The following is a 42,343-nucleotide window of genomic DNA, read 5'->3' on the forward strand; positions in this document are numbered from 1 at the left end:
GGTTGGGACATACATTCCTCTTCATGAACGAGGGCCCCGGCGCAGTATGCGCCGGGGCCCAGGGTTACGGGTTGAATACACCATCTACCGACAGGTTCGTCGGGTTCTCGTTTCCGCACCGTTCCGCTGTCGGCGACAGGGGGTGCGAGGATCGCATAAGCGTGACCGGAGACCACCTCACGTTCGATGGGACTGCGGTGTCCACCACAGAACTGGAACTACGTTCTGACGGCGGGCGATCCAACGGCGTCCAGCCCTCCCTTTCCTCTGTTTCCATTACCTGTGGTGCTGCCCGCCGGTGTCGGAGCCCCACGCAACTTCACGGCCCCGCACACGTGTGGCGGATCTCTCCTGCATCAGGCGGAGCCCCGAACTTTGCATCGGCCCTGCCTGCGGTTGCCCTGACCTGGAGTTACGTCAAGGTCTTGACCTGCACTTGCCTTGCTGCGTGCGGTGATGTCGTTCCACCGCGGTTACCGAGCGAGCCACGAGAAGTTCCGGGCCCTGCTTGACGCTCGGCCTGTTTCGTCGGCGTTTTTAACCGATCTCTGTCGTCAACGGAGGCAACACTACCCACGTCCACCAAGAATGTCTAGTCTCGACAGACCAGATTTTCTCGGCGGCTGCTCGAGGCTTCCGGGTGCGTCGGCTGCTGGCCGGCCGGTGGCAGCGGCGGCGATGTGCGCCCGGCCGCGAGGAGGTCAGGCGGCGGTCGGTAGCTCGACGGTGGCGGTGACGCCGTCACCGTGCTGGCGATTAGTAAGGCGCTGGTCAGCTGGCGGGCCAGGGCTGCCGGTGCAGGAACGCCAGAGCGTCCGCACCGTCGACGGCGGCCCCGAACGGTTCACCACCAGCCGGCTCCTACCAAGATCCTCGACCTGCTCGACCAGGTCTGGATCAACAAACCCGACCAGCAAACAGAACAGCAACCGCTGGTCGCCTAACTCCCACTGGCCTCAACCCCTTGATGGCATGAAGGAGCGGGGCCTCGCTCCTCGTGGGTCCCGGGCGGGATGCTCAGGGGGCTCACGTCTCACGACGAAGGAGGCCTCATGCAGGCAAAGTACGACGGCCAGCAGATCGTGGGTATTGATCTGCATCGGCGTCGGTCAGTGATCGTGCGGATGAGCGAGGCGGGCGAGAAGCTCGAGACCGTCCGGATCGACAACGATCCGGTCGCGTTGGGGTTGGAGATCGCCAAGGCCGGCCCGGACCCGGAGGTGGTCCTGGAGGCCACCTATGGCTGGTACTGGGCCGTGGACGTGCTGGCCGCAGCCGGCGCCCGGGTGCATCTGGCGCATCCGCTGGGAGTGAAGGGGTTCGCTTACCGGCGGGTGAAGAACGACGCCCGGGACGCCGCCGACCTGGCGGACCTGCTGCGCATGGGCAGGCTGCCGGAGGCCTATGTGGCCCCGCCGGCGGTGCGGGAGTTGCGGGAGCTGGTGCGGTATCGGGCCAAGCTGGTGGCCTGGCGTTCGGGGTTGAAGGCGTCGGTCCATGCGGTGCTGGCCAAGCAAGGGGTGCATATCGCGGTATCGGATCTGTTCGGCGTTGGCGGGCGGGAGTTGCTCGCCCGGGCGCCGCTGGACGGAGCGTATCGGGGCCGGGTGTCCTCGCTGTGCCGGCTGATCGACGCGGTCGACTTCGAGATCGACGCTCTCGCCGGGCCGATCCGGGCCAGACTCGCCGGCCACCGCGGTTACACCGCGGTCCAGGCCATCCCCGGTGTCGGACCGGTCCTGGCGGCGGTGTTCGTCGCCGAGATCGGCGAGGTCGACCGGTTCCCCGGCCCGGCGCAGCTGACCTCATGGGCCGGCCTGACGCCACGGCACCGCGAGTCCGACCCCGTCGTGCACCGCGGCCGAATAACCAAGCAGGGTTCCACGCTGGTGCGGTGGGCCGCGGTCGAGGCCGCCCACGGCATCCCGCGCAGCGCCAGCTGGCTGACGTGCACGCGCTTGCCCGGTCGCGGTCAGGAAGGCCGAGTCGGCGCAGCGACAGCAGATCGGCCGACACGGTGTTGATCGACTTTTCCTCGACGGTTAGCCGCCAGTGCAGCCACCGCTTCGCGCAGTCGACGAGCCAGCGCTGCTGGATGTCGGTGAAGTTGAGTTGCCGTGACGCGCCGGCGGGGATGTAGCCGAGGCGGCGCAACTGCCAGACGTCACGGGGATACTCCCGCTCCCAGCCCGACCCTTCGATGAGGTCGGCGAGCTGCTCGACGGCGAAGCTGAGAAACGCGGCGGCGTTCTTAACCTGGTTCGGGTCGTTCAAGTAGTTCCGGAAGATGGCAGACCAGGAGGCGCGGTCGTTGTTCGAGCAGGGTCGTCGCGCCTCGCCGCACAAGCATCCGCACGGTCTGGCTGTAGCTGTGGGAGCTGGGCGGGAACCCGAGTTCGTGGTTGCGTTTCAGCGCGTACTGCAGCTCAAGTTTCAGCTGGCCGGGCAGTCGACGGAAGTCCCAGCAGAGGTCGCCGTAGTTCATCGGATTCCTTCCGTGGATACCCCGGCCTTCAGGCCGGGGAGGAATCGGAACCCCTGCGGAGCAGGACAGGCAGAGCCGATCCGCCGCCATGGCGGATAGGCGTCTACCGGTACCCCACCGCAAGGTTCACTCGCTGCCCGGCTAATCGGTCAGTGCGCGCGGTGCTCGCATTGGCTCCCGCAGCCGCAGATCGCTGCGCATCGGTCGAGACCGCCGCACGTGGATCAGGAACGGCCGGAAGGTACTGCGAGTTGTGCCCACCGGACGGGCAGCGCCGCGGATGACCGAGGCCATCGTCACGCCGTGCCGGGCGTGGAACTCATAGAAGCTTGTGACCGCAGCCAGCTTGCGATTGATAGTCGACTCGGTGCACGCCGACTCCACCGATGGCAGGACGACGATCTCGCCCGCACGCGCCGCCGGTGGCAATCTCAACCAAGGCTTGAACCCGGCCAGTTCGTCGTAGCGCAGCTGGGCCCAGTCCAGCCCGCGCGATGTCAGGTAGGTGAAGTAGTCCTTCAGGTCGAACGCGTACGCGCGAACCGTGTTCGGTGACCTGCGCTGGTCAGCCAGATGAGAAAGGAACGACTCCACCGGCGGGGCCGGCAGATGGTCCGAGCCGAGCAACGTCCAGGACACCTCTGAACCGGCTTGCGACACCACTCGCTGAACCCGCACCCAGCTTTTCCTGCCGTCATGGACACAGCGCGACTGCGGTGTACACGACAAAGGATGGAGCAGCTCAGACGGCCCTTCGCGGACAAGCTGTCCGACGATCCCCGACTAGAGATAACCCCGTCGAGCACCACACCGGGCGGGATAGCGGCCCGGATCGCCCGGGTGATGTCTGCCGGCGATGTGGGATATCAGAACTGTCCGAATGCTGGCCTTCGTGGCGCTTGGGCGTGGCAGCGGTCAGTCTTCGTCGTCGTCCTCGGGGGCATTGGGGTCGCGCAGCGGGCGCTACCTCAACTACTCACACCCGGGCCACTGCGGCCGGCGGCGTTCGGCGTCGGTTTCTAGAAACGGCCGCACGTGCGGGAGCACCTCGGGTGCGCTTTCCCAGCCGCGCTGGTGATCTGCGCCTGGAATGCTAAAGAAGCCGCTGCCTGTGCGTTGCGCGAATTGGCGCATCGGTTGATGCCACGGGTCCTCGGTGCCCGCGTACAACAACATCGGCACACCGCTGGCGGCCAGTTCCCGGTGCAAACCTGGCTGGCGGGAGAACGCGTCGTAGTTTGCCCGAAATGCACCCAGGTCGCCGGCATCGATCAAGGCGGCTTGATACGGGTTGGCGTACGCACCTTGCTTCACGATCTCGTAGGCGTCGACGTCGGCGGGCAGTCCCAAGGCGTCGATCGCCTGGTCCACTGCGGACCGAAACCCGCCAATGGGATCGAAGGCCCCGGCGACGAGACGGGTGAGGCGCTCCGGCGCGTATACGGCGATCGCGTAGCCAGTCATCGCGCCCAACGAGTAACCCCAGAAGGCGGCCCGCTCGACGCCGACATCGTCGAGCACCGCCGTGACGACGTCGACCCGGCGTTGCAGCGTGTACGCCGCGGCGTCGCGGGGAGCGTCGCTGGCCCCCATGCCCAGCGGGTCGACGGTGATGACGGTATGGGCGTCGGACAGGGCTTGCGTGTAGCCGGCGTGTGCCCAGTGCGCACCGTCCTGGAACATGCCCGGGTGCAGCAGCACCGGCGGGCCGTCACCGGACACCTCGAAACGGACCTTGAACCCATTACTTCGCGCGAACGGCAAGACAAACTCCTCGAAACTTGACGACCCGGGCGCGCACGAGCCGCTAACAGTAGCTCTAGCAGGACTGTTACGACTTGTAACTGCGATGATCCTGCGTCATGATCGGCTGGTCCGAAAGGAGGCAGTTTCTTGTCCCAACGGAACACTGGGGTAACCGACCAGCTCAGCACGGCGGTCCAGCCGCTGCCGCCGGACGAATGCCCGTTGCCCGAGGTGCTCGCGCTGATCGGCGACAAGTGGACCGCACAGGTGCTCCTCGAACTCGCCAACGGTCCCCGCCGGTTCACCCAACTGGAGCGCGCGGTTGCCGGCATTAGCCGCCGCATGCTGACCCTCAGCCTGCGCAATCTCGAACGCAATGGCCTCGTCACCCGCACCGTGTACCCAGACGCACCACCACGGGTGGAGTACGCCGTCACCGCCCTCACCGACGGCGTACGCGAACCGCTCGAAGCCTTGGCATCCTGGGCGCGCAACGCCGCACCGTCCATCGCCGCAGCCCGGCGGGCCTACGGCCGCGACGGCTAGTCGGCCGAGTAGCCGGAGGGAGTCTCACCCTCCGGCTACTCGGCAGACTAGACCGGGAGCAGCACGGCGGTGCGGCACACCTCGACCTTCGGGGGCATAGTTGCGATCCTCGCCGGGCGTGGGCAGTCAGCGCATCTCTCCCGGCATGGTGCCCGGATCGGAATCCGAGGAGAAGCGGACCGAGGGCGGTCAGCCCAGCAGACGATACTGGTACGGGCCCGTCGAGCCACAGACGCTCGTGAAGCGGATCGAGTCGTACGTCCAGCCGAACGGGATCGCGCAGGCCCACAGACCGTTGACCGGGGTCCGCAGCCGGTAGCGGTACTTGAGCGATCCGCAGGCGCCGGTGGGCTCCACCTGATCCCAAACGTAGCCGCTCGGCACGGAGCAGGCCCAGGTCCCGTCGAGGTCGAGCGGCCCCATCGCGGAATTCCCATGGAGGACCGTTTCCTGCGACACCGGATTCGCGTGGGCGGGAATTGCCGCCGGGGCGATGAACAGTGAGATGGTCCCCAGCGCGAGAACGGTGATGATTCGACGCAGCACGGCATTCCTTTCGATCATTGTCTACCTATCCCCGTAATCCTGAAATCTTCTCAGATCAACTGCTGTCCGTCTATCCCTCCCACGATGGCGTCGGGAGAATCGGAAGTGCACGTTTGGGCGCTTGCGCCGCGCCGGACTACCAGCCGGCACCATCGACCGATGCGCCTACCAGCACCCCAGCTACCGGCTCACCCAACTCGGTGTACTCACCGACGACGACTGAGCCGAGGACGTCGCCGATCGCCTCGCCGATGGCTTCGGCCCTATCGCCCGCACCGCCATCGCCCCGTGGCGTGGCGACTGCGGCGAGATCGACCCACCATGATCGACTTGGCTGGGCAGGCCCGCGCCCACGGCCTGCCCGCTGCGGCGGGTCGCCGACGATGGCTGGTGGCATGTGATCCTCGACGGCGAACTGTTGGTCTGCGACCGTCTCACCGAAACCACGCTCAGCGTCAAAGGTGAGACCATCGACGCGTGACACTCCGGTAAGCACTGTGACTTCGGCGCGAACATCCAGGCGATCATGCGCCCGGGCAGCCCGCCGCAGGTCACGGCAGCAAAACCCCGTACAAGCAGCCCACCGACGGCCACCGCCTCGCTCCCGCCAACCGTGCCTACAACCGACTCCTACGCGGACTGCGCTGGCAAGGCGAACGCGGCTTCGTGATCGTGATCCGACGCTGGAAAACCCTGCGGCATACCACCGGCAGCCCACGTCGGATCAGCGACATCGCCGCCGCCGCACTTCACCTGACCCACTTCACGTACACATACCTACCGCAAAGTCGCCGAGATTACTTCAGTGGACCAGCCCTCGTTCACGGATTCAGGCTAAGGCGGCTGGCGTTCCGACGTGCCGACTGGGAACTACAGGAGATCACCTCGCATGATCGTGCCGCCTCCTGAATGCAGATCGATCCGGTGCATAGCGTGGTCGCCGATGTGGCTCACCCGAGTTCGTCCTGCCGGTGGCCGCTGACGCCAATAGCGTCGAGGAATCGCGCCGTTCCGGCGATCACGGCACCGAACCGGACCGATGCTCGCAGGTCGAAGTTGTGCTGTGCTCCAGGCAGTTCGATTCGCACCACCGGCGCGGTGGAGACCGCCTTCAGCCGGGCCACGAACTGGGCGGCCAGTTCCCGGGGGACATCGGTGTCGTGGCTGCCGTCCACCACGAGGAACGGCGGCGCGTCGGAGTTCGCAAGGCTGATCGGTGATGATTGACCCTGCTCCGCGCCGTAGTAGGCGCCGTAGTAGCCGCAGTACCCGACCACTGCAGCGACCTCGTCGCCGGAAAGCGCGATGATGGAACTCATGTGGGCGCCGGCTGAGCTGCCGATGAGCACCACGGGTCCCGGATCGGCGCCGTACTCCGCGGCATGTTCACGCGACCACGACATCACCGAGCGTGCGTCGGCGAGGTGTCCGTCCAGACCCACCTGGGGGCGCAAGCGGTAGTCCGCTGTGACACATACCCAGCCGTTGCGCGCGAACCTGGCCAGTAGTTCTTGGGCCGTGCGCCGTCGGCTGCCAGAGAAGTAGCCCCCGCCGTGCAGGTAGACCAGTACCGGGCGCGGTGGCTGGTCGGCGGGGCGTGACCGCGGCAGCCATACGTCCAGCCGCTGCTTGCGGTCGCTGCCATACGCGATGTTGGTGACACGCCGCACGGCCCTACCTGGAACGGTGAAGGGGAACAACAGTCCCTGTATCGCGCTGGGCCACCGGTGGGGGGCATGACGGTGCTGGTTCGATGCCCTCTCCAGGGGCGTGAGGGCCGCGTCCACCGCCGCTCGGGCCGCGACGCCACGGGCAGCGATGATCGTCAGGCCGACGGTGGTCAGCGACGCCAGCGCCAGTGCTGGCCAGTTCGCGGCGGCGGTGAAGGCGCCGTCGACCCACGCCAAAACCGTCGATATCAGCAGCCAGGCCAGGGCGTACGCCGGCAGCTCTCGGATCACCTGACCGACCCAGAACGAGGCTCGTGCCAACAGGTGTGGGCGCCGTGGGGCCCACAGCCCGAGTGCTGTGGCTGCCGCCATGAGCACGACCGTGATGAGGTATCCGATGAACAACTGCAAATCACCTTTCCGGAGTCGAACCAGACGCCCATGCGTTGCTGGTGCTTCGAGCCCCATCGCTGTCGGGATATGCCCTCAGACGATTTCGAGGTTGGCCATCATTCACATGTCCTCGTGCTCGGCGTTGTGGCAGTGGAAGAGGTAGCGGCCGCGGTACCCTCGAACCGGGTGATGACCTCCACGGATTCGCCGGGCCGCAGTGCCACCGTGTCCTTGAGACCTCCGTCGTGCGGCAGCGGTGCGCGGCCGCCGCAAGACAGGATGCGAAATCCGACGAGGTGGATGTGGACTGGATGGTGCACGTCCGCGCGTCGGGGTCGAGCACGTCGGGGATCCGGCTGCCGTCCGGGGCGCGGCGGACGACGTCGAAAGCCATCACGTCGCGCGTGCCGTCGACCCCGTTCCGGTTTCTCAAGCGCAACCGGGTTCCGACCGCGACGGAGGAGAAGTCGATGACGACGTCGTAACGCTCCGCCGGTGCGACCGGCAGCGATCCGAGAGACACTGGGCGCTCCAGCAGTCCCTGGTCCGAGCCGATCTGCACCAGGTCGACGCGCTGTCCGTCGTCGGTGACGGCCTCGAGGTCGTAATGCCGCGCGTTGGATGCGTTGAGGATGCGCAGCCGGTACCGAGCGGCGTCCACTTCGTGCACCGGCCATGGTGCGCCGTTGACGAGGATGACGTCGCCAAGCACGCCAGCCGCGAACTCAGGCTGGACTCCCGGACGCTCGATCAGCGCCGGGTCGAGCGCCGGATAGGACAGCTGGCCTTCCGCGTCGAACGCCCGATCGGCGATCATCAGCGGCAGCTCCCGCTCGCCTCTGGGGAGGGGCAGGGCATCCTCTCCACGTCGTCGCGAACGACGTGCAGCCCGGCCAGGCCACGCCAGATGGCCGGTGCCGTGAAGTCCATCCGGTGGTCGTGGTACCACAGCAGCGTTCCGCGCTGGTCGAGCGGGTAGTCGTATTGGCGGGCCACGACGGTGGTCACCTCGTGGGGATCGTGCATCGCGGACCCGTGCGCCCCGCCTGAACCATGCCCGCTGTGGTGTCCGCGGCCACCGTCCTCCCACCCGATGGGTAGGACAAGATCAGTCGGATAGCCATCGGAGCCGGCCGGGGTCCGGCCGCCGTGCAGATGAACGACGGTCGGCACGGGCAGCTCATTGCGATGCCGAACGGAGACCGGGCGCCCGCGGCGCGACTCGATCGCCGGCCCGGGGAACGTGCCGTCGTAGGTCCACAGCCGCGCCCGCATTCCGGGAAGGATCTCGACGATCGCCCAGCGCTGTGTCAACTCGTAACGATCGACCCCTCCGGCGGTGTCCGCGCGAACGGCGACGGCAGGAACGGGAAGCGGCACCGTGAACGGCCTGGGCAGGCGCGCTGCGCTACGCAGCACACAGCCTGTGGCCGCTGGCCGGTTTGCGAGTGATCCGCCCAGGGCCACGCCTCCCGCGAGGACGACACCGATCGCGCCAGCGTTGCGGAGGATCTGGCGACGGCTGAGGAGGAAAGCGGGTTCAGGCATCGACCGTCTCCGCTCGTACGCGCGTCCGTCGTGGGTCAGTGCGGACGGGGCGGGCCGGCAACGCCTGCGCCCACGCCGCGACGGCGTACAGAGCGAGGCCGGAGATGATCGCCACACCGAAGGGGAAGTGCACCCAGAGCCTGCCGGACATGCCGACCAGGTACTGCAGTGCCTCGGCCGCCGTGACCAGCGCCGACGCGACGACATGCCAGACGCGGCGGCTCCGCACCGAGATGGCCACGGCAATGACGAACTGGACGACCCCGAGCGTGAAGACGACGTCAGCGCCACGGGCGTGTAACTCCAGCCCCCGGATGCTTCCCGTCAGGTAGACGCCCGCGAACACGGGCTGCCCGAAGGCAAGGATGGCATGCACCGTCACCGTCACGCGGAACAGCCGGGCGCCGACAGATGGCCGCCGACAGGGGATCGTGGTCGGGGAGTGACTCCATGCCCCACATCGTCATACCTGAGCCGGTACGGTGTCGAAGACCAATATTGTGATGACGTTATGCATTCCAACGGAATGCTGGCGCGAGGATGCGGCATCGCTGAGACGTGGCACAGGTGATACGGGGGGCGGAATCATGGACCTGCGATCCCTGCGCCAGTTCTTGGTCGTGGCGCGACACCAGCATCTCAGCCGTGCCGCACTGGAGCTCCGTGTGGCGCAGCCCGCGTTGAGCCGCACCATCGGCCGGCTCGAATCAGAACTCGGCACCCCGCTGTTCGATCGCCGCGACCGGATGCGGCTCAACGCGGCCGGGGCGGTGTTCCGCGACCACGTCCAGCGGGCTTTCGGCGAGCTCGACGCAGGAGTCAACGCGGTCACGGAATCCCTCGCCACCGGTGTAGGGCGCGTGACGCTCGCCTCGGAATCGCTGTTCACGCTCATGCGACCGCTCGCCGCCTTCAAGCAGGCACACCCCCTGGTCGAAGTGGGGCTGCTCCAAGGATCTGCCGCAGTCATGGTGCAGCAGGTGCGCGCTCGCGACGCCGACCTCTGTTTGATGTCGCAGCCGGTGACGTCCGGTGACCTCCAGGCCCAGGAACTCATCCACGAGCAGGTCTTCCTCACAGTTCCGATCAACCATCCGCTCGCAGGACGTGACAGTGTCGACGTCGAGGACCTTGCCGACCAGTCGTTCGTGACAACCCGACCAGGTCAGTGGCAGCGTCAACTGCTGGATCGGCTCTTCGCTGCTCGTGGGCTGACGCCCAGGATCGTCTGCGAGAGCGACGAACCAGGCGCCGCCGCAGCCATGATCAGTGTGGGAGTCGGTATCGGACTGCTACCGGCAGTGGCCCGTCGTGAAGCGTGGGACGTGCCTCTTGTCTGGATCGCCGTCGACGACCCAACTTGCATCCGGACCCTCTCACTGGCGTGGCGACGCGCCGGCATCTCCCCTGGCGCGCCTCAGATGCTGCGCGACCACCTCCTCGGCTGGGACTGGGGCGGGAGCGAGCCGACGGCGTTCGGTGCAGGGAAACCCGCGGGCCCCGGCAAGACGGCTCGGGTAAAGGACTCCGGTGATTGATCAGCCCGGCGGTCCTGGGGTTGCGGCGAGGAAGAGGGCCCGTTTCAGCTCCCGCTGATCGACAAGATCGCCGTCGTGGACATGTCGGACATGGGCCGCCGAGCCGGGCGCCGCACGGACTGACACCGTCACCTGGGGGCGTCGGCCATGAGCTGGATCCAATGGCGCCACCGACGACCAGGCTGGCGTTGCCGACAGTCACGCACGCCGACGGGCCGCGCGCCGTATCTGCGGCAGATCCGGGTGCCGGATCGGTCACCTCAAGGGACGGTCGTGAGCAAGCCGGGCGATCCTCGCATGCTGTGGAGCGTCGCGGCGAATCGTCCAGCACTCGTTGAGCGTGCTGCGGGCCCACACCTCGGTGTCATCGATGGCGATCTCGGAAAACGGGTCCGGCTGATCAGCAGCCACTGCAGGGTGTGATCAGCCGGTGGTGGCACCTGGTGGAGCGCCGGCTCGCCCGGGGCGGTCACCAGAGCGACCCAGCCGATGCTTCCGTGCCCGGAGGACTCGCCGGCAATTGCCCAGTGCTGGCCGTGGCGAAGTGGCTGGATGTCCGACGACAACATGCGCGAGATCTGGACCGACGAGGACCACGACGGCTACCAGTACCACCCGTCCTGCCAGATCGCCTGAGCCGGCCGGAGTCCCAACGCCAACGCGGGGGTCGGCGGCGCAAGCACGCGCCACGTAGGCTGGACTCGGTCATCTCCCTGCCACCGGAGCACGCCGTGACCCTCAAGTACTACCTCTACCTGTCGCACCTCAAGCTCGGGCTCCTCGCGGCACAGGTCACCTCCACCGTGCAGCACGAGACCGAAGTCGCCGTGGATCTGAAGTTCGTCCGCTACAGCCGCAAGGCGGTCCGGCCCGAGCGCCACGACCTCGACAAGCTGGAAAAGGTGGTCCGGCACCTCCAGGATGCCGACCAGATCGGCACCCCGGCCGACCCGGGCCCCTACTTCCAGGCCTGCATGCGGATGCGCTGGCAGGTCATCCCGACCGCCGGAATCGTGGTATTCGCGGGAACGCTCGACGACCAAGTCGTCGTCCTGGGCGGGTCGGCGTCGCACGTGGTCGGCGGCGGCGACGCCGCGCCGCTCGGGTCGGTCCCGCCATACCTGATCCGCAAGCTTCAGGAACTACGACCGGATCCGGGCGAGTTCGACGACGAGCGCTTCCACGAGGCGCTGTCGCAGATCGGGACCGGGCTACCGGGGCCGACGCAGCGGGTCGAGTTCATCGCCAAGCGGCTGGCCGAAAGGCCCGGGCCGAACGGCGCGCTGCTGGGCAGCCCGATCTACGTGGCGCTCGCCGAATAGGCCCGGTGTGGACGCGGGGGACGTCATCCGGTGGCGGCCGGGGGAAACCGTCCTCGACACGTTCCGCATCGAGGAGGTGGTCGAGACCGGCGGCATGGGATTCGTGTACCGCGCCCATCACCTCACCTGGAACGTCGACCTCGCCGTCAAGACGCCGCGCCCCGACCTCGCCGCGGCACCCGGGATCCTCGACCTGCTCGCCCAGGAGGCGCAGGCCTGGACCGATCTCGGCCCCCACCCGAACGTGGTCGGGTGCGCCTACGTGCGGCGCGTCGGCGCGTACCCGGTGGTCTTCGCGGAATGGATCGCGGGCGGCGACCTGACCGCGGCGGTGCGGGAGGGTCGCTGCCGCGCCCTCCCACAGGCCCTCGACGTCGCGATCCAGACGCTGCGCGGCATCGGGCACGCCCACGCCGCGGGCCTGGTGCATCAGGACATCAAACCGTCCAACATCATGTACGACGGCGAGACGGCCCGGGTGACCGACTTCGGCACGGCCAAGGCGAAGGCGTACGTCTCGGAACCAGCGCAGGGTGGTGCCGAAACCGCCTACGCGACCCTCGGCGGGTTCACACCGCAGTACTGCTCGCCCGAACAGGTCGACCCGGACGGCAGGATCAGCCGGGCCAGTGACATGTGGTCCTGGGCGCTGACGGTGATCGAGGTACTGCACGGGCGTCGGCTCTGGGAGTGGGGCCACGACGGCGCGGACGCGCTGGCGGCGCTGCGCGCCGATCTCCCGCGGGCGCTGCGTGACCTGCTGGCGGGCTGCCTCACGCGCGACCCCCGGTCGAGGATCAGCGACACCGCCGAGGCGGAGGCCGTCCTCGCCGGCGTGTACCAGAACTGCGCGGGCGGCCCCTACCCGCGCTCCGACCAGGTCCCGCCGGCGCTGAAGGCCGACGGCTTGTCGAACAAGGCGCTGTCGCTGTGGGACCTCGGCGAGCAGAACCGGGCGATCCAGCTGTTCGAGCAGGCGAGGGCGGTCGACCCGCACAACGTCCACGCGGTCTACAACCACGGGCTCATCAGGTGGGGCGACGGCCTCATCACCGACGAGACCCTGCTGTCGGAGCTGCGCGCCACCGGCGAGTCCTGGGAGGCGGACTACCTGGCCGCAATGATCCACCTGGAACGCGGCGACGGCGTGCTCGCGGCAAGGCACCTGGCCGAGGCGGACCGGAAGCATCCGAACTCACCCGAGATCGCGACCGCGAGCGAACGCAGCGCCCGGCTGGCGCCGAGGGGCACGCTCGAGGTGTTCGGACGGCTGTCCGGCGAGGTCGCAGCGATGGCCTGCGATCACGACGCGACACACGTGGTGGTGGCCGAGAAGTCGGGCCGGGTGCGGATCTGGGACGCCCTCGCGGGCCGGGTGGTTTGCGAACTCACCGAATCCGGTCGGACGCCGGTCGATGTCGCGGTCGACCACGCCGGAGCGCGGGTCCTCGTCTGCTACCAGGACTCGGCGGTCGAGCGGTGGCGCCTCACCGACGGGACCGCCGAACTCGAAGGCCGGCTGGACGGAGGTACAGCCGTGGCGCTCAGCCCCGAGGGCGGCTTCGCGGCCCTGGGCACGGCCGACGGCCGAATCCTCCTCTTCCGCACCGACGCGTGGGAATCGATCGTCGACATCCGGCCCCACGAGGGCCGAGTCACGCGGGTGATCCTCACCCAAGACGCGGAGGTGTGCGTCTCCGCCTCGCTGGGCCGTGACGGCGGCGACTTGGATCACCGAGTGGAGCAGTGGTGGCCCCTGCGACGCACGAGGATGCGGGGCTTGCACCTGCCTCCCGACGGATCGAACGACGACCGGAGAACCGCCGTGGCGGCGGACGGGTCGATCGTCCTGAGGCTCGGCTACCGGTCGATGATGACGGTGGACATGCGGGTCTGGGATGAGCCGCGACGGTGGAAGATTCCCTGGCTCCTCGGCTACGACGTGCTCGGCGTCTCGGGCCAGGCCGGCTGGGCCCTGCTCGACCCCAGGACCGGTGACCTCCAGGTCCTCGAACTGGCCAACCGCCGATGCGTCCGCACCTTCCCCAAGGACTGGAATCGCGGATCCCGTCGCGACGCGACGGTGTTCAGCGGCGACTGCGGATACGCCGTAACCGCCGAATCGGACGGCTACCTCAAACAGACCTCGCTGTCGCGCCTCCCCATGCCCCTACGCGGACATCTCGCCCCCTGGTCGTACGCGCCGCCCCGCCCGGTCAGCGCGCTCGCGCACGAGGAGCGAGCATTCGACCAGGCCATGGCACGCGTCGAAGGGATGATCGCGGCCGGCGAAGCCCAGCGCGCAACCAACGCCATTCGCGCGGCCAGGACCATTCCCGGCTATGCACGCCATCCGCGACTGCGGCGGGCCTCGCGAGCAGCGGGCCGGAACCTGCAGCGGACCGGTCTGCACGGCATCTGGGTGGAGCAGGAGCTGTCCGATCTGATGCTCGCCAACGGCACCTTCGACGTCAGCGACTCCGGGCGGCTGTTCGCCTTTCCCGCCAACATCAACGAAGTGGAGATCTTCGACCTGGAGACGCTCCAGAAGGCGGGTTCCGTGGTCCAGCAACGGAACCCCGCCATCAGCCTGCGCTTCGCCCAGGCCGGACGCGACCTGATCATCGGCTACTCGGACGGGTCGGTCGCGTGCCACGACACCGCGACGTTCCAGCCGCGGTTCAAGGTCGCCGGCGCCCTGCCCAGCGACGAGGGTAAGACGACGCTCGACATCTCCGGCGATCTGCTGACGGTCGGATTCGGATACGGGCTGGCGACGGTGTGGTCACTCGAGGCCGCAGCCTGCGTCGCGACGATCCGCACCGGAAGCGGGACGATCGGCGGCGTCACGGCAGACGAGACGTCCCGCTCAATCGCCGTGAAACTGCGAACCGGCGACACCACCACCGTGGAGGTCCGGTCGATCGACACAGGAAACTTGTTGCGGACCTTCGCACACGTCAATCCGCACACGGAGATCCGTTTCGCCTCCGGCGTGCTGTTGCTGGCCGAGATGACCCACCTCACCGCGTGGCGACCGGGCGGCAGGCGCCCCCAGTACCGCCTCGACGGGGTCAAGCACAGCTCGTCGGCGGAACTGGCCTTCGCCGACTCCCGTCGCCTCGCCGCCATTGCCGGAATGACGGGCTTTGTCGTCTGGAATGCCGGGAACGGCGATCTGGTGTTCGACGGGCGGGCCATCGCGCAGCCCTCCGATCTCCTCTACGGGATCGAGGAGCTGGTGGTGTCCCCCGACGGGAGGTTCGCCGTGGCGGGAGCCCGCGGGGACGAGACCGTCGACGTCTGGGACCTGCGCGCCGGGCGCCGGATCCGGTCGCTGCGCCGCCACCCTGTCCGGGTGAACGCGATCCGCGCCGACGCCTCTTTCCGCACCATCGTCACCGGTGATTACCGGGGCAACGTCCGTGTCTGGGGCCTCGACTGGGACCACGGGGAGTGATCAGTGATGTTCAGACGCGGCCGGCGGCACGACGATCTACGGGCCAAGTTCCTGGCCAACCGCGAACACGTCAGGTCCTGGCTGGACGCCTGGGAGATCCCCGAAGTCGTGTGGGTCGACGAGTTCAACGAGGTCCCTTCGCCCTGGATCGTGCTGGAGCGGGACCGGGACAATTGGCTCAAAGACTACGCACCCTTCCTGGACGCGTACGACTGGATTTTCTTCGGCCGGCCACTGACTCCGGGCATCCGCGAGGTGCGGGCAATGTGGCACTTCGGGGCGGGACACCGGTTCGAGAGTTTCGAACTGACGATCACCAGCGTCTGCGATCCCGGATACCTGGCCGAGAAGCTGACCACGGCGGTTCACCACGCCAGGTTGAAAGGTTGGCGGGAGGAGGACGCGCCGCCGCTGCACCAGTGGCTCGTCGAGGGCGTGAGCACGAGACCCCTCAACAACGCCGTGCGCGGCAACAACCGTTTGGGATTCGTCCTGATGGAGTTCACCCGTTTCCCGACCCGCGACGGCAACGTGATGGTGTCGTTGAACGCCGTCGAGACGGACCGCGCGTTGGACGGCTCACCGCTCGCCGACGACGGTGGCGCGATGTCCCCAGCACCGTGATCCGACCGCCGCCGTCGGTCCGCGCTTCGCCTTCTTCGGAGGGAGCGGTCCCGCTGGGGCCCGGGTGTTCACGGCGGAGTGGGAACCACGGAGTACGGAGCGGCGCTGATCCTCGACCAGCACATCAACGCGCCCGGGTACGTTACCGCCGATGTGAACACGGCCGTGAACTCCGTGCCGGCCGCGGCCGGACGCGCTGTTCGAATTCTGCCCCAGCATGCACCAGCATCCGGCCATCAGCGAACCGACACCGTCGGTTACCTGGAGCCTGAACGGCATTGAGGATGATCCCGAATACGCGCGCCTGGATCGCCTGGTCGAGGTCATGCACGCCGGGTTCACGGCGCTGGTGGGCGCGGGTTCGATCCTGTGCCTGGACTGGCAGCACCCGAGCTACCGGGTCTGGCCCAGTCTCGTCGGGCCAGAGAACATCGACCCGCCTGGCCAGCCTGGCTGGCCGTTATCGCCGTACCCCGACGGCGACTACCACATCTACCTCGCTGAGGACTTCCGGTTCGGCACCTTCGGCCATCCGTGGGAGCTGTCGCTGTGCGTGTTCGGCGGCGACCTGCTGGACCTGGTCGAAGCCGATCTCCATGACATCGCCGGCTTGGCGATGAGACGAACGGCCGGCAGGTGACGGTGTGAACGAGGGCCTGTCCGTTGGCGGCACAGGGCCAAGGGTCGCGTCGGGCATCGGTTTGTGTCGATCATGAAAGGGCCCACGCCCGACCCTCCAGGTCAAGCCCGATGTCGAGGTCTTGGACTCTCGGGCGATTAGAACCCCAGAAGGCTCGTACTGGGCTGGGTCCGACAGTCAATCGACTGGTTGCCGCGCGGTCGGGGGCACCGGACCCTGCCCGCCCTGGCGTCGTTGTCCTAGGACGGTTTAGAGGGTGTGCATCAGCGCAGACGGTGGCGGCTTCGACCACAGTGTTCAGCGGCGTCCCGGGGAGCGTGCGCTGGGATAGGCGGTGGTGTGTGGCATGGTGACGCGGACGATCGACAGTGCAGGTGCTTTGGAGGCCGTGGTCCGACATGCCATGGAGCTTGAGAACGACTACGACGACCTCGCGCCCACCCTTACCGCTTTGACGGCGTGCGGGGACCTCACCTTGGTGCCCCGGTTAGCCGGGCGCCCCCAAGGATCGCTCATCGGCCATGAGAGCACTCCCCGGCTTCAGCGCTTCTTTGGGCCGTGCAGCTACCGAGATGCGGGCTAGCGCTCCGCCCTTTAGGGCGGGGGTGAAGGCCCGCGCGGGAGGGCCGCCAAGGCCCGAGCGTGCTCTAGCCTGGCCGATTCTGCTGGTCGATGTACTGGCGCAGGACGGTCAGCGGTGCGCCACCGACGGAGCCCGCGAAGTACGAGGCCGACCACAGCTTGTTGGCTCGATAGTAGTGGGGCACCAGGTCGGGGAACAGTGCCTGCCGGTCCGAACATCCAGAGAATCGATCATAGATTTAGACTGTCCGATGTGCAGCTCCGGTACAACGTGCGCGTCTACCCGACGCCCGGCCAGCAGGAAGCGCTGGCCCGGGCGTTCGGGTGCGCGCGGGTGGTGTTCAACGACGGGCTGCGCGCACGGCAAGCTGCGCGAGAGCAGGGGCTGGCGTACATCTGTGACGGGGACCTGTCGAAGCTGGTCATCACGGCGGCCAAGCGCACCCCGGAGCGCGAGTGGCTGGGCGAGGTGTCGGCGGTGGTGCTCCAGCAGGCCCTGGCCGACCTGAATACCGCCTACCGGAACTTCTTCTCCTCGATCACGGGTAAACGCAAGGGCCGCAAGGTCGCGCCTCCGCGGTTCCGTTCACGCAAGGACAACAGGCAGGCGATCCGATTCACCGCCAACGCCCGGTTCAAGGTGCTCGACAACGGTCGGCTGCGCCTGCCGAAGATCGGTGACCTGTCGGTGCGGTGGTCACGGGCGCTGCCGGCGGACCCCACCTCAGTCACGATCGTCAAGGACGCGGCCGGACGGTACTTCGCCTCATTTGTGGTGACCACCACCGGCGGGCCACTGCCTGAGGTTGACGCTGAGGTCGGCATCGACCTTGGGTTGACCCACTTCGCGGTTCTGTCCGACGGCAGGAAGGTCGCCGCGCCGAAGTTCCTGCGCCGCGCGGCCCGCAAACTCAAGCGGCTGCAGCAGGACCTGTCTCGTAAGCAGCGAGGCAGCAGTAACCGAAGGAAGGCCGTCGTCAAGGTCGCCAAGGCGCACGCCCAGGTGGCCGACACGCGGCGGGACTGGCAGCACAAGCTCTCGACACGGATCATCCGCGACAACCAAGCGGTGTACGTCGAGGACCTGTGCGTCGTCGGTCTCGGCCGTACCCGGCTGGCCAAATCCGTGCACGATGCCGGCTGGGCGTCCTTCGTCGGGATGCTGGAGTACAAGGCCGCCCGATACGGGCGCACCTTCGCTCGGATCGACCGGTTCGCTCCGACATCGCAGACCTGCTCGGCCTGCGGCCGGATCGACGGTCCCAAACCGCTGAACGTCCGGTTGTGGGCGTGCCCGTGTGGCGCGATCCACGACCGGGACGTCGGCCATCAATATTCTCGCGGCGGGACGCGTCGAGAGACTAAACGCCTGTGGAGCGCAGGTAAGACCGGCACCCGTGCCGGCGCAGCGCCGTGAAGCAGGAATCCACCCGGGCGCTGCGCGCTGTTCCGCGCGCCGCGCGGAGGGAATCCCTGCCCTTTAGGGCGGGGAGAGCGTCTACATAGATCAACTACGTATTGACGTGCCGAAGTAAGCCGTGATCGGAAGCGCGGGAGGGTAACAATATGGGACGCATCTGGCTGCGCTGCCTCGCCGGGGTGGCCGCTGGTGGGCTGTTGCTGGCCTTGAACGCCTGCAATGACAGCGACAACCCGCGAGCACATGGCGGCGACAATCAGGGGGCCGATGGGGCATCGGAGGACGCACGCCTCACTGTGACCTTTGACGTCACGGGCGGGACCACGATCAAGGGCACGGTCACCGACGCTGTGCCGTCGAACAGTCTGTCCCCATCCTGCGCGGAGTATGCGGCGGGCACGCAATCCGACGGGAAAACCGTGTTTTCGGTGCCATCGCTTGTGATGGCAGGCCCGGTCGACGGCCACGAGGTGACCATCGAAGCAGTTGTGTATGACTACAACGGTCCGGGTACATACCCCGGCGACAAGTTGTCCGGCCTCGGTAACCCGGGCAACCTGATGATCGACAAGCAGCAGCAGTACGAGATCTTGACCGGTGTCACCACATCGCAGTTGGTCGTGGACAGCAAGGGCGGCGGCTCCTGGACCTTCACCAACTTGAACGCGAGAGGCGACACGCCCAAACCCGGCCTCAACGGCAAGATCTCCTGGACCTGCAGGTAGCCCCTTCGTCTGTCGTGCCTCGCGCCGGAGCATGCGCGAGGCACGACCCGGCAAGGCGGGTCGTGTAGCTGCGACGGCACCGCGAACCCGAGGTGGTGTGGCGAGAGTTGCCGTGGCTGCGGGGGTGCCAGGTCGACGAGTTCCTCGGCGAGGCGCTGGAGCCGATCGCTCGGGTTGCGGACGCTTTCGTGGACACCGTCGATGATGTGCCAGGCCCATTCGTTGAGGTTGACGATGCGGGGTGCGAGACCGCGGGGGTGTAGCAGGATTCGGGGGACTTCGCGGGTGGGGTGAGCAGGTGTGGGTCTACTCCGCGGGCGATCATGTGGAAGCCGGCGCGTTTCGGACCGGTGCCAGTTGAGGGTCGTCCAGTTCGCGCTGTGGGTACGCGGGCGCGAATCCGGCGGCGAGGAGCAGTTCGTTGCGTTCGCGGATCGGCATCCCCAGCGACTCGGTCAGCCGTATGATCATCGCCCGGCCGGGGGTTGAGCGTCCGCTCTCGATGAAGCTGACGTGCCGTTGCGTGGTGCCGGCCCGCACCGCCAGTTCGAGTTGGCTGACGCGTCGTCGGGTGCGCCATGTGCGCAACGCACCCGCGAGTCCGCCGCTCGCGGATAGAGTGATCATTCGTCCTGTGTACCGGGTGCCGCGCCGGTTTGGCGATTCCCTCCGGGGAATTGTCGCGGTGCGTTCGGCGCAGAACAGTCGTGGTCGCAACGATCATCCGCGACCGATGGGTCGCTGTGGCTGACATCGACCTGAAGAACCTCACCGACCGCGACGTCGCGGTGTGGAGCGAACCCGACCCTGAGCATCGCCGCGTCGCCGTCCGCGAGCTCTGGTCCACCGACGGGGTCCATGTCCTGCAGCCGCCTCAGGAGATGCGACGGGCCGCCTCGGGCCTGCGGTTCGGTCGTCTCGTTTTGAAGGCACGCGGGCATCACGAACTGGAGGTGCGGGTGACGCGCGCGTACGAGGAGTTCATCGCCCGGGCACCTTCGTGTTCCGTTCCCGCGGGAATGCCGAGCGGCTCCACGACGTGGCCAAATTTCGCTGGGAGATGGTGCCTCGCGACGGTGGCGACGTGGCCGGTGTCGGGCTGAAAATCCTCGTGCTCGGCGCGGACGGGCGCATCGTCAGCGACTACCAGTTCATCGAGGGATGACCGCGATGACCGCGATACTGCCCCCGTCCGTGCGCAGCTGTACACGCGGCGCGCCCAGCGGATCGACACCCCCGAGATCATCACCTACGCCGGACGGACGCCGCCAACCGTCCTATTGCGCACGAGATCGTAAGGATTGTCGAACGAGGCCGAACGAATCCGAACACCTGCGGGACACCGCTTGCCGCTTGAATTTTCTACCGTCGAGGCCGACCGCGCTGGCGCGTGGTCGTTCCGCACTCCCTGCTGTTCGGGAGTGCCCGACAGCTTCTCGCAACGATCCGTCCAACGGACGCAGGGCATCGACGACGTGAGATCCGTGAAGGATTGCTAACGACGCGCAACACATCGGCTTGGGGGGGCGTGCTATGCACGTTGGCTACGAAGGATTGGCGGCAGAGCTGCGCGGGCTCTTCCTGATAGCGGAGCGCAGGGCCCGGGCCGAGGGCCGCGGCCTGACCAAACCAAGCGTGGCAAAGCGGGTCGGTGTCTCCGCCAGCAGCCTCTACGCCTATCTGGCCGGCACGACCCTGCCGCCCAGCGACGTCTTCGACGCGCTCCTGATCGCATTCGGCGTGGAAGGCCCGAGACGGGCGTACCTGGCCACCGTCCGTGACCACATCGCCATTGGTCGACGGGCGGAGCCGGTCCCGGCGAAGGTGGCACCATCGCTGGAGTTCGCGATCCTGGGTCCGCTGAGGGTCCTGCGGTCGGGCAGTCTTATGCGGCTCAGCGGCCTGCGTCGGCGGACGCTGCTGACCGCGTTGCTGCTTGAACAAGGTCGCCCGGTAGAGGCGGGCCGCCTCGCCGAGGTGATGTGGGACGGCTGCCCGCCTGCCAGCTGGCGCGGTGACATGCAGGCGCACGTCTCTAGGCTGCGTCGGGTGCTCTGCGGGCCGGCGGAGTCGGGGCAGGCGGTTGTGGTCCGCTCCCACGACGGGTACCTGATTCCGGCTGAGGCCGGGTCATTCGATCTGACCGAGTTCGACCGGCTTTCGGCGCTCGCGAGTAGGCAGAATCCTGCCGAAGCGTGCGCGACGTTACGACAGGCGTTGGCGCTGTGGCGGGGCCCGGTACTGGCTGACGTGACGCCCGAATTGGCCCGGTCGGCCGCGCACGGGCTCAACGAACGCCGGACGTCCGTTCTGGAGCGGCAACTGGAGCTTGAGTTGTCGCTGGGCCGGTCTGGCAACGCCATCGGTGAACTGCGCGACCTGGTCGCGGAGCACCCCGGCCGCGAGCTGCCACGCCGGCTGCTGGCCCAGGCGATTGAGGCCAGCCGCCCGCCAGCCGTGAAAGCCGGAAAGCGCAGGGGTTTCGGCGGCGGGAACACGGCCGTGACACCGCAAGAACTGCCACCGGATATGCCCTCGTTCGTGGGACATGAGGCGCAGCTGGCGGAGCTGGACGCGCTGGCAGGTCACGCAGAGCGAGCCGACTACGTGGTCATCGCGGCACTGTCGGGCGCGGCCGGAGTCGGCAAGTCGGCCCTCGCGATTCGCTCGGCGCACCGGATCAAACACCTCTTTCCAGACGGCCAGCTGTACGCCGACCTGCGCGAGACCGGCTCGGCAGTCGTCGTGCTGACGCGATTCCTGCGTACGCTGGCGGCCGCGCCAGTGCATCCGGACCCGACTCTGGAGGAACTCGCGGCCCGCTTCAGGTCGCATGTCGCGGATAAGCGGCTGCTGGTGGTGATCGACAACGCGCGGACGGCGGCTCAGGTCAACCCACTGTTGCCCGGTACGCCGACCGCGATGGTGCTCGTGACCAGCCGTCGAGTGCTTCCGCTGATGCCCGGCACCGTGCACAAGGGCATCGCGACGCTGTCTCATCGGCTGGCGGTCGACCTGCTGACGCGGATGCTCGGCGATGAGCGTACGCGCGGCGAGCCCGTCGCGGTGGCCATGCTCGCCCGGCAATGCGGCCACCTCCCGCTGGCACTGTGTATTGCGGCGGCCCGGCTCATCGAACGCCCGCATTGGCCTATCGCGATGCTCGTCGGACGGTTGACTGACGAACGCCAGCGGCTGTCGGAGCTGCAGATCGCCGGGCAGTCGTTGCGTGGCAGCTTCGCCGCGAGCTACGCCGAGCTCGCCGACAGCCCCGCCGCCGCCCGGCTGTTCCGTCTGCTCGGCCAATGGAACCGGCTGGAATTCACCGCTGTGGCGGCGTCGGCGTTAGCCGGTCTGAATGAGGTCGCGACCGAACGCCTGCTGGAAACGCTGACGAGCGCACAGTTGATCGAGTCGCCAGCCCCGGGGTGCTACCGGATGCCGGACCTGCTGCGCCTGTTTGCCCGGGAGCACATATCGGGCCGGGGTGATGACGACGGCGCCGGCCGGACTCCGGAGCTGTCCAGAGTGGCGTGAGGTTGCTGACGTCGCGCTTGCGGCCGTGGTCTTGTTCAGTCAATTCCAGGATTGATCTCGCACTCTCCTCAGCTCTGGTTGAGTTCGCCTGCCGGAACAACCTGGGGAGGTTCGGGTGTCGCCACGTGTCATCGCAATCGCGCCTTGCGGCGCGTTGGAGTTCAGCCCGCGTCTTGTGTCGGCCGTGACGGCCGGCGGCGGCCTGGGAGTGCTCGATCTGGCGGGCGGTGGCCCACGCGCGTTGCGGGCGCTGCGCCGGGCGGTGACCCGGGGGCCGGTCGGTGTCCGGGTGCCGCGCGGATGTGTGGTGGACCCGGCCGACCTGCGGGAGCTCGGTGTCGCCACGGTCGTCGTGGAGCCGGGATCTGACCTCGACACGACCGGCTTCACCGTTCTCGTGGAGGTCGTCGATCTCCAGGAGGCCGAGCGGGCTGTTGCCGGCGGAGCGCATGGGATCATCGCGCGGGGCATGGAAGCCGGCGGGCGGGTGGGTGACCTGAGCTCGTTCGTGCTGCTGCAACAACTGGTTGACGCGATCGACGCGCCGATCTGGGTGTGCGGTGGCATCGGCCCGCGCGCCGCGGCGGCCAGCGTGATCGGCGGCGCGTACGGCGTGGTGCTCGACGCACAGCTCGCGCTCATGCCCGAGTCGGACCTGCCCGACGACGCGATCGCCGCCATCCGGCGCATGGACGGGTCCGAAACGATCACAGTGGGGCGGACCCGGGGGATCCGGCGTGCCTTCCACAGCGAGGAGCTGCTGCCCATCGGCCAGGACGGCTGGCTCGCCTCCGTCTTCGCCGGGCGTTTCCGCGACACGGCCGCTGCCGTACGCGATATTCGTTCGGTCATCGAAGGCGCCGGAAACGACGATACCGCTGGCCGTCTTCTGAGCGAGGGTTCGCCGTTCGCGCAGTCGCTGGGCATCAGGGTGCCCGTCGCGCAGGGGCCGATGACGCGGGTCAGCGACGAGCCCGGATTCGCCGCGGCGGTCGCCGACGCGGGAGGGCTGCCGTTCATCGCGCTCGCCTTGGCCGACGGCGATCGGTCGCGGAGCATGCTGCGTAACGCCTCCGCCGCTCTCGCCGACCGGCCCTGGGGCGTCGGGATCCTCGGCTTCGTGCCGGACGAGCTGCGCGCCGCGCAGCTCGAGGCGATCCGCGAGGTCCGGCCGCCGTGCGCGATCGTGGCGGGTGGGCGTCCGGCCCAGGCTGCCGCCCTGGAGGCCGAGGGGATCACGACCTTCCTACATGTGCCGTCACCTGGGCTGCTGCGCCAGTTCCTACAGGCAGGCGCGCGCAAGTTCGTGTTTGAGGGCGCGGAGTGCGGTGGTCACGTCGGGCCCCGAGCCAGCCTGCCGCTGTGGGAGCAGCAGCTGACCGTTCTCGACGAGCTCGACGATGTCAGCGACCTGCATCTGCTGTTTGCCGGCGGCATTCACGACGCCCGCTCGGCCGCGATGGTCGCCACAATGGCAAGCCCGCTCGCCCGCCGGGGATCGAAGGTCGGCGTCCTGATGGGGACCGCGTACCTGTTCACGCGGGAGGCCGTGCAGACCGGCGCCATCGCGCCCCGGTTCCAGCTGGAGGCGCTGCGCGCCACGCGTACCTCGTTACTGCTGACCGCACCCGGCCACGCGACGCGGGCGCTGCACAGCCCTTTCGTGGACGACTTCCACCGCCTGCAAGCCGACCTCGCCGCTGCCGACGCCGAGAGCCGCAAGCTGTGGCAGCAGCTGGAGCGGCTCAACAATGGGCGGCTGCGCATCGCCAGCAAGGGCGTCAAGCGCGACGGTGACCGGCTCGTGCGGGTGGACGAGGCCACGCAGGCGACGCAGGGCCTGTTCATGGCCGGTCAGATCGCCGTGCTGCGCGACGCCACGCTCAGCGTCGCCGAGTTGCACGACGAGGTGACCGTGCGGGCGGCGGAGTTTCACGAGGCGAGAGCGGAGGCGCTGCGGGACCGGCCCGCCGTCGCTCGGCCGGCGGCCCAGCCACTCGACATTGCCATCATCGGCATGTCCTGTGCCTTTCCCGGGTCGCCCGACCTGGACGGCTACTGGCAGACGATCCTGTCCGCGCGTGATGCCATCACCGAGGTCCCGACCCACCGCTGGGACGCGGACATCTATTACGCGCCGGAGGTCGGGCCGGGTGAAGCGGGCCGATACAGCAGCTCCAAGTGGGGCGGGTTCATCGAGCCGGTTCCCTTCGACGCCATCCACTACGGCATCCCACCCGCCGCCCTGAGCAGCATCGATCCGACGCAGCTGCTCGCGTTGGAGATGGCCCGCAGGGCACTTGCCGACGCGGGATGTTCGAGCGCGGACCATTCGCGTACCGGCGTCGTGTTCGGGGCCGAGGCCGGCAGTGACATGGGCCACGCGCAGACCCTGCGGACGATGCTGCCCAGCTATCTGGGCGAGGTGCCGGAGGAGCTGGCCGAGCTCCTGCCCGAGGTCAGCGAGGACTCGTTCCCGGGGGTGCTGGCCAACGTGATCGCCGGCCGAGTCGCCAACCGGCTCGACCTCGGCGGGCCGAACTTCACGATCGACGCGGCGTGCGCCTCGTCGCTGGCCGCCTTGGATGCGGCGTGCAAGGAGCTGGCCTCCGGCAACAGCGACATGATGATCTGCGGAGCCGCCGACCTGCACAACGGCATCAACGACTACCTGATGTTCACATCGGCACACGCGCTCTCCCCGACCGGAAAGTGCCGCACCTTCGACAGCACAGGCGACGGGATCACGCTCGGGGAAGGGGTCGCCTGCCTCGTCCTCAAACGGCTCGCCGACGCCGAGCGGAACGGCGACCGGGTCTATGCGGTGATCAAGGGCGTCGGCGCGTCCAGCGACGGCCGCGCGCTCGGGCTGACCGCCCCGCGGGCGGAGGGCCAGCGGCGGGCGCTCGACCGGGCGTACGCGACCGCCGGCCTGTCGCCTCGGCAGATCGGGCTCATCGAGGCGCATGGCACCGGCACGGTGGTCGGCGACCGCACCGAACTACAGACCCTGACCACCATGTTCACCGAATCCGGCGCCGCACCGGGCGCCTGCGTGCTGGGCTCCGTGAAGTCTCAGATCGGTCACACCAAGTGCGCGGCGGGCCTTGCGGGCATCATCAAGGCCTCACTCGCGCTACATCACGGCGTCAAGCCGCCGACCGTCAACCTCACCAAGCCCAATCCGGCGTGGGATCCCGAGCGCAGCCCCTTCGCCTTCTACACCGAGGCGCGGCCCTGGCTGGCGGCCGATCGGTACGCCGGGGTGAGCGCGTTCGGCTTCGGCGGCACGAACTATCACACCGTGCTTGCCGCGTACCGCCCAGAGGAGGCCCGGCACGCCCGCAACGAGTGGCCCGCGGAGCTGTTCCTGTTCCGCAGCACCGATGCGATGCGTGAGATGGCGCAGCGCCTCACGTGGACGGACGCTCTCGGACGGCCGTGGCGACTGCGCGATCTGGCCGCCGCGCTGGTCCGTGAGCCGGGCGGGCCGGTGCGGGCCGCAATCGTCGCACGTGATCGGCAGGAACTGTCGACGCTGCTGACCCGGGCGTTGGCCGGGGAGCACGCGCCCGCCCAGGGCCTGATTCGCGGCGACACGATCGACGGGAAGGTGGCGTTCCTGTTCCCCGGGCAGGGGTCACAACGCGTCGGAGCGCTCGCCGAACTGTACGTGAGCTTCCCGGAACTGCGTGAATACCTCGATCCGGCGCTGGCGGCGATGCTGTATCCACCCGCGTTCGGTGACGAGCGGGCGCAGGCCGACCGGGTCCGGGACACCCGGGTGGCTCAGCCGTTGCTCGGCGCGTGCGGGCTTGCGGTCGATCACCTGTTGCGCCGGGTTGGCGTGCGGCCCGACATGGCGGGCGGGCACAGCTACGGCGAGTTGGTCGCGCTGAGCGTCGCCGACGCCTTCGACGGATCCACGTTGATGCGGCTGAGCCGGGAACGCGCCGAAGCAATCCTCGGCGCGGCGGGTGAGGATCCCGGGACCATGGCGGCGGTGGCGGCCGCGCCGCAGGAGGTGAGCTGCCTGCCCGGCGTGGTGCTGGCCAACCACAACGCGCCCAACCAGGTTGTCATCTCCGGACCGACCGACGCCGTACGTGACATGGTTACCCGGCTGCGGGAGGCGGGCAAGCAGGTACGCCCACTGGAGGTGGCCTGTGCGTTTCACAGCCCGGTGATCGCCGGGGGTGTGGACCGTTTCGCCGAGGTACTGAGGGACACGCCGATGGCGAAAACCGTCATCCCGGTGTGGTCGAACCGCAGTGCAGAGTCCTACCCCGCCGATCCGGACAGCATGCGTGAGTCGCTGGCGGCGCAAATCGGCGCGCCGGTGCGGTTCGTGGACCAGATCGAGTCCATGTACGCCGCCGGCGCCCGGATCTTCGTCGAAGCCGGCCCGGGGCAGGCGCTCACCAATCTCGTCCGCGACACGCTGGGCGAACGCACGCACCTGGCGGTCGCCTGTGACGGCGGCCTGCGCGGGCTGCTGATCGCCCTCGGCCATCTGGCGTGCGCCGGTGTGCCGGTGCAGCCGGGCTGGCTGTTCCGCGGGCGTGGGCCGGTGGAGGTGACCGCCCCCAATTCGCACGACTATCCGATGTGGTTGGTAGACGGGCAGCTCGTCCGCGACCACCGCGGCGAACCGCTGCGCGGCGGAATGCAACCGCCTCGACTGATCAAGGAGTGGTCCACGATGGGCAAGCGCGACGATCTGCTGAACGAGTACCTGCGGACTTCCCGCGACCTGATCGCCTCCCAGCGCGACGTCATGCTCGCCTATCTCGGGGGCGGCGAGACCGGCCGGCTGGTCTGGCAGCCGTCGGAGTCGTCGGTGCCAGCCGCGCAGCCGGCGGTGGACGCAGCCTCCGTACCAGCCCCGGCCGTGGCGGAGATCGCCGCGCCGGCCGAGCAGGAGGCGCCGGTCAAGCTCGATTTCCAGGGCGCCGTACTCGCCGTCATCAGCGACCGCACCGGCTACCCGCTGGAGCTGATCAGCCCGGACCTAGACGTCGAAGCCGACCTCGGCATCGACTCCATCAAGCGGGCCGAGATCGCCGGCGCGGTGGCGATGCGGCTGAAGCTGCCGACCGAGGGGGATCGGGCCCTGCTGGAGGACCTGGTCAGGGCGCGAACGGTACGCGCTATGGTCGCCTGGCTCGAGGAAAAGGTCGCCGGGTCGGGTGCAGCCACGGTGCCCGACCCCGCGCCGACGCAGAAGGGCCCGGCATCCGCTGCCGGGGCCACCACGCCGATCCGGCTCGTGCCGCGGCTGGTGGCGATTCCCGGCGAGGCCGCCAACGCGGACATCCTTACTGGCAAGCGGTTCTCGATCGTGGGTTCGCTGCCTGAGCTGGAGGCGAGGCTGCGCGAGCATGGCGCCACCCTCGTCGACGGTCAGCCGTGCGACGCGGTCGTCTTCGCCGAGCCGCAACTGCCCGAGGACTTCGAGGCAATTCAGCAGGCGCTGGCGGCCGGACCGCGATGGCTCTACGCGGTCGGCGGCTCGGAGGGACTGCCCGGGCTGTTCCGCACCATCGAACGCGAATACCCGGACCTGCTCGTCCGCGTCGTCACGGCGGGCGACGTGTTCGACGAGCTGCTCATCGACGCACGCCAGCCGGTCGTGCGGCGTACGCCCGAGGGACGGTTCTCCTACGACCTGGTCGCCGAGCGTCTGGAGACGCCCGGCATCGGCCCGGACGACGACGGCACGGCCGAGGCGGCGGCGCTGGGACTCGGACGTGACTCGGTCGTCGTGCTGATCGGTGGCGCGCGCGGCATCACACCGTGGGTCGCGCAGGCGATCGCCACCGCGAGTCGCTGCCGGATTGAACTCGCCGGGCGCACGATGCTCGCCGACGAGCCGGACGGCATCGCCGCCGACGACCTGGCCGGCGTACGCGCCGCACTCGTCGCGCAGGGCATGCGCGAACCCGCCGAGATCGAGCGCCGGGCGAGAGCCGTCATGGCCGACCGAGAAATCCACGCCACCATGACCGAACTGCGGGCGCTGGGCGCGCAGGTGCGCTACCGCAGCCTCGACGTACGCGACGAGGAAGCCACCCACCGGATGATCAAAGAAATCCACAGTGAGTACGGCCGGATCGACGGCGTCGTCTTCGCCGCCGGCATCATCGAGGACCGGCTCATCGCGGAGAAGCAACCGGCGTCGTTCGCCCGGGTCTACAGCACGAAGGTGGACGGCGCCCGGGCCGTGCTGAATGCGCTGGACGAGCTGCCCGGCCGACCGAAGTTCGTGGTCTTGTTCGGCAGCGTGGCGGCGGCGTACGGCAATCGCGGTCAAGCCGACTACGCGGCGGCCAACGACGCCATCGACACCATCGCCTCCGCCTGGGCCCAACGCACCGGGAACCGGTGCCTGACAGTCCATTGGGGGCCGTGGGCGCCCAAAGCCGGGCACGGCGGCATGGTGACCGCGTCGCTCGAAGCCGAGTTCGCCACACGGGGCGTACGCCTCATTGAGCCGGGTGAAGGCGCGCGATGTCTGCTGCGCGAACTCGCCTGGGGTGATCCGGCGACGACGTCGGTCGTCTACACCGCGTCGAACATCTGAAAGGGGCCCCGATGGACGTCGCAATCGTGGGCATGGCCGCGCTCATGCCGGGCGCGCCGACGCTCGAGCACTATTGGCGCAACCTTGTGGCCGGCGTGGACGCAATCTCCGACGTCCCGCCGAACAAGTGGGACAAGGAATTCTACGATCCGCCGCTGGCGCATCGACCCGACCGGCTGTACTGCCGCCGCGGCGGATTCGTCGATGACATCGCCACGTTCGATCCGCTGTCCTTCGGCGTCATGCCGTCATCGGTGCCGTTCATCGAGCCCGACCAGCTCATCGCGTTGGAGGTGGCTGCGGCGGCGATCGAGGACGCGGGCGGTGCCGACCGGCTGCCGGACCGAGACCGGGTCGGCGTCATCGTCGGTCGGGGCGGCATCCTCAGCCCAGCTCAGGCCCGCTATGCGCAACGCGTACGCATGTCGAGCCAGGTGCTGCTGGTCCTCAAAGAGCTCATGCCCGAGCTGGACGATCATCGGCTGGAGCTGGTGCGCAAGCTGTTCGACGAGCGCCTCGGCCCGCACCAGCCGGAGGGCACGATCGGGCTGGTGCCCAACCTGACCGCGTCGCGCATCGCGAACCGGTTCAACCTCCGCGGTCCTGCGTACACGCTGGACGCTGCGTGCGCGTCATCGCTGATCGCGGTGGACCAAGGCGCCACCGAGCTGCTCAGCGGCCGGCTCGACATGGTCCTCGCCGGCGGCGTGCATCACGTGCACGACATCAGCTTCTGGTCGGTGTTCAGCCAGCTGGGAGCGTTGTCACGGCGCGGCGAGATCCGCCCGTTCGACCAGGCCGCCGACGGGCTGCTGATCGGCGAGGGCACCGGCCTGGTGGTGCTGAAGCGCATGGCCGACGCTCGGCGCGACGGCGACCGCGTCTACGCCGCGATCCGGGGGATCGGCACGTCCAGCGACGGGCGCTCGGCGAGCATGTTCAACCCGGCCAGCACCGGCCAGTCGCTGGCGATCCGCCGGGCATGGCAGGCCGCCGGGCTCGAACCGACCGCGCCCGACGCGCTGGGCCTGCTTGAGGCGCATGGCACGGGCACGCCCACCGGCGACGCCGCCGAACTTGCCACCTTGTCCGACGTCTTCGGACCGCCACAGGCGCACCGTCCGGTCGTCGGCTCGGTCAAGTCGATGATCGGTCACACCATGCCCGCGGCCGGCATCGCCGGGCTCATCAAGGCCGCGCTCGCAGTGTCGCGCGGCATGCTGCTGCCCACCCTGCACTGCGACGATCCGCTGCCCCAGCTCGCCCAGACCCGGTTCCGCACCCTGAGCACCGCCCAGACCTGGGAAGCCGACGGACCGCGGCGGGCCGGCGTCAACGCGTTCGGCTTTGGCGGAATCAACGCCCACATCATCCTGGAAGAGGTGCCGCATATGACGACGAGCACAACGGCCGCGCCGCCTGTCGTCCGCGAGCCGGACCGGCTGCTGCTGCTGTCCGCGTCGGACACCGAAGCCATGGCCCGCCTGCTCGAAACCGACGACGTGCTGCGGCACCGCCCCGGCATTGAGCTGGGATGCCGGCTCGCCATCGTCAATCCGACACCGGAACGGCTGGCGATCGCCCGCAAGGCGGTCGCGGCCGGCAAGCCATGGCGTGGTGGCTGGGATGTGTGGTACAGCCCACGGCCGCTGCTCGCCGAGGGCAAGCTAGCCTTCGTCTTCCCCGGCCTGGAGGCCGAGTTCGCACCGCGCCTGGGCGAAGTGGCCGCACACTTCGGGCTGCCCGACCGGCACTGGTCGATGGAGGACCTCGGCGAGCACGGCGCCGGCGTCATCGAGGTGGGAAAGACTCTGGACAAGGCGCTGCGGCGCATGGGCGTACGCCCCGACGCGGTCGCGGGGCACAGCATCGGCGAATGGGCGGCAGCCGCCGCCACCGGCCTGATGAGCACCGCGTCGATGGACGAGTTCCTGGCGGTGTTCAACTCCGAGTCCGCGGAGATCCCAGGGCGCAGATTTGCCTTCGTCGGCGCAGGCGTCGACCGGGTCGCGCCGATACTGGCTAACTACTCCGGGGTGGTCGTGTCGCACGACAACGCGCCCACCCAGTGTTGCGTCAACGGACCGATCGAACAGGTCGAGCGGCTCATCGACGCGCTGCGGCGCGACCACGTCATCGCACAGATGCTGCCATTCCGATCGGCGTTCCACACACCCGCCTTCGCCGACGGCCTCGCGGCGGTCGGGACGGCCCTGCGGCACTGGACGGTCCGCCAGCCGTCCTGCCCGGTGTGGTCGGCGACGCTGGCCGGGCCGTATCCGTCCGGTCCGGACGAGGTCACGGCGTTGTTCGCCCGGCACATGGTCGAGCCGGTGCGGTTCGGGCCGACCGTCTCCGCTATGTACGCCGCCGGAGTACGCGTGTTCCTGCAGGTCGGCGCCGGTCAGCTGAGTTCGGTGATCGCAGAGAACCTGCGTGGACAAGACCATCTGGCTATGCCGGTCAACGTCACCCACCGCGACGGCGTCGAACAGCTGCGATGCGTTGCCGCGGCGCTCTGGGTCGAAGGAGGCGCACCCGACTTCGCCGCCTTGAGCGACTCGCAACCGACCGGCATGAGACTCGACCTCGGCGGGCCGCTCGTACGGCTGGGCGAAAGCGCCAACGGCCTGCTGGGGGTGACCGGACGCTCCCACGAGGCAACCACCTTGGACAAGCTCGCGGAAAAAAACGCGCTCGCCGCCGAACTCGCCGCGTTGCTGCGCGAGACGCAGGACAGCGCGGCCGAGGTGCTCAGCATCGTGGCGCTCGACGAGGGCAGACCCGCCGAGCACCGCGAAACGCTGCAGGTGTCGCTGGACACGATGCCCTATCTGAAAGATCACTGCTTCTTCGTCCAGCCCGACGACTGGCCGCATCCCGAGGACCGTTGGCCGGTGGTGCCGGCGACCACGGTCGTGCAGCTCATGATGGACGCCGCTGAGCGAGCGGCGGGTTCCGAAAGGCGCGCTGTCGGCGTACACGACGCCCGCTTCCACCGCTGGGTCATCGCCGCGCCCGCCCAGGACGTCGAGATCGTCGTCACAGCGCAGGACGCCAACCGGTTCACCGTGATGTTCGGGCCGTTCGCGCGGGCCACGGTCGAGGTGGCGGCAACCTATCCGAACGACGCCCCGCCGCCGATCGCGTACAGCTCGGCCGCCGAGTCCGCGCCCACGCTGTCGCCCGCCGACATGTACGCGGAGCGCCTGATGTTCCACGGACCGCTGTTCCGCGGCGTGACCGAGGTGCATGCCTTGGGTGAAAGGCATGTACGTGGCGTGGTGACTACGCCGACTCCACCCGGCGCGCTACTGGACAACGCATTGCAGCTGATCGGCAACTGGCTCATCACCACCCAGCCGTCGCGGACGGTGGCATTGCCGGTCGCAATCGGCAAGATCCGCTTCTTCGGCCCGCCGCCGCCGGCCGGCAAGGCGTTCGAGTGCATCGCGCGGGTCCGGTCGATCGACGACGCGCAGCTCGTCGCCGACACGCAGCTGATCGACAACGGCCGGGTGTGGGCGGTCATTGAAGGCGCGGTGGATCGCCGCTTCGACAGCCACCCGACCGCCCGCATGGCCGAACGGTTCCCGGAGCGGTACCCGATGTCCAGCCGCGCACCGGAGGGCTACACGATGGCCTTCGACTGCTGGACCGACCCGGTCACGCTCACCATGGCGGCCCGCGCCATCCTCGGCGGCCGCGCGTACGCCGAGTTCGACCAGCTGCCCGGCACCGAACGCAAACGTTGGCTGCTCGGCCGGATCGCCGCCAAGGACGCGGTGCGCTTCCGGCAGTGGGACGCCGGGCACCGCTACGTCTACCCGGTCGAGCTGACCATTCGTGACGAACCAGGCGGCGGGCACAGCGTGCAGGTGGAGTCGTCCCGCCTCACGCCATGCTTCGTGGACCTGGCCGTCTGCGGCGACGTGGGCGTAGCCATCGCCGGCGAGCATCCGGTCGGCATCGCGGTGGCCGAGAACCCGGCCGATCGGGAGGCACTCGCCCGCGAGGTCCACGCCAAGGCCGGCGGCGCGTCCGGAGAAATCGCGTTCCGCGAGGTGTCCAACCCTGACGACCTGCCCGCCCGCACGTACACCGTCGCCTTCACGGGAGAGTGAGATGCAAGCCGACCGACAGGCGATCCTCGCCGAGATCGCGGAAATCCTGGGTGCCATCCGCAATGACGTGAACACCGACATCACGATGGACTCGATGTTCCGCTCGGAGATCGGTCTCGCGAGCATCGAAATCGTCGCGCTGGCCGGGCGGCTCCAGGCGCGATACGGCACAACCGTTAACTTCGCCCAGTTTGTCGCCGAGATCGGGCTGCAGTCGATGCAGGACCTGCGGGTCGGGCTGCTCGTGGACTACATCGCCCAGTCGCAGGAACTGGCGACGGGATGACGCACATCGAGGCCAATGGCATCACGATGCACGTCCAGGTGCTGGAGCCACCCGGCGTCGCGGCCCGTACCGCGGTGCTCGTCCACGGCCTCGGCCACGACAGTATGGCCAGCTGGTACCTGACGCTGGCCCACCCGCTGTGCGCTCAGGGCGTGCGCGTGGTTCTGTACGACCTGCGAGGGCACGGCATGTCCGAGGCACCACGGTCCGGGTACCGCCTGGCCGACTTCATCGGCGACCTGGAGGCGCTGCTGGCCCACCTCGACGTCGACGGCCCGATCCTCCTGCTGGGCAACTCCTTCGGGGCGATGGTCTGCTTCGGCTACACCGCCGTTCATCCCGCGAGGGTCGCGGGCATGGTAGCGATCGAGGGCGGCCCTCCCACCGCAGGGTGGATCGGCGGCGTGCTGGCGGCCATGCGCGCCAACGAGCACGAACTGCCCGGGTTCGCGTCCAGCGAGCCCGTCTCCGTCGCTTCGATCACCTGCCCGGTGCTGTGCGTCTACGGCGGCGCTTCCCCGGTGGCCGCGTACGCGCACACCGTGCGCCGATGGATTCCGCAGGCCGAACTGGCCGTCGTGCCCGATGCGACACACACCGTCCTCATCGATCAGCCTGACGGGGTGCGGGCCCTGATCGCCTCGTTCCTGACCACGCTGGAGGCACCGCAGTGCGATGCATGATTATCAGCAACGGCCGATGCGGCTCCACCTTGCTGTCCGACCTCATCGGCGAGGAACCCGAGACCCTGTCGGCGCATGAGTTCTTCATGGGCGCGATGCCGTGGACGGCCAGTGAGGAGATCACGTCCGGGGCCGCGTACTGGGCGATGCTCAGCTCTCCCAAGCCGGACCTCCGTACGCTGTTCCGCGTCGGCCTGCCCCTCAAGGAGTTGGCGTATCCGGCCGACGGCCGCAGGGCCGGCGACCTCACCGAGCTGCCGTGGATTCTCGCCATCACGCTGCCCAAGCTCACGCCGGACCCGGACGCGCTGTTCGACGAGCTGGCGGTGCGGGTTCCCCGGTTTCCCGCGCAGCCGGTGATGCGTCATCACCGGATGGTCCTCGATCTGCTGACGCGAATGCTCGGCCGACGGCGCTGGGTCGAACGATCTGGCGGTTCCACCTATCTTGCTCCACAGCTGCTCACGTCGTTTCCCGACGCGAGGGTCGTGTACCTGACGCGCAACTGGGAGGACACCGCCCGGTCGATGGCCCGGCATCCGTCCTTCCAGTTGATCCAGTTGCGGGTCGAGTTCCTCGGCCGATGCGGAGTGGACCCGTTCCTGATACGGCCGGATCAGGCGGTGCCCGAGGACCTCGAGCGGTTCCTGCCCGAACGGATCGACGCCGCCGCTCTCACCGAACGCGGCCAAGACCTCCGCCGCTATCTCTGGCTGTGCGCGTTCCTGACCAGCCAGGCCGAGCAGGCACTGGCCGACACGCCACCGGAGCACCTGCTCACCATGAGTTACGAGGACCTGGTCGCCGACCCGGAGACGCAGCTCGGCCGGCTCGGGCGTTTCTTGGACTTCGCAGACTGGCCGGGGTGGGCAGCACGCGTGGCGGGACATGTCGTCGCGCAGCCGTCGCGACGGCAGCCGGTAACAACCTAGTTGCGAGAAGGGAAGCCATGAAAAGGGCCTTGTTAAGGCGCCTCGCCGTACCGGCCGCACTGCTGCTGGCGTTCGCGCCGACGGGCGCCGGTAGCACGGCGACCGCGCAGAGTGTCGCAGCCACCTACTCCTACCGGTTGCTGGCAAAGGCACAGCCGGACGAGTGCTTCGCCGGCGTCGGTGTTCCCTACCCGGTGGGTCCCCCCTGTGCCACCGGCCAGCCGAAGGTCAACCAGGCGTACGTGTGGGGCATGACGAAGGTGAGCACCAAGATCTGGTTCGGCACGGGCGCCAACGTCCACTGCGTCGTGGGCGGTGCGACCCTGGCGCTGGCTCAGCCGATCCTCAACGACGACTACGTATGCGAATACGGCGAGAGCCAGATCATCGTGCAGAACCCCACGGTCCCAGCGTCGGTCGGCGACCAGCGGCGCCCGGAGGTATTCATCTGGGACACCGCGACGCAGACGCTGACCCGCAAGACCGATGACATCATGAACGCCTCGGCCGCCGACCAGCTGCGACTGCGCGCGACACTGGGGCTGCGAGCGGCGGGCTCGTTCAACGGGGTTGTCCTGTTCGGCGGGCCGGGCCTGGGCACCAGCATCAACATGTTCGCCTTCAACAGCACGACCGGGCAGTACCTGGGCTCGGCCGGATTCCAGCAGTACGGCAACATCCGGCACTTCCTCGTGGCCGGCAACGCCCTCTATGCCGGGGTCGGCGTGGGCCGCAACGGCGAGCTCAGCGGCAACGTCCTGCGTTGGACGGGTAGCGTGACCGATCCCTTCAACTTCGTCAACGTCGGCACCCTGCCCGCTCAAGCCGCCGACCTGGCGATCTACGACGGACGGATCGCCGTCTCGACCTGGTCGACCATCAACGCCGACACGCCGGCGAAGCGAGCCGGCATCTGGGTGAGCCCGATACTGGCGAACGGTCAGCCCGGTCTCAACGAAGAAGACGCCAACGGCTGGCAGCAAGTCTGGGAAGTCGGGCAGTACGACCCCGACTTGACCGTCGCGAGCAGCTACGGCCTGGGCGGCCTTTACGAGTACGGCGGCCAGTTGTACTGGTCCACCATGCACGTGCCGCTAAAGTCGTCCAGCGTTTTTCTCCTGAGGTATCCGCAGCCGGACGACACGGCCAAGTGCAACGCCATATACAACACCCTGCGGGCCATCTCGGTCTGGCGCGGCAGCGGCTTGGGTACCTCGACCGCCCACGTCGACATGCTCTACGGTGAGTCGACGATGAAAAAGTACGACCCGGCAGGCAACAAGGGCGTCGGGTCGTGGTCGGACCAGCCCACCGGCTGGACGGCGGTCTACGGCCGCTCCGGGTTCGGCGGCAACCCGTTCCTCAACTATGGCTGGGTGATGCGCGAGGCCAGCGGCAAGCTGTTCATCGGCGTGATGGACTGGGCATACCTGCTTAAGGGCCGGCTCGGATCAAGCACCTGCGGCCACAAGTTCGGCGACTACGACAACTGGGGCGGGGAGCTGTGGGTCTTCGAAGACCCCAACCGCCCGGCGACGCCGGTCAACACCACCGGGTTCGGCAACATCCTCAACTACGGCGTGCGCACCATGGTCACCGACGGGAACAAGCTCTACTTGGGCATGGCCAATCCGATGAACCTACGCACCGACAGGACCCAGTCCACCGGCGGCTGGGAGCTGATCGAACTGACCATAGGATAGGAAACGTCCGTTGAACCGCCCGCTCACTATGTCGCTTGCCGTGCTCGTGCTGCTGCTCGCCGGTTGCCAGGCGGTGCGGCCCGCACCGGTCCCGCGGCCTACCAGCACCGCCGACGCGGCGGCGTCTGCCACTCACCGGACCATGGTGGGCGGGCGGATTCGCACCTATCAGGTTTACCGGCCCGAATTGCCTGCGGGGGCGCGGGTGCCCCTGGTCGTCATGCTGCACGGCGCCCTGGGCACCGGTGCGCAGGCTCGGACGTCGTACGGCTGGGACGAGCAGGCCGTGCGAGATGGATTCGTGGTCGCATACCCCGACGGGCTCAACCGGTCGTGGGCGGTCAGCGACACCTGCTGCGGGCCTTCGGCTGCGTCTCGTGTGGATGAGATGAGCTTCATCCGGCAGATGATCACGGAGATCTCCCGCAGCACCCCCATCGACTCGAGTCGAATTTTTGCCACGGGCATCTCCAATGGTGGCATGCTCGCCTACCGGCTGGCGTGCGGCACTGACCTGTTCGCAGCGATCGGACCCGTCTCGGCGACGATGCTGGGCACGTGCGAGAAGCCTTTCCCGACCTCAGTGATCCACATCCACGGCGGAGCGGACGCCACCATTCCGCTCCGTGGCGGCCCCGGTAAACGCAGCAACAACGGCACCGGCCGCTATCCCGCCGACACCAGCGGCCCACCGATAGCCGGCCTGGCCGAAACCTGGCGCCAGGTCGACCGCTGTCCGCAGCCGATGATCACGACCTCGGGTGTCGTCACCCGCTCAGTTGCGGCCTGCCCGGACGGACGGGGGGTCACCCTCATAACTATCACGGACGCCGGTCACCAGTGGCCGGGGCAACCCGGTCCGACGGGAGCAGCCGTCGCAGCCCTCAACCTCGACCGGCCCTCCGCTGCGTTGGACGCCACCGCGACCATCTGGAACTTCTTCGCCGAACACCCGCGCAAGACCGGCTGAACCGAGCCACACCGCCCTGCGGGCGCTCGCCGGCATTCTCGTCCGTCCGTGCGCTTGTACTGCGCCTGCACCGCCACAGGACCTGAGAGGGCGTTCGATTTGTTCTTGATCTACCAGTATGAGCCTCGCCAGGTGGGTGTAGCTACGTCCGTTATGCGGCGGCTGACGTTATCGATCATGGCGATGTGGATCATGGCAGCTGGTCGGCAGGGTCCCGTAGTCGCGGACGAGTCTGCGGTGCACCTGCAGGTGTGTTCCTAGCTTGATCTTTAACCTGTGCGGCGTGGCCTCGGGTTAAGCGAGGAACCCCGGCTGTTCAGCTTCAGGGCCGAGAAGCTGACCGCCAGCTACCTCAGCTCGCTCCCTGAGGACGAAGCGGTCGCTGCCCTGGAGTCGGGGAGACGGCGTGAGGATCGGTGGCTCATCGTCTCCGCCAGCTTTGGCGCCGCGATCGACAGAAGCTCGAACAGGGTTGGGCCTACCCTGTTGATGGAGATCGGGCGATCTTCCGCGGCTCGGATCACGATCCGGGCTGCATCCGCCGGCAGCAGAGCCGGCACGTTCGCAAACATCTCGGTCGGGGCGATCATGTCCGTGCGTACCAGGGGCATGCGCACGTTCGATACGGTTATCCCGTCTGCGCGCATTTCCCGTGCAACGATTCGCCCGAAGGTGTCGAGAGCTGTCTTTGACGAGATGTACGCCGCGAACTTCGGGGTACGTAGCTGCACACCTGCGGTCGTGACGTTGACGATATGCCCCGATCCCGCCGCGACCATGTGTGGCAGGAGGGCCATGGTCAGCCGGACGGGCGCCAGGTAGTTGATCGCCATTGTCCGCTCAAAGTCGTGGATCCGGTTCCACGAGGCGGGGATGGATCGTCTGATGGATCTGCCAGCGTTGTTGACCAGGACATCGACTGTCTGGTGGCGCTGGAGGATGAGCTCGACCATGGCCGCGACGCGGTCAGGCTGGGTCAGGTCGCACGGGTACGACGCTGCCATCCCGGCAGAGGCATTGATGCGGCCGACCACGCCATCGAGCAGGTCAGCGCGACGGGCAACCGCGATAACGGTGGCGCCCAAGCGGCCCGCCTCGACTGCGGTGGCGGCGCCGATGCCCGAGGACGCCCCGGTCACCAGCACGGTCAGGCCGCGCATCGATCGCCTGCGTTGTCGTGGCAGCCGTAGGGCGTCGCGAGCCCGAGCGCCGACCGACGCCAGCCTGTTCGTGCTCCTCGTCGGTCGGATCTCGGGGGATGCTTCCGGCATAGTCAACATGGTAGTTGACACACTGCCTCACCGGCGAGTGAGGGCATTGACGGCGCTATCATGTGCCCGTGAGTGATGGCAGCAAGCCCAAGATGGAGAGTGGGATCGGGCAGCGCCGCGCGCAGGCTCGTGGTCAGCAGAACGCCGCCTACGCGGACCGGAGAAGTGAAATCCTCGCGGCTGCGGCGAAGCTGTTCAAGAGCCAGGGCTTCCGAGGCACGAGCCTCGTTCACATAGCCGACCAGGTCGGCACGGACCGGGCATCGCTCTACTACTACTTCAGCAGCAAGGAAGAGCTCTTCGACGTCCTCGTCACCGACGTCGTCAAGAAGAACCTCGCCACGGCCGAGGGGATCCGTGACTCAGCGGACCCCGCACCGGAGAAGCTCAGGAAGCTGATCGTCGGCCTCATGGAGTCGTACGCCGAGCACTACCCGTTCCTGTACGTGTACCTGCAGGAGAACATGGCTCACGTGGCACCGAAGCGCCAGGCCTGGGCGCGGCAGATGCGTCAGGTCAACCGGCGCTACGAGACCGCGATCACCGACATCATCCGCATGGGCATCGACGAGGGCAGCATCAAGGCGGCCGGCGAGCCGTGGGTCCTCGCGTACGGCGTGATGGGCATGGTCAGCTGGACCCATCGGTGGTTCAACCCGAACACCTCAGAGGTGGACGCGCGCGCGATCGGCGAGTCGTACGCCGAGGTGATCCTCGCGGGCCTCGCCGCCGAGCGCGGGTGACGCTGCCGGTTTGACTTGCGCCCACGCGGGGTCAACACTGTTGTTGATATGACTGTCAGACAACTCCGTCCAGACGTCGATGCCCTCGTGAGCCTCTTCGAGCGCCTCGACGTACGTCCCTACGAGGAGCTGGGCGTCCTCCGGGCGCGCAGGGCGATGGCAGCGGTGACCCGCTCCCAGACCGCTCCTCTCCCCGTGGCCCGGGTCGAAGACGTCACGGTTCCCGGCGCCGTCGGGCGCCTCCCCACGCGGGTCTACGATCCCGCCCCAGGCGCGGGTCTCCCGCTCGTCGTCTACGTGCACGGCGGCGGGTTCAGCCTTGGAAATGTGGAGGCCGCGGACGGCCCGTGCCGGAGGCTGGCCGAAACGGCCAAGGTCGTCGTGGCCTCCGTCGAGTATCGCCTCGCCCCAGAGTCGCCGTTCCCCGCAGGGTTGGAAGACTGCCGTGCGGCCGTCGACTGGTTGCTGGACGACCCTGGTCGCGTCGGCGCCGGCGACGGGCGAATCCTGGTAGGAGACAGCGCTGGCGCTCATCTCGTGGCGTCGACCTCCGTGCAGCGCCGTGACGCCGGGCTGCGCCCCGCGGATGCGCAGGTGCTCATCTACCCGACCGTGCGCCCCGCCCGCGGCAACCCGTTCCGTTCATACGAGGAGAACGCCGACGCACCCCTGATGAGCCGGTCGACGATGACCTGGTTCTGGGACCAGTACCTTCCTGCCTCGCACGACCCCACCGACCCGCGCATCGACCTACTGCGCTGCCCTGACTTTCGCGGTCTTCCCCGCACGCTGATCGTGGCGGCTGAGCTGGACCCGCTGCGCGACGAGGGGCTCGAGCTCGCAGCCCGAATGGCCGAGGACGGTGTACCGGTCGAGACATCGCTCTACGAAGGAGCCGTCCACGGGTTCTGGTGGCTCGACGCGGCGCTCGGGCAGGCAGCCGAGCTGGACGGAGAGTTGGCGGCGTTCATCGGCCGTCTCTGAGCAAGCACGTTCGCCCAGAGACGGCCGATGCGGCAGGATCAGCCGGCAGCCAACAGCTCGGCCGCCCGCTCGGCCAGCAGGAACTTGCGGGGCCGCCCGCTCGGCGTGACCGGGACGTCCTTCACACTGGTGAAGAGCACGTGGCGTGGGACCTTGAAGCGGGCGAGGCGGTCGGCGCAGAACGCCCGCAGTTCCTCCTCGTCGACCGTGCTCTCCTCACGACGGACCACCCATGCGACACCCACCTCGCCCATGCGGTCGTCGCGCAACGGTACGACGTGTGCGTGCATGACACCGAGGTGGCTCGTCAGCACGTCCTCGATCTCCTTGGGGACGACCTGCTCCCCGCCGCAGCGGTAGACGTCCTTGGCGCGTCCGACCAGGGACACGAAGCCCTGGTCGTCGATCGTCGCGAGGTCACCGGAGCGGAACCAGCCGTCGGCGTCGAACGCTGCGGCGGTCTCCTCCGGCTTGCGGTAGTACCCCGGAGTGATGCCGGGGCCCCGCGCGAGGAGCTCACCGACCTCCCCGGGCCGCACGGTCTCCCCGGTCGCCGGGTCGGCCAGACGGTACTCGACGAGGAGGCCGCCGAGAGCGGGGTCGCCGGCGCATCCGGCCGGACGCATCCGACCGTTCGTGCTGCGCACCCGCTCGTCGGGTCCCCCGGGCTCGGTCAGCGTGGTGGTCGCCGTGGTCTCGCTCATGCCGTAGCCGGTGGTGAGTTCGACCTCCCCGAACACGTCACGGATGCGCTCCCACAACCATGGTGGTGAGTAACCGCCGGACGAGATCATGGTGGTGAGGCTGGGCAGCTCGCGAGGGTCGGCCTCCAGCCGATCGATGAGGGCCATGGTCATGGTCGGGATCAGCAAGACGTCGTCGGCCGAGTGCCCGGCGATTCCGTCAATGGTGGTCTGCGCGCCGAACGCCAGCTGGGGCACGATCGCCCCGCCGGCGTACGTCACGGCCAGCATGCCCTCGACATATCCGTAGACGTGATACATCGGTAGCGAGAAGACCACCCGATGCCCGTCTCCGAACGCGCGGGAGTAGGCGCTGCCGTAGGCGGTGCGGGTGAGCATGTCGTGAGTGAGTACGACGCCCTTGGGGTTTCCGGTCGTGCCCGACGTGTAGAGGACGTCGCAGGTGGCCGCCGGGTCGGCGGCCCCCAGCCGCAACATTACGGCCCCACCCCCGGCCCCCACGGCCGAGAACCGAAGAGCGGCGGGGAGGGGAAGAGTGTGGTAAAACAAGGGTATATCACGGGGGTGGCCGGAAGCAT

The 42,343-nt window shown here is 68.4% G+C and carries 34 protein-coding genes and 1 pseudogene; 21 read left to right on the forward strand and 14 right to left on the reverse strand.

Translation table 11 applies throughout. The features are described from left to right. Positions 1-1,052 precede the first annotated feature (1,052 nt). Positions 1,053-2,024, forward strand: coding sequence for an IS110 family transposase (locus ABZ671_RS27310; protein ID WP_357863409.1), 972 nt, complete (start codon positions 1,053-1,055; stop codon positions 2,022-2,024). Between the two features lie 227 nt (positions 2,025-2,251). Here ABZ671_RS27310 and ABZ671_RS27315 read toward each other — a convergent pair whose 3' ends face one another. The 3 genes from ABZ671_RS27315 to ABZ671_RS27325 all read right to left on the reverse strand — a co-directional run bounded on the left by ABZ671_RS27315 (position 2,252) and on the right by ABZ671_RS27325 (position 4,249). Beyond that, a complete protein-coding gene (locus tag ABZ671_RS27315) occupies positions 2,252-2,485 on the reverse strand; it encodes a hypothetical protein (protein WP_357863412.1) in 234 nt (77 codons plus the stop codon). Positions 2,486-2,626: 141 nt separating this feature from the next. Next, positions 2,627-3,163 (reverse strand): site-specific integrase, encoded by a 537-nt coding sequence (locus ABZ671_RS27320; RefSeq protein WP_357863414.1) that lies wholly within the window; start codon positions 3,161-3,163, stop codon positions 2,627-2,629. 294 nt (positions 3,164-3,457) lie between these two features. Next, positions 3,458-4,249 (reverse strand): alpha/beta hydrolase, encoded by a 792-nt coding sequence (locus ABZ671_RS27325; RefSeq protein ID WP_357863417.1) that lies wholly within the window; start codon positions 4,247-4,249, stop codon positions 3,458-3,460. Between the two features lie 129 nt (positions 4,250-4,378). On the opposite strand from ABZ671_RS27325, the gene ABZ671_RS27330 reads away from it, so the two are divergent. Next, on the forward strand, positions 4,379-4,777 hold the full coding sequence (locus ABZ671_RS27330; protein ID WP_357863419.1) for a helix-turn-helix domain-containing protein: 399 nt from the start codon (positions 4,379-4,381) through the stop codon (positions 4,775-4,777). Positions 4,778-4,966: 189 nt separating this feature from the next. Here the strand turns inward: ABZ671_RS27330 and ABZ671_RS27335 are convergent, their stop codons facing one another. From ABZ671_RS27335 to ABZ671_RS27360, 6 genes are all read right to left on the reverse strand, one after another. Beyond that, positions 4,967-5,323 (reverse strand): hypothetical protein, encoded by a 357-nt coding sequence (locus ABZ671_RS27335; RefSeq protein WP_357863422.1) that lies wholly within the window; start codon positions 5,321-5,323, stop codon positions 4,967-4,969. 136 nt (positions 5,324-5,459) lie between these two features. Then, complete coding sequence (locus ABZ671_RS27340) at positions 5,460-5,807, reverse strand: hypothetical protein (protein ID WP_357863424.1); 348 nt, start codon at positions 5,805-5,807, stop codon at positions 5,460-5,462. 466 nt (positions 5,808-6,273) lie between these two features. Continuing rightward, positions 6,274-7,461: an alpha/beta hydrolase gene (locus ABZ671_RS27345; RefSeq protein ID WP_357863427.1), complete on the reverse strand. Its 1,188-nt coding sequence runs from the start codon at positions 7,459-7,461 to the stop codon at positions 6,274-6,276. Positions 7,462-7,502: 41 nt separating this feature from the next. Continuing rightward, positions 7,503-8,063 carry a multicopper oxidase domain-containing protein gene (locus ABZ671_RS27350; protein ID WP_357863430.1) on the reverse strand — a complete coding sequence of 187 codons (561 nt, stop codon included), beginning with the start codon at positions 8,061-8,063 and terminating at the stop codon, positions 7,503-7,505. Between the two features lie 139 nt (positions 8,064-8,202). Further along, entirely contained in the window at positions 8,203-8,700 is a 498-nt protein-coding gene (locus tag ABZ671_RS27355; RefSeq protein ID WP_357863433.1) for a multicopper oxidase domain-containing protein, read from the reverse strand. 226 nt (positions 8,701-8,926) lie between these two features. Further along, positions 8,927-9,322 carry a hypothetical protein gene (locus ABZ671_RS27360; RefSeq protein WP_357863436.1) on the reverse strand — a complete coding sequence of 132 codons (396 nt, stop codon included), beginning with the start codon at positions 9,320-9,322 and terminating at the stop codon, positions 8,927-8,929. Between the two features lie 199 nt (positions 9,323-9,521). On the opposite strand from ABZ671_RS27360, the gene ABZ671_RS27365 reads away from it, so the two are divergent. The 6 genes from ABZ671_RS27365 to ABZ671_RS27390 all read left to right on the forward strand — a co-directional run bounded on the left by ABZ671_RS27365 (position 9,522) and on the right by ABZ671_RS27390 (position 16,518). Further along, positions 9,522-10,472: a LysR family transcriptional regulator gene (locus tag ABZ671_RS27365; RefSeq protein WP_357863438.1), complete on the forward strand. Its 951-nt coding sequence runs from the start codon at positions 9,522-9,524 to the stop codon at positions 10,470-10,472. 489 nt (positions 10,473-10,961) lie between these two features. Then, positions 10,962-11,108, forward strand: a complete 147-nt coding sequence (locus tag ABZ671_RS27370) for a hypothetical protein (RefSeq protein WP_357863440.1) — start codon at positions 10,962-10,964, stop codon at positions 11,106-11,108. A 95-nt stretch (positions 11,109-11,203) separates the two neighbouring features. Beyond that, the gene (locus ABZ671_RS27375) at positions 11,204-11,794 is read left to right on the forward strand and encodes an SAVMC3_10250 family protein (protein ID WP_357863443.1); all 591 of its coding nucleotides are present in this window, start codon (positions 11,204-11,206) and stop codon (positions 11,792-11,794) included. A 7-nt stretch (positions 11,795-11,801) separates the two neighbouring features. After that, positions 11,802-15,254, forward strand: coding sequence for a serine/threonine-protein kinase (locus ABZ671_RS27380; RefSeq protein ID WP_357863446.1), 3,453 nt, complete (start codon positions 11,802-11,804; stop codon positions 15,252-15,254). A gap of 3 nt (positions 15,255-15,257) precedes the next feature. Next, positions 15,258-15,878, forward strand: coding sequence for a hypothetical protein (locus ABZ671_RS27385; RefSeq protein WP_357863449.1), 621 nt, complete (start codon positions 15,258-15,260; stop codon positions 15,876-15,878). Positions 15,879-16,074: 196 nt separating this feature from the next. Continuing rightward, positions 16,075-16,518 (forward strand): DUF2716 domain-containing protein, encoded by a 444-nt coding sequence (locus tag ABZ671_RS27390; protein WP_357863501.1) that lies wholly within the window; start codon positions 16,075-16,077, stop codon positions 16,516-16,518. 647 nt (positions 16,519-17,165) lie between these two features. On the opposite strand, the gene ABZ671_RS27395 is transcribed toward ABZ671_RS27390, so the two are convergent. Beyond that, positions 17,166-17,300: a transposase gene (locus ABZ671_RS27395; protein WP_357863504.1), complete on the reverse strand. Its 135-nt coding sequence runs from the start codon at positions 17,298-17,300 to the stop codon at positions 17,166-17,168. Between the two features lie 53 nt (positions 17,301-17,353). On the opposite strand from ABZ671_RS27395, the gene ABZ671_RS27400 reads away from it, so the two are divergent. Together ABZ671_RS27400 and ABZ671_RS27405 are read left to right on the forward strand one after the other, a co-directional pair. Further along, entirely contained in the window at positions 17,354-18,517 is a 1,164-nt protein-coding gene (locus ABZ671_RS27400) for a transposase (RefSeq protein ID WP_357863451.1), read from the forward strand. A 149-nt stretch (positions 18,518-18,666) separates the two neighbouring features. Continuing rightward, a complete protein-coding gene (locus tag ABZ671_RS27405; protein WP_357863454.1) occupies positions 18,667-19,245 on the forward strand; it encodes a hypothetical protein in 579 nt (192 codons plus the stop codon). Positions 19,246-19,566: 321 nt separating this feature from the next. On the opposite strand, the gene ABZ671_RS27410 is transcribed toward ABZ671_RS27405, so the two are convergent. Beyond that, positions 19,567-19,872 carry a helix-turn-helix transcriptional regulator gene (locus ABZ671_RS27410; protein ID WP_357863457.1) on the reverse strand — a complete coding sequence of 102 codons (306 nt, stop codon included), beginning with the start codon at positions 19,870-19,872 and terminating at the stop codon, positions 19,567-19,569. Between the two features lie 80 nt (positions 19,873-19,952). Between ABZ671_RS27410 and ABZ671_RS27415 the strand changes: the two genes are divergently transcribed. From ABZ671_RS27415 to ABZ671_RS27455, 9 genes are all read left to right on the forward strand, one after another. Further along, the gene (locus ABZ671_RS27415) at positions 19,953-20,348 is read left to right on the forward strand and encodes a hypothetical protein (protein ID WP_357863460.1); all 396 of its coding nucleotides are present in this window, start codon (positions 19,953-19,955) and stop codon (positions 20,346-20,348) included. 430 nt (positions 20,349-20,778) lie between these two features. Then, on the forward strand, positions 20,779-22,782 hold the full coding sequence (locus ABZ671_RS27420; protein WP_357863463.1) for a BTAD domain-containing putative transcriptional regulator: 2,004 nt from the start codon (positions 20,779-20,781) through the stop codon (positions 22,780-22,782). Positions 22,783-22,897: 115 nt separating this feature from the next. Beyond that, a complete protein-coding gene (locus tag ABZ671_RS27425) occupies positions 22,898-29,365 on the forward strand; it encodes an SDR family NAD(P)-dependent oxidoreductase (RefSeq protein WP_357863466.1) in 6,468 nt (2,155 codons plus the stop codon). 11 nt (positions 29,366-29,376) lie between these two features. Further along, positions 29,377-33,489, forward strand: coding sequence for a beta-ketoacyl synthase N-terminal-like domain-containing protein (locus ABZ671_RS27430; protein ID WP_357863469.1), 4,113 nt, complete (start codon positions 29,377-29,379; stop codon positions 33,487-33,489). Position 33,490: 1 nt separating this feature from the next. Continuing rightward, complete coding sequence (locus ABZ671_RS27435; protein ID WP_357863472.1) at positions 33,491-33,775, forward strand: acyl carrier protein; 285 nt, start codon at positions 33,491-33,493, stop codon at positions 33,773-33,775. Continuing rightward, the gene (locus tag ABZ671_RS27440) at positions 33,772-34,458 is read left to right on the forward strand and encodes an alpha/beta hydrolase (RefSeq protein WP_357863475.1); all 687 of its coding nucleotides are present in this window, start codon (positions 33,772-33,774) and stop codon (positions 34,456-34,458) included. The genes ABZ671_RS27435 and ABZ671_RS27440 overlap by 4 nt, the downstream gene beginning before the upstream one ends. Further along, positions 34,455-35,390 (forward strand): sulfotransferase domain-containing protein, encoded by a 936-nt coding sequence (locus ABZ671_RS27445; RefSeq protein WP_357863478.1) that lies wholly within the window; start codon positions 34,455-34,457, stop codon positions 35,388-35,390. Before ABZ671_RS27440 ends, ABZ671_RS27445 begins: the two co-directional genes overlap by 4 nt. Then, positions 35,324-37,093, forward strand: a complete 1,770-nt coding sequence (locus ABZ671_RS27450; protein WP_357863482.1) for a hypothetical protein — start codon at positions 35,324-35,326, stop codon at positions 37,091-37,093. Before ABZ671_RS27445 ends, ABZ671_RS27450 begins: the two co-directional genes overlap by 67 nt. 10 nt (positions 37,094-37,103) lie before the next feature. Then, positions 37,104-38,063, forward strand: coding sequence for a PHB depolymerase family esterase (locus ABZ671_RS27455; RefSeq protein ID WP_357863485.1), 960 nt, complete (start codon positions 37,104-37,106; stop codon positions 38,061-38,063). A gap of 110 nt (positions 38,064-38,173) precedes the next feature. On the opposite strand, the pseudogene ABZ671_RS27460 reads toward ABZ671_RS27455, so the two are convergent. After that, positions 38,174-38,312 (reverse strand): annotated as a pseudogene (locus tag ABZ671_RS27460) (IS5/IS1182 family transposase); the annotation flags it as partial. Between the two features lie 98 nt (positions 38,313-38,410). After that, positions 38,411-39,223 (reverse strand): SDR family NAD(P)-dependent oxidoreductase, encoded by an 813-nt coding sequence (locus ABZ671_RS27465; RefSeq protein WP_357863489.1) that lies wholly within the window; start codon positions 39,221-39,223, stop codon positions 38,411-38,413. 179 nt (positions 39,224-39,402) lie between these two features. Between ABZ671_RS27465 and ABZ671_RS27470 the strand changes: the two genes are divergently transcribed. Together ABZ671_RS27470 and ABZ671_RS27475 are read left to right on the forward strand one after the other, a co-directional pair. Beyond that, complete coding sequence (locus ABZ671_RS27470; RefSeq protein WP_357863492.1) at positions 39,403-40,077, forward strand: TetR/AcrR family transcriptional regulator; 675 nt, start codon at positions 39,403-39,405, stop codon at positions 40,075-40,077. Positions 40,078-40,164: 87 nt separating this feature from the next. Then, on the forward strand, positions 40,165-41,061 hold the full coding sequence (locus ABZ671_RS27475) for an alpha/beta hydrolase (RefSeq protein WP_357863495.1): 897 nt from the start codon (positions 40,165-40,167) through the stop codon (positions 41,059-41,061). Positions 41,062-41,099: 38 nt separating this feature from the next. Here the strand turns inward: ABZ671_RS27475 and ABZ671_RS27480 are convergent, their stop codons facing one another. After that, on the reverse strand, positions 41,100-42,242 hold the full coding sequence (locus ABZ671_RS27480; protein ID WP_357863498.1) for a class I adenylate-forming enzyme family protein: 1,143 nt from the start codon (positions 42,240-42,242) through the stop codon (positions 41,100-41,102). Positions 42,243-42,343 lie beyond the last annotated feature (101 nt).

Source organism: Micromonospora sp. NPDC006766 (assembly GCF_040636055.1).
In the GTDB taxonomy this organism is placed as follows: domain Bacteria; phylum Actinomycetota; class Actinomycetes; order Mycobacteriales; family Micromonosporaceae; genus Micromonospora.

Bases quoted from the DNA above. Each gene is read 5' to 3' on its own strand.
- ABZ671_RS27480 (WP_357863498.1), bottom strand. From the start codon at position 42,242: ATGTTGCGGCTGGGGGCCGCCGACCCGGCGGCCACCTGCGACGTCCTC.
- ABZ671_RS27350 (WP_357863430.1), bottom strand. From the start codon at position 8,063: ATGGCCGGTGCACGAAGTGGACGCCGCTCGGTACCGGCTGCGCATCCT.
- ABZ671_RS27315 (WP_357863412.1), bottom strand. From the start codon at position 2,485: ATGAACTACGGCGACCTCTGCTGGGACTTCCGTCGACTGCCCGGCCAG.
- ABZ671_RS27370 (WP_357863440.1), top strand. From the start codon at position 10,962: ATGCTTCCGTGCCCGGAGGACTCGCCGGCAATTGCCCAGTGCTGGCCG.
- ABZ671_RS27465 (WP_357863489.1), bottom strand. From the start codon at position 39,223: ATGCGCGGCCTGACCGTGCTGGTGACCGGGGCGTCCTCGGGCATCGGC.
- ABZ671_RS27410 (WP_357863457.1), bottom strand. From the start codon at position 19,872: ATGATCACTCTATCCGCGAGCGGCGGACTCGCGGGTGCGTTGCGCACA.
- ABZ671_RS27310 (WP_357863409.1), top strand. From the start codon at position 1,053: ATGCAGGCAAAGTACGACGGCCAGCAGATCGTGGGTATTGATCTGCAT.
- ABZ671_RS27405 (WP_357863454.1), top strand. From the start codon at position 18,667: ATGGGACGCATCTGGCTGCGCTGCCTCGCCGGGGTGGCCGCTGGTGGG.
- ABZ671_RS27420 (WP_357863463.1), top strand. From the start codon at position 20,779: ATGCACGTTGGCTACGAAGGATTGGCGGCAGAGCTGCGCGGGCTCTTC.
- ABZ671_RS27365 (WP_357863438.1), top strand. From the start codon at position 9,522: ATGGACCTGCGATCCCTGCGCCAGTTCTTGGTCGTGGCGCGACACCAG.
- ABZ671_RS27435 (WP_357863472.1), top strand. From the start codon at position 33,491: ATGCAAGCCGACCGACAGGCGATCCTCGCCGAGATCGCGGAAATCCTG.
- ABZ671_RS27440 (WP_357863475.1), top strand. From the start codon at position 33,772: ATGACGCACATCGAGGCCAATGGCATCACGATGCACGTCCAGGTGCTG.
- ABZ671_RS27430 (WP_357863469.1), top strand. From the start codon at position 29,377: ATGGACGTCGCAATCGTGGGCATGGCCGCGCTCATGCCGGGCGCGCCG.
- ABZ671_RS27445 (WP_357863478.1), top strand. From the start codon at position 34,455: ATGATTATCAGCAACGGCCGATGCGGCTCCACCTTGCTGTCCGACCTC.
- ABZ671_RS27345 (WP_357863427.1), bottom strand. From the start codon at position 7,461: ATGGGGCTCGAAGCACCAGCAACGCATGGGCGTCTGGTTCGACTCCGG.